Genomic DNA, 41,851 nt, shown 5'->3' on the forward strand with positions numbered 1-41,851 from the left:
GCAGAATAATAAAAGTCAGCATTTAGTATTTCATCTAAATTACCTTCAAAGTCATTATCATATGTCATATTGATTCTAGGATTCTTTAGAAATCCTGTGCTACTATCATTAAACTTAAAATAGTCAACAACTTTATCTTGATTTCCTTTTAAGTAAAAAGAAAAATCTCGATTTACATGTTCGGATGGATAAATTGTGTAAAAATTCATAATTTTAGTCCTATTTCTTTTTCAAAGGTAATGCGCAAGTATAAATACCATTTTTCGTCCCTGCTCTCAATTCTCTTTGTAAATTTAACACTTCACTTTGATATTTTCTATAATCCCAATTTTGCCCACGGGATCTTGCTTGAATTGCATCCAGTTTTCTTTCAACTTTTCTATTATATTCTGCATGCTCTGAAGTCCAACCTCGATGTAAACCAAGCTTTTCATTTTTATCAATTCCTTCACATACAGGCATGTACATAAGGTTAGACGATCCATTAATATTCATTCCTGATTTAGCAAAAATTTCATGGTCTTTCAAAGAATAAGGGATAATATGTTGGCGCTGATATCCTTGTTTTGTTGGCATGTGCTTATCGCCTGGCATGCGATTTTGTTTTCCTCTCGTACCATAAAGACCGTAAGGATCAACCCATCCATTAGGATCTGATACATAAACAAAAGTATTAAACCCACCTAACAACCCAATCGGATCTTTACTTACATATCTCCCCACATAAGGCGAGTAATAGCGATAACGGTTGTAGTGAAGTCCTGTTTCTAAATCGAAATACTGACCTTGAAAACGAATGTTGTTTGAAATAATTTCTGAATTTTCAAAGAAATTCGATTTAGCCTTTTCAGCCTTACATTCACCCCAAGCCTTATACTCAGCTTTCCAAATGATCGAACCTGTATGGTCAGTCATTTCTTGTGGTGTACCTAAATGGTCACAATGGTAGAACCATACATCATCAAAGCCTTTGCTTTGTTTCGCAGTTTTCCATAATGGGGCACGATGTACGCTATATGGTTTTCTGACCAATCAGTAAACCGAAGTAAAAGTATTATAATTAATTAATGGGTCTTTCCCAAATTGCAAAACCTTGCCATCCTCCTGTAATAATTTTTTTCGTATCAAAACAATATAATAAATAATCCTCATTATCTAAAAAATTTGATTTTTTAATAATTAAATCAAAAAAATTAAAATCAAATAAAATAGTATTTTTCTTATTATAAAATAAAAAAAACAGTTTATTATTATCAGTAAACCACTTTAAATCATCCAATGCTTTTTCAATATCAGTATAGTTTCTATACTTTTCACTTATTTTCAAGTCATTATTAAAATGAATTACTTTATTTTCATTTTTAGAAATATAATTCTCCCAAATTGATTCGCTAGGTATAACGTCAAAAAATTGAATAGAATGTAAAATATCTTTATCAACATTAGATGATTTTAAATCTTGATAGATTATATACAATCGCTCTTTAGATAGATTATATAATTCTTCTTTATTCATTTTATTCACCTTTTCTTAATGGAGGTACTGCACCTTTACTATCAAAGAAAATATGCCCCTTTCCACAATTGTTTGCACTCTTAGCTTTTTTACTAAAATCTTTCCATTTTAAATGATCTAAATTGTTATGCGGTGCGTTATTAGTCGTCGCTTCTGAAGGGTGAACTTCATACCCTTTAGTATATCCAACTTCAGTATATCTAGGCATCTTGTTCATGTTTCCACGGGCATCAGAAAGTAGTTTTTTTGCATCATCAATATCACTCACTAAGAAATTTGTATTACCACCATTTTTCATAGATTGAACCGCTTGCATCCATTGTTTTGTACCTGGCTTTATTAAAGTTAAGCCTTGTGCAGAAGATTTTAAAGTATTCGTCAAACTGCAGACAACACCAGTAGGTTCCGAACTCTGCTGTGGTTTTGGCTTTTTAGGTGCTAATCCAAGTGCATCAACCCAAGTAATTGGATTTATTGAATATGCATAAATATTCATCCCACCAGACAATCCAATCGGATCTTTACTTACAAACCTTCCCACATAAGGCGAATAATACCGATAACGGTTGTAATGCAATCCTGTTTCCTGATCGAAATACTGACCTTGAAAACGAATGTTGTTTGAAATAATTTCTGAATTTTCAAAGAAATTCGATTTAGCCTTTTCAGCCTTACATTCACCCCAAGCCTTATACTCAGCTTTCCAAATGATCGAACCTGTATGGTCAGTCATTTCTTGTGGTGTACCTAAATGGTCACAATGGTAGAACCATACATCATCAAAGCCTTTACTTTGCTTCGTAGTTCTCCACAATGGATCACGATGCACGTTATACGGCTTGTCTGACCAATCAGGCGTTTGGTGTAACTCTATTGGGCTTTGATAGACCGCTTGTAGCATAGGTACAAAACTGTCTTTTTCGTAAATGTAATGTTTGGTGGCGTGTTCCGTTGACTCATAAGCCAGTGTGTCACCATCCCATCCGTAGATGATGTTATGTTCATCCCCCGTATGATGGTGCTTACTACGTTTTTGAATACGGCGACCTAATGCATCATAACGATACTCTGCAGTATATTGGCTGTTTCGGCTTTTGATCATTCGCCCATACACATCCCACTCAAGGTTTAAATCACCTTGCGTAGATTTTTGTCGAATGAGTTGCCCGTATGCATCATATTGGTATTGTTGGTCGAGATATTCTTTCACCACGTTATTGACTAGACGGTTGTAGCCAAAGCCTTTTTCTTCTGCTTGTTGTTGGTGGCTTTGAGCTTTGTCATCATTGTAACGATCTATGATGTTACTAGCAGGGTCAAAGTTAAAGGTCTCTTTACCCAGTTTACTGCTTGCTTCAAGTAAACGTCCTACAGGATCGTATTTGTAGGCAATGTTGCCACGACGGGTATCTTTGATGGCTGTCAGTTCACCCGTTTTGTCGTATTGATACAGCCGTTGTACCAATTGACGGGTCTGTTGCAGTGCATTGTTCTGTCTTTTGTTTTTTTCTCTGTACTGGCTTTGGTAGCCATTGTCATGTTCATTGAGCATGATTTGGCTGTGTAAGCGTCCCGCAAGATCAAATTGTTGTTCTTGGCTGATTCCATTCGCGTAGTGTCGTACAACTTCACGGTGTAGGTCATCTCGTTCAAAGCTGACTAAATCTTGTCCATTGACAATCAGGCTTTGTACGTGACCTGTACCGTAGGTGAGCCAATCAATATTTTGTCCGTCAGGGCGGATGGTTTTGATTCGGTCATTGATTTCATCGTAGCTGTGTTTCCATACCGCTGTTGTGTTGCTCTTATAATCCTGTTGGTGTTCTTTGATCACATTACCCGCAGCATCGTAGAACCATTGTAGGTTACTTTCTGCATTCTTGGCATGCAGAATACGTCCCATGTAATCGTAAGCAAATTCTTCAGTCTGTTTCTCTTCTAGTTCTAAGCCACAGTGCCCATAGCCTGCGGTACGTTGTTCCAAACGTCCCATACTGTCAAAGATGAATTGTTGAATTCGGTCTTTCGGTGCTGCACGGTCTTTTAAATCTTGTCCATAAGCTGACGCAACCTCGATACTTGTGGTGAGCCGACCATTTAACTCATCATAATGATAAATTGTTTCTTTGCCATCGAAATCGATTTCCTTAATTAAACGACCGCCAGCATCGTAAACAAATTCGTAACTTGCGCCATTTTCATTCGTCAATCGTTTTAGACGTCCTAAACGATCCCATTGATATTTTAACGTATGGTTTAATGCATCGATGCGTTTGGTTATTAAACCTGCTGCATCGTATTCATAGCGTGTCTGCTGTTGCTTAGCATCAACGTGAGCAAGTAACCGTCCTTCAGCATCATGGACAAAATGTTCTTCAGTCCCATCAGCATGTTTGATTTTTTCAAGCTGACCAAAGGCATTTAAAGGTAAGCCTTTGATGATTGACTCACGCTTCTCAGCACTAAATTCTGTATAGAAATATTCGACTTTTTGTTTTAGCGCATTTTCTACGGATTTAACACGCCCACGTTCATCGTATTGCCATTTTGTTTCTTTGCCTGAACAATCAGTATAGCTGAGTAAATTACCTTGTGCATCATATTTAAATTTTTCAATCCAACTTTATTATATTGAATTCAATCTACTAAAATCATTTTCATATTTTAATTCAAATTCATTAATTATTTGGTCTAATTGTTCCAATTGTATTTTATCGTCCAAAAATTTTGAGATAAATCCTATTGCCGAATCTAATGATTTTGAATGACGCAAATCAACCATTAATGATAACTCTATAAAATTATCTTCACCATTTTCAGTCTCAAGAGCTGTATTTCCAGCTCCAACCAAAAAATATGGGTAATCAAATTCTTCTTCATAATTCCCCATATGAAAAATAGTTAGAATTTTTTTTTCGTAATAATTGTATAATTTTATGGCAGGGTTTGAGACTTCATGATCTGTATCAAAATTTATATAAGAATCGTAATAAGTCCAATCCTTAAAATGACTAATTTCCTTTAGAACATTTATCCAAAAATAATTCGCTAATACATACTGATTAATATCATTGTTCCAAGACAAAAATGGGTAAAGTGGGTGCTGTTGCAATAATTCAATTCTTGACTTTAATATATTCATTAGAGTGTACCAGGTCCCATAAGTTGACCTTTATGAACTGTTAAATCAATTCTGCGAGAGGCAGCCTTTTTTAAAGCTTTATTTGCACCAAAAGCTTTAGTTCCATTAAAATAACAACTTATTTCATATTTACTATAAATTCCTGTTGTTTTATTTTGTTCTAAAATTTTTAAGATATTTGCATGTGCTTTATCAGCACCTTTTTGAAAATCTTTTCCTCTATCACCTTTAACCAAACCAAGCTCTGGATTTAGGTCAATCCCATTCTCGCCTTGAGCAAACAAAGCTAATCGAACAGCATTAGCTGCTGCAGTTGCAAATACAAACCCAGGTGGGGTTGGTAAATCCCAGCGAGATATTGCTGGTGTTACTACAAGCATTCCTGTTTCTTCCTGTGCTTGAATATTACCACGATGGCTTTCATCCTTACATTTTTTATTACTTGGAGTTCCGCCTACTGTATCAGTACATGTATCTGCTTTCTCCTTTACCTTTGGTTCAGCTTTAGTTTTAGAACCCATAAATATGCCAACTTTATCTTGATCTAATCCAACATCTGGTTGACCCAAAACACCTGGAATTTTATCAGAATCGACGCCTAAACTTTGAGTTGAAAAAATTGCTGTAACAGCAACACCCGCAACACGTAATAATCCTGCCCCACCGACTTTCATTCCATCGCCCATTTTAGAAGCGATTTCTGTAACTTTAGAGCCAATTTCTGCTGTCGTTATTGATGGAGCCGTTGCTACTATACCCATGACTTATACCAATTTTTCTAATTGTTTATAAAATTCTTTTTGTGCTGGCTCTACTGTGATCACAGCTAATATTTTCATTAAAATATCGACACGTTTATAAGGATGCCATAACTTTTCAGTTAGAATTTTTTGCGTAAAAGGGTGTTCATCAAAATTTTCACCTATATGAAACTGTAATCCTAGATAACCTGACAGCCAACGATTAAATTGAGAGTCATTTTCATAACCAGCCATATATATTTTGGCTTTCTTCACTCCCTTAGTCATATAGGAAATACCATCTGCATCAGTTAATGCTATCTTTTCAGCACGTTCAGGGAACATTTCTTTATAATCATTCCAAGCAATGCTAGCTAATATTTCTTCACGATCTGTAATAAAAGAATCTACTTGTTCCTGTGTAAATTTAATCGGCATAGCAATGACTCTCTAAATTCAGAAAAGTATTATCCATTTGTTGAACCCACCAATTAGTAATAGGTTTCAATAAATCACTATATTCCTGTTCATTCAACATCTGATTTAATACTTGAATAATAAAGGGATCATAAAATCGAAATAGTGCTAGTTCACCTGTAGGAAGTTCAGCTTGTAAAAATGGCTGTAAGTGCTGAATTAACTCATGTTTTGATAAAGGAGTTTCTAGAACTGAAAACATTCCTATATTTTCTTCAATTAAAAATTGCTTATTAAGTTCATCTTTAGTTTCAAAATGAATAGGAATCAATAAAGGTGAGACTTCCAATGGTGAAGTTTCATCAATAGTGCCTTCAAATAAATTTCCAATTTGTTTAAGTTTTTTGAACGAAAGCTTCTTTAACCAGCGACGTATAAAAAGATAATTTTTCGCAGTATCCAGCAAAAGGAAAAAATTATTTTCTGAATCACTTTTAGCTATTTGTTCAAATAATTTAGTGCTGTTCATATCAAATTTCCCTATGAACAAAAGGCAATGACTTTCTTGCTGCATCTAATAAACAAGGGATACAGATTTTGCTTGAAATATTTGGGATTTGGAAATTATGACGCGTTCCTCCCGTAAATTTTGTTTGTCCAGATTTGACTTCAATCAATCCAGGGCTATTGATTTCAATTGAACCGTCCGTTTTAATTTTAATATAGCCACCACCACAAGTTAGCATAATCTCTTTTTTAGCTACTATCGTGACTGCATTTTCTGTACTCATAATTTTACAGTCTTTTAATGAGGCTACATCAAGTTCATCATTTTGCGCATGAATTTTAATTTGCCCCTGCGTAGCAATAGCATTAATACCGTTTTCTTGTGTATATATACTTAAACCTTTTACAGCATGGGCTGTTAGCTCCCCTGAAGAACTTAAATCTAACTGTTTACCTGAAATAATTTTTATATTCTCTTTAGCTACATGTGTCTGATTCTGTTGGCTTACAGAAATAATATCTTTGGAGGAACTCATTAAAATATGAGGTTCCTCAAATTTTGCCAAAGTCGTTTCAACTTGTTTTGCTATGTCCTCACTAATTTGATAATTTTCATCTTGAAACGCTTTGCTTGTTCTTGCATTTTTTTCTAAAGTTTTTAGTTGATCTAATGATTCAGATATCTGAGTTAATAACCCTTTAATATTTAATTGAATATCTGAAGCATTCGATTGATTTTCACTACTAATTAATAACCCTTGCCCTGCACGTACCGCACCCCATTGGTCTGTACGCAATTCAAAACCTTCACCACGGTCTTCACTTTCTGCCTTATCTTTAGGATGACTCAGCTTACCTAAATTTAGTTGCGTTGCACCATGACTGCTTTGCAGTTGGGTGCTGATCTGTCCAGTTGTATCATCAAAGCGTAGTTGTCCAAAACCTTCGCCTTTGACTTCTTTAGAACGAATACCTGCCAGTTTTTTGGTATCAGGTAGTTTGCCTTTGTTATCGAATTTGGTTGGGTGACGTTGTGCTTCGTGGATGCGTCCCACCACAAATGGTCTGTCGATATTACCGTCAAAGAAGTCGATGACGACAATCTCATTGACCCTCGGTAGGAATCTTGCTCCATAGCCTTCACCTGCCCATGGCGTCAGTACATCGACCCAAGCGGAATCGGTGTCATTGTCGTTTGAGCCTGCACCACCATCATGAGTATTATCTTCATTTCGGGTGAATAGGAATCGAACTTTGATGCGTCCCCATTCATCGACATGAATTTCTTCTCCACTTAAACCCACCACTTTGGCACGCATGGGATGTACTGTTGGCCTTTGGGTGAGAGGATTATACTCAGGAACGGTGGCAATATTACGTCGTTGCAATACGAGGTTGTTAGCTTGACGTTCATCTTGGTTATTGGTTTGAATATCAAATTGTTGCCAATTACTTTGTTTAAGCAAGGCTGTGACTTGATCGGTTAAGTCTTTGGGAAGATTATTTTGGTTATAGAAGGACTTCGCGGTGATTAAGAATTCTTTATCCGCGCCATCATGTTCATCAATTTCTGGGTGTTCATTGAATTCAAACCAGTAACCTACCTGTGCATCACGCACGGTTGAGGTTGCAGTAAATTGTTTGGCTTGTGAGTCGTAGTAGTTACTCAGGTTTTCATTAAACTTTTCAATCTGACTATTGCCTGATTTGGTTGCACCATCTTCACCTTTGAGGTCTTGTATCCATGCAGGGGAAAAGTGCCATGCCTGTTCTAAGCCAAGGCTTACATTGTCTTGGTTTTCACTATGGCTGTGTTTGCTTTGTACTGAGCCTGCGCCTTCTTCGGTTTCGAGTGCATCAGCTTGCCAGCGTTGGATGTGAACCGCAGTCGGTTGAATACTACGCCGTCCAATAAAATTGGTGATCGAATCAGTTTGTTCTACTGCCGAGCTTCTATGGAAGCGAATATTACGTCGATCCAAAGCTTTGTACTGGGCATTATCATCAATCAAACGGAGTTTTTGGGGTTGTATTTGTTCACTTGAACTAGATACTTTGAGTTGTGCTTCGTCAATGAGCCAATTAATACCTTCAGATGCAAGAAGCCGTTGAACAAAGTCTATATCCCGCTCATTCATCTGCATGATAAATGGACGAATATCGTAGTCTTTAGTGAGTCCACTTTTATCCAATGTCAGACTTGAAGCAAATAATGGACTTTTTTGTTGCCACTCAGAGAAGATGGTTTGCACTACGTCAACCACAGATTTATTCATGAACACGCGTGAGTTTCGACGGTGTTTCCAGAGTGCTGTTGGGTCCTCTACGATTAAGCGATAAATCGTGAGCGATCCATCACTTGCACCAATATCGGCTTTTGTCACAATACCAGAAATACGATTGAGTTCGGATTTGTCGTTGACAATATCAATTGCTGTTTGTGCACCAATGAACTGCTTTAAAGGTATATTCGCTGAGGTCGAAAGGCAGATGAGTTGTAAATAAATACCCTTATTTAATTCATGCGTGCCTTCAATACGCTGAAGGAAGACTTGGTCGTTGAGCGTGCCGTTACTCAACTGTACGTGTATTGCACGTTTTTGTGCGGTAAGTCCAAGTTGCTCTAATTCAGCATAAATATTATTGGGCATTCTATTTATTTTTTGTTGGTTTAATCTGTGAACCGTACCGGGTTTGTCGGAGACCACTTTTCTTGAGAGAATGTCCCGATGAAAAAAGTAAAATACACCCCTGAAATCAGAGATAGAGCGGTTCAATTATTGATTGAATCCGAAAAAGATTATCCATCGAATTGGGCTGCGATCACAGCAATTGCGCCTAAGATTGGTTGTACTCCTGAAACACTTCGTGTTTGGTATCAAAAATATTTAGATAAACAAAATCCAGTTAAAGTACAGCAGCTTTCAGACCAAGAACGTATCAAACAACTCGAACGCGAAAATAAAGAACTGCAACGCGCCAATGAGATTCTACGTAAAGCAGCCGCTTTTTTCGCCCAGGCGGAGCTCGACCGCCCACACAAATAATGGTGGATTTTATCCATAACAATAAAGATCGATATGGTGTTGATGCGATTTGTAGGATTTTACCGATCGCAGCTTCAACCTATTACCGAACTTTAGATCTCGCTGACAATCCAGAACATCGAGCGAAACGAGATCTACATGATGAGCATCATGCTGAACAAATTCAACGAATTTGGAAAGAAAGTTCAGGTCGATATGGTGTGCGTAAGGTCTGGCAACAATTGAAACGTGAAGGTTATGTTATCGCACGTTGTACAGTTGCTCGATTGATGCAGAAGCTAGCTATACAAGGTGTTTGGCGTGGTAAGAATAAACAAACCACCCGTAGCCGAGATGATCAAAAAAGAGCAGATGATTTAGTGAAACGTAATTTTAATGCTGATCATCCTGACCAACTGTGGGTGAGTGACTTTACGTATATTCAAACTCATTCAGGCTGGGTCTATACCGCCTTTATTATTGATGTGTTCTCACGAGCAATTGTTGGATGGAAAGTATCTACACGGATGAATACAGATATGGTGCTCGATGCACTTGAGCAAGCATTGCACGATCGAGGCATGCCAAAGAATGTGATTCATCATTCCGATAGAGGTGTTCAATATCTTTCTATTCGCTATACCAATCGTTTAGAAGCTGCAAATTTACGAGCATCAGTCGGTACGACTGGTGATTCATACGATAATGCTTTGGCTGAAACGGTGAATGGCTTATACAAAACAGAGGTGATTGAATATTTAAAAGCAGATTGGCAAGGTTTAGCAGATGTACAACTTGCGACACTAAACTGGGTAGATTGGTTCAATAAAAAGCGTGTACACAGTGCACTGGGTTATGTATCGCCTTTTGAGTTTGAAGCAATGTACTATGATAAGATTAACCCGTTAGGTCAGGTGGCCTAACTTAAATAAAAAAGTCTCCGACAAACCCGGTACGGTTCACACACTTTAAAAGCACAAATATTAAGACTCAACCTGTTCAGGCTTTCTTAAGTCCAAATAAAACTCAACCATTGACCAAATAACAATCAAAGCAAACATAGCAACAGCGAATAACACAGCAGTTAAATAAATCATGCTTGAGTTCTCCGTTAGAAAACGAGTTAAGACCAACAGGTTAAAAATTTTAACCTACGACAAAAGTCTAATAAGAATTTCTGACGGTGCCTAGCCATATTTAGCAAATTTTTAAGAGTATTTTTATCTATGATGATAGCTTTGCTATATAAAATTTAACCGATTTATTGCTAAAAAGTATAATTCTTCAATCCCCCCTTCTTATTCCGATTTGAAATATATGCATAATTCAGATCAAAGCTCACTTAAATCCTCTTGACTGATGATCCAAACAAGCAGAAATTACACCTTTTTAAAATCACCGTACCACCGACTATGTTGAAAAAGTTTATTGGCGAATCTGCATTTAAATTGGCAGGCTGGAAATACCACGTAGAGCCTGATGTTTTAGAAAATAAACAAGTGATCGTCGGCTTTGAACACACCTCAATGATGGATGCTGTTCTTTCACTGGCCCTTTGCCAAATTTACGACATTAAAATTCACACGCTGATTAAAAAAGAACTCTTTAAAGGTCCATTTAAACCTGTTCTTGAAGCGATTGGCGGTATTCCTGTAGACCGTAAAGCCAATAAAGACATCGTGACTCAAATGGTTGAGCATTTTGAAGCCAATGAAAAATTTAATTTAGTCATTGCTCCAGAAGCGACACGAGCAGAACGTGGTGAAGCACGAAAACCGATTCGCACAGGCTTTTGGTATATCGCTAAAGCTGCAGGTGTGCCAATTGTATTAATGTATGCCAACTCAAAAACCAAACAAGGCGGTATTTTCGGTAAGATTTACCCAACTGACCTCGATCACGATTTAGCTTTAATTAAGCAGCTCTATAAAGATAAAGTAGGTTTAGACATCGTGATCCCAAAACCTAAAAATAAAGACTAAGTGCCATTCACGTTTTTTTAAGATATACGTACTTAAAGATATAAATGTATCTTGCTCCATGCATTGTACATTTATATCTTCCTGTTATAACAAGATCACCTCGCTCCTTTCAGCCCAATTCTCATCATAAGAAAAATTACAGTACGAGCGTTTAGACATTTCGCATTATTTTCTCAAATTTGGATATTTTTTTTTCAACTACTCAATTCCTGAAATCCAGTACTTTCACACAAAAAAGCCATTATGGTAGAATTTGCTCAATTTGATAGGCATAAGGCCAATCTACAAGGAGCATATTTCGCATGGCGGGTCATTCCAAGTGGGCTAATACTAAGCATCGTAAAGCAAAACAAGATGCGAGCCGCGCTAAAGTATTCACAAAATTTATCCGTGAAATCGTGACAGCTGCACGTTTAGGCGGCGGTGATGTAGCGTCTAACCCACGTTTACGTGCTGTTGTTGAAAAAGCATTAGTTGCAAACATGACACGTGACACCATTAACCGTGCAATCCAACGTGGTGTAGGCGGTGAAGAAAATGCTGATCTAAAAGAAGTCACTTACGAAGGTTATGGCGTTGGTGGTGTTGCTGTCATCATTGAAACCATGACTGACAACTTGAACCGTACTGTTCCTGACGTTCGTCACTGCTTCTCTAAAACTGATGGTAATTTAGGTACTGCAGGTTCAGTGGCTTATATGTTTACCAAACGTGGTGAGATTACTTTTGAAGATGTTTCTTTAGAAGATCAAATCATGGACATCGCTTTAGAAGCGGGTGCTGAAGACATCGAAGTGGACGAAGAAGAAATTTTAGTTATCACTACACCGGAAACTTTCGGTGAAGTTCAGGATGCGCTAGCAGCAGCAGGTTTAAAATCTGATAACGCCGAAGTGGTCATGAACCCTTCAACTAAAGCGTTAATTTCAGATATCGAACAAGCGAAAAAAATCATCAAAATGATTGATATGTTTGAAGATCTTGACGACGTTCAAAACGTGTATACCAACGTTGAATTCACCGATGAAGTGATGGCTGAGTTAGAAGCTCTATAGTTCAATCGAGTGAAGTATAAAACGCACCCTTCGGTGCGTTTTTTATTGCCTAGCTTTCAACTGTTTGAGTTTATAGATGAGGGCTGCATTTAAACCTTATTTAATAAGCCATTACAGTTAAAAACATTATATTGTTTAATTACAAAGCTCGAATGTAATGCAACTACGTGTTCGATTTTACCAATGCGCTTGAGTAAAATTTCACTATAGTTTTCCATATCCCGTGCAACGACTTCCACAATAAAATCGGCAGACTGCCCTGTCACCAAAAATGCATTAATGACTTCTGGAATACTTTCTAATGCTTCTAAAAATTTAGCAAAGGTATCTGTATCATGTTTGCTTAAGGACACCTGTAGCAGCACATGCAAACTAAAGCCCAATTTTTGATAATTAATTTCACGTTTTAGACCACTGATAATATTGTGATCAATCAATTGTTTGATCCGACGATGAACTGAACTGACCGATAAATTCACCCGCTCTGACAGTTCATTTAAATTGACATCTTCATGGGTCAAAATTTCTAAAATTTGTTTATCAAAACGGTCTAGTTCCATCAGTCTACTCCAGCCATTTTTGAAAACAGTGCTGATGATCCAGATTCATCAAACACCTGTTGTCATTTTCAATGTTATTTTAAGTTTTAAAATCAGCATTTATGTGCAAGTTTTCTCATGTATAGCATGATTTATTAAAAATAATAAAGCTCATATGCATTATGAACATAATAATTTTCATATATATCGTGTTTAAATGAATGTTTTTTCATCAAAGTTTAGTTTTTATATTCTAAATAACATCTTTAGACAACCTACCAATAAAGCTTCTCGATGCATTCCATTGATCTGAATAAAATCAATTTCAGATAAAAGGAAAAGATATTTTATGTATATTTTTCAATTTTTTATTTTTACTTTATTTTTCAATGTGCGCTCTATTTCACATTTCATTTTTTTCACTTATTTACTAGGTTTGGTAATTACATTAAAAAATAGCGGCGGTTCATAAATATACAAAAAAAAACGGAAGAATAATCATGGCAATTAAATCACTGAGTTCACTCAGCTCAAAATTAAGTTCTGTACTAAGTCCTTCCCTACAGCTCAGTACAATTAGCAGCACGGTCAGTAACCTACTTAGCCCGCTTAAACCTACAACCAATATCACGGATACGCTGACAGGATTATTGGGTAATTTAGGTGGCACAAAATCTTTTGATTTTAGCCCACTGACCAAATCGCTTCCGCAAGTGATTAGCACGATTCAAAGTCTTACATCCAATAACGGTTCAAATTCGGATGCACTCAAGACTTTGATGACAACACTGCAACCGCTCCTACAAAATTTAGGTGGCAACGCTGGCTCAACAGAGATGAATCAGTTGGTTCAATCCTTACCTACCATTGTCAACAGCTTGCAAAGTTTACTGAGTAGCACCAATAATCAAGGTAATCTTCCCGACAATATTAGCAGTGCTGTAAATGCCATCAAACCATTGCTTGCTATGCTTGGAAGTGCAACTGGGTCAACGGATGCAACACAAATTATCAATACACTCAACCAAGTTTTAGAATATGCGCAACCCATTATTCAGATGATTGGGAGTTCATCTTCTGGAAACATTGACTTTGGGCAAATTGCACAAGGTGCAACGACTGCCCTCCTACCTTTATTAGCTTCAATCAATAAAGACAACTCATCTATTGATATGGAACAATTGAGTCATGCTTTACCAACTGTGATTGGAAGTGTGACCAATCTAGTGACCGCCATTTCATCAACCAACCAAGGCAATATCCCTGAGACTATTTCAGGGGTGATCAAAGGACTTAATCCGCTTCTAGATTTACTGGCAAAAAGCGACGTCATCGATACGGATCAGGCTCAAACCGTCAAAGCGATTTATGATGTATTAAATAGCGTGAGCACCATTTTGGATGTGGTCAACAATCCATCCTTACTGACGCTTTCAACTGATTTAAATCAAGTGATTAATTCGTTGAAACCAGTCATTGCTCTGATGGACAGTAATGGTGAAGCGACTCAGTTCCTCGATCAACTGACCATTCCAAATCTTGGCGATTTACTTGGCAATCTTGCTCCTGAAAAAATTGATCTGGGTTCTATTTCGGATCAGTTCAACCAATTGACTGAAAACCTCACAGGCCAATTACCGAATATTAATGACCTATTGGAAAATTTAGGTTCTGCTCAAGGTGATTTTGATATCTCCACCATCATCCCAAGTATTAAAGATGCGATAGGCAATATCTTCTACCCGGTTATGCCGCTGAATACTTTACAAGCCGATAGTATCAGTCCAGTGCTGAATATTTTAGACATTCAACAACAAAGCTATATTTAAGGATTGAATGTCTGATGAAAAAGCGCGCCGTTGGGCGCGCTTTTTTAAAGCAATATGACGCAAAGTTTTCATATAAAGGGTTTATACACCACGCCAATCTACCCGTGCATTCCGTTCTGTTTGGTATATACGTTGCACATATTGACCTAAAGGCAAATCGCTCAAATAGGCTTTATAAGCTTTAAACTCTTCTGACAAGCTTTCACCATGCTCTTTTTCCCACGGTGTCCCGACAATCTCTAATAACGGCGCCAACATTGAACACACTGCAATATCAGCCAAACCTAATCGGTCGCCTACAAAATAACGCCCACCTTGTTCGATCAGACGTTGATTTAAATCAACCACAATTTCATCCAATCGTTCACGAGATGCCGCAACCTTTTCCGTATCTAATTGATAACCTTTTGAAACCAGTGCCTTTATAATGGGCTTGGAATATTTCTCAAACTGACGTAAATAGCCCTTTTCACCAATTAAAATATCAAGCGATTCTTCACTTTCATTTAATGCATGTGCCAAACCCCAACGGCGCACATGCTGCCCTAACTCAATGGAAAGTTCATTAATTTCCAAAGCATCTTCACGCAGTTTGACATCTGGACGGATCAGACTATGTTCGGGGTAGGTCGCATCCAAGTAAAAGGCGATTTGAGTTGAATCTGCAACCCAATGATCTTGATCACGTAAAATCGGTAATTTGTTTTGCCCTGTTTTAAGCTGTGCAAATGCACGATGCACACCTGGCATTAAATTATGAGCCACATAATCCAACTCTTTATGATCGAGTAACCAGCGCGCCTTTTCACAAAAATGTGAGAGTGGAAACTGGTAGAGAGTTCGCATAAATGCTCCAAGTTTTTGTTGTAACTGCAGTTTATAAAACCCAGTAATTTTATAGGGATACTTTAGTCACTGTGTTATTGAAACACAATGTCATTTTTGCACCTATTCTGCATCCGTAGTGCAACTTAAGCTTTATTCAGACGTGAATTCATCTCGATCTCTGCGCGATTCAATAAGATATACATTCTCCTGCCCATATCACCTGACTTTATTATGGCTTTCATGTAAAATCATCCACAATTTTTTTATAATACTTTGTGAGTTATTTCATGGGTTTTAACTGTGGTATTGTCGGCCTGCCGAACGTTGGTAAATCAACGCTTTTCAACGCATTAACCAAAGCTGCGATTGCTGCTGAAAACTTCCCATTCTGTACAATTGAGCCAAATACTGGGATCGTACCTGTACCTGATCCACGTATGGATAAACTTGCTGAAATTGTAAACCCACAACGTGTTGTCCCAACCACGATGGAATTTGTGGATATCGCAGGTCTCGTTGCTGGTGCATCTAAAGGTGAAGGCCTTGGTAACCAATTCTTAGCCAACATTCGTGAAACTGATGCTATTGCACACGTTGTACGTTGTTTTGAAGACGAAAATGTCATTCACGTAAATGGCAAAATTGACCCACTTGACGATATCGCAACAATCAACACTGAACTTGCACTTGCTGACTTAGAAGCTGTTTCTAAAGCAATTACACGTCTAGCAAAATCTGCAAAAGGTGGCGATAAAGAAGCGATTGCGACCAAAGCTGTTTTAGACAAAATCTTACCTTTACTAGATGAAGGTAAACCTGCACGTGCAGCAGACCTTGATGAAGATGAACGTAAATTGGTACGTGGTTATGGTTTCTTAACCCTTAAACCAACCATGTATATTGCCAACGTTGCAGAAGATGGTTTCGAAAATAACCCTCACTTAGAAGCAGTGCAAAAATTAGCTGCTGAAGAAAATGCGATTGTAGTTCCACTATGCAACCAAATCGAAGCAGAAATTTCATTACTTGAAGATGAAGATCGTGCTGAATTCCTTGAAGCTTTAGGCATGGAAGAACCTGGTCTAAACGTAGTTATTCGTGCAGGTTATGGCTTACTTGGTCTTCAAACATACTTCACAGCTGGTGTACAAGAAGTTCGTGCTTGGACAGTAAAAATTGGTGCAACTGCACCTCAAGCTGCTGGTGTCATTCATACTGACTTCGAAAAAGGCTTTATTCGTGCTGAATGCGTTGCTTATAACGACTTCGTTCAATACAACGGTGAAGCTGGCGCTAAAGAAGCGGGTAAATGGCGTTTAGAAGGTAAAACATACATCGTTCAAGATGGCGATGTTTTACACTTCCGTTTTAACGTATAAGATAGCACCTATAAGAAGCCAGCAATTTGCTGGCTTTTTTAATTTTAGGCAAAAGCTCAAGCCAAAAAAATAAGCATATTTAAAAACTTAAAACCTGCTTAAAAACAAAATTATATCGACACGAATACATGATTTGGTTGCTGAGTCACCACAGTGCAACGACTTAAATCTCTACCGTTCTGCTATAAATTTACTCATAGGCACTAATGCCTATTTTCATAGAACAATAGCAATGAAAAAAATCAGCACAATTCTAACAGCAGGTATCTTTACAATGCTTAGTGCAACTGCGTTTGCATGTCCACAAGGCACCACACTTACAGGTGGTACAGGTGCAAACCATAAAGGTGGTACTTGTGTTTCCATTGCTAAAGATACAAAACATCAGGAACGTACTGCTACACATGCAGCACAAGTTGCGCAGCATGATGCAAAAGTCGCTCGACACGATGCAAAACAAGCCAGCCAATTGGCTCAGAGTAAAGTGAAACATAATCAAAAATTAGCAAAACATGATGCAGCTCAAGCACAGCATCTTGCAACACAAGCAAAATCAGAAGCTAAAACTTCAGCCCATGCTGCCAAAGCTGCAAATACTGACGCAAAAGCAAAAATCGCTGCACAAAAGGTCGCAGCGGAACAACATAAAGCTGCTGTGAAATCCTAAACAGTTGAGAATTAACACATAGCACAAAAAAAGCCGGAATTATCCGGCTTTTTTATTCAACTCATTTATGGGTGAGCAATATGTAATGCTTTTGCATCCATCTCTGCACGCTGTCTTCTTCCTTCTGTCAACATGCGTTGTTCAAGCTCTTTACGAAAGCCGAGTAGAAACACAAACTCAGCTAGAACAAATAAAGGCCCTATTGCCAAGCCAATAACATCATCCATAAACGCAGGCTTTTTCTTTTCATAATAATGACCGATAAATTGGATGATCCAACCCACAACAAAGATCCCCACACTCCAGATCAACCATGACATAAGGCTCATTTTTGCGATCATTAAGGCTAAGGGATATGTGACGGCAAACACCAAAAGCATAATCAAACCGAAAATTTTATCTAAACTCAGGTAATAAATGACACTGGCAATAATCAACAACAATGCAAGGGTCAGTTCAAAACCTGAAATCATTAGCCCTGCTCGTGCGGTTAGACACATAATCGAAAATACAATAAGCGGAATACCCACAAAATGCGTCAGCACATTTTTTCGATCTAAATGATATGCTGCATATTGGCTTAACAGTCTTTCAAGTTTGCTCATTAACTTACTCCTTGTTCATTCACTCATTTCACTATATAAAAAATGCATCAATAAAGTTGTCATCTAATAGACAAGTTGGACCATAAAATAAGGATATGCTGTGCTGGACGCTCAATATGTGCATCAACTCAATAAAAATGTGTGGTATTCAGGCTTAAATCTTTCCTTCCAAGACTTTATCTGCCGCCATGCCCTGACTTTAACTTTCGAAAAATACGCACGTGTTTTTTTATCAGGACAGCGTTTTAATGGTATGTATGCAGTCTTAGATGGCGCAGTTCGCTTAGGCTATATTGATATTCATGGCAAAGAAGCTATTGCCGCCATTGCTGAGCCAATTATGTGGTTTGGCGAAATATCCTTGGTTGACCAATTACCACGCTCTCACGATGCCATCTGTATCAAAAAATCCACCTTATTACACTTACCGGCTCAAGCAATTCAGCAATTATTACAACAACATCCTGAGTTTTGGTTTCATATTGCCCAGCTCACCAGTCAAAAACTTCGCTATGCCTTTATGGAACTCATTGCCTTACAAACGCAAAGTTTAAGTCAACGTCTCGCACAGCGTCTGCTGTTTATTTTAAATGGATATGGAAATCATTTGGAAATTGAGCAACACACCATACACATCTCACAGGAACAACTTGCGCAACTGATGAATTGCTCAAGACAATCAGTCAATCAGGAGCTTCAGCAGTTGGAAAAAATGCAGGTGCTTCGTGTTGCGTTTAAACAAATTGAAATTTTAGATCTAGCGCAGTTACATCAGATTGCTCATGCACTTCCTGTGCATGATGTCTGACATTTGTGATTTAAATAAGTGCATTTAATTGCACCAGAATGATTCTTTATAGTTATTTTGCTTTTATTTGTAGCACTTCGCTTTATCGAATTTTGATCAAGACAATAATTGGCAAACATTTACACTGTCAAAACCATTTGTACATGCTGCAACTTCTTGAGTTGATGCTTCTGATTTATCTTCAGTCGCTGCTTGTACATTGACTGCTGTAGTCAAAACAGCCAAAACCGATAACATCATTAATGTTTTTTTCATCTTAATCACCTATTCAACGTCTTTAATTTAATTTACATACTTCATCTTTTACGCATTTATTTTTACATATTTTATCAAATACTGATAATTTTAATTTTTTATCACATTATCTATACTTCGTATTATTAATATTTTAAAGATATTAATTAAAGAGAAGGACAGACGACTGGCGTTCTAAAATGGGGAGTTTTTAACAATAAATTCTTCTCAAAAGATATTTTTACAATTCATTATCAATGCTTTATCTATTTAAATTCAAAAAATAAACATGCAAATTTGAAACTAAGCTCAACGCAAAGACAGCAGTCTGATTTATTTTTTATATGAAATAGCGATACTTTTAGGAGAAATTATCAATCATCTATTATAGATTTATTCTTGTTTTTTGATACTTTCCAAAAAAAGCAGTGAAAATTCACTGCTATGATCGAGTTAAACGCCTACTTTTTTCGGATCGGTATTTCCGAGTTCAGGGTTTTCAATCGCACCTTTGCATTGATTTTTATCACGCTCATAATCTGCTTGCTTTTGTGCAACAGTCGAACTCTGATCAATACTTTCACGTGCCCAAATTTCCAGACTTGTTAAAGCTTTACGACACAGTGCATATTTACCTTCAGTCACAGAATCGGTCATTTTGACATTGATACGCCATTCGGTACTCAATTTACGCGCTGGAATACGAACTTTCTCTTCCATCTGATCGACTTGCTTTGCATAAACAATCGGATCGACTTCATTGATAAACGCCCAAGCTTTGGCAGCATACTCCGTTGCATCATTGGTTAATTTAGGTGCTGCTTTAATTTCGACTTGAGCTTGTTCAGCTCCATCATTACCACAGGCCTGCAACAACACCGTGCTGCTCAATAATGAAACAATCAGTATCCCACGCATCTTTAACCTCTGCATATCCGGCTCATTTCAGCAAACATATTCGGCAATATGCTAGTGAATTCGAGTACAATACTCAATCATCATTTGACCTGTTGTTCAACTCTTTCAAAGGTGTGTCGTGTCTGAGCACAAACTTCCTACAGTTCAGCCTGCGGGTTTTTGGCAAGGTGCTAAAGATAGTCAAGCCATTATCTTTACCTATCTTCCTGTTTCTTTTGCATTTGGGGTTTCTGCGACTCAATTTGGTTTCACTGCGTGGGAAGCCTTATTTTTATCATGCTCCATGTATGCAGGTGCCAGTCAGTTTCTCGTCGTTGCTTTACTTGGAAGTGGAACATCTATTTGGATGACTGCTCTTACTGTAATTGCTCTCGATATACGCCATTTGCTCTACGGTCCTGCTTTACAAAACCTGATTCAAGACCGACTCAATTTAAAGAAAACGGCAGTTTGGGCTTGGGGTTTAACCGACGAAGTTTTTGCATCAGGTATGATTAAACTGTCGCAACGTCGTCAAGAATGGTCAGAATCTTGGATGTTAGGACTCAGCTTATTTAGTTGGCTGTCATGGGCAACAGGCTCATTTTTAGGCGGTTTATTTGCCGATCAAGTCAGCAACCTTCCACAATTTTTACAAGCCGCACTCGACTTCCTGCTGCCTGCATTGTTTTTAAGCTTTTTACTTGCCGCATTTGAGAAAAAACATACATTTGTGGTCACGGTTACAATTATTGTTTCTGCGATTGCCTGCTACTTTATCGACTTGTCTGCTGCGATTTTTATCGGTATTTCTTCTGGTATTTTTGCCGGTTTATTCAAACATTATGTCTTAAAAAAACCTGATCCTGAACATATGGGTGAAGCATCATGAATCTAGAAATTATCCTGGTCGGGATCTTGGTCGGGATTGCGAATTTTGCATCACGGTTTGGGCCATTCTTTGTAATTCAGAAATTTCAGCAAGGTTCACAGCAGCGTGGTTCTTTATGGCTCAAAATCGCTTTGGGCTCGATTGGTATTGCCGCAATTAGTTCAATGTTGGTGGTTGCAACCTTACCGCCGCTGCTTGAAACTCCAAATAAAAGCTTTGCCATGTTAGTTGGATTTGCTGTGCTTGCAGGCTTGTATTTCAAGTTTAAAAAAATTGTCCCTGCTACACTGACTGCGGCACTGACTTACGGCTTAGTCTATACCTATATACCTTTTCATCTCTAAAGCTGAGTCAGCGACAATCCAAATAAAAACCTCAAGCACAAGCTTCTTCAGCCTGTGCCTTTTAATTAGCAATATTTATGAGATAGTCAACGCATAACATAAAAATCTAGCGAAACCCCATAGATGGCAAAGTACCATTGTATTCAAGGCAAAATTTATATTCATTCTAGACAACCATCTGAATTGAGTTGGGGACTGCAAAAGCCCATCGAAAGCGTATATTTGAATGCTTCATTCAAAGCCAGCTATTCAGTGCTAATTTCTGCGCTGTACATTGCCAATCTACAGATCAGATCCGCGCCATCTATATAGAGAAAAATCAACAAAAAATGATTGTGGGTTTATATAACTGCACACAGCAGATTCTGCACTTACATCCACGTCGCCTGATGTTTTCACACATATCGATGCCTCGTCTGTTCAGCAATTTTCTGCAGCTGATCGGCTTCTTATTGGTTTTTCTATTGTGCATTTTCAGCCTCAGTTCATGGCTCAATTCATCATTTCACCTTCTATCGGTAGCTGCAGACGCACTCTATTTCACTGCCATTTTAATTGGCTTAATATTGATTTTATGCATATGCGTCGCACCACTGCTCGGATTGCTGTACTGGCCCAATTTCCGCCAAACATCTATACAGCTTTGTGCGCTTCAATGTGCAAATTTGGATATTAAGCCATTCTCTGCATCTGTAAAAAATGCAGGTATATTTAAAGTGAATTTAAATAAAAACAACTAAATACCACTTTTTAAAGATTTTCACAGGTAAATAATTACACGAACGCATACCCATAAAGATATAAAAAAAATTGTTGGACAATATCATTTATTTATGTGAACACTCGCTTATCTCTCGAACAAGTTCTGCTATGCTTAAATTCCCATAAAATCAAGCATGGATGATTACATGAGCGTCACTATTGGTACTCCACTTCAGTCTTCAGCGTATAAAGTCTTACTGTTAGGTTCTGGTGAACTCGGTAAAGAAGTTGTGATTTCATTGCAACGTTTGGGTGTAGAAGTTCATGCTGCCGATCGTTATGACCATGCTCCTGCCATGCAAGTTGCACATTTTTCTCATACTTTAAATATGGCAGATCCCGAGGCACTTAAAGCCTTAATTTCTCAAGTTAAGCCTCATTTGATTGTCCCTGAAATTGAAGCCATTGCGACTCAAGTTTTGGTCGAGATTGAAGAACAAAAGATTGCCACTGTCATTCCTTCTGCAAAAGCTGTCAACCTGACGATGAACCGTGAAGGGATTCGCCGTCTAGCTGCCGAAGAGCTTGGACTCCCGACTTCAGCCTACCGATTTGCCAATACCCTTGAAGCGTTCCGTGCTGCATGCGATGACATTGGCTATCCAAACTTTGTTAAGCCTGTCATGTCGTCTTCGGGTAAAGGACAGTCACGTGTAAAAAGCTTTGATGAAGTCGATGCTGCTTGGGAATATGCACAAACAGGTGGACGTGTAAATCAAGGTACAGTGATTGTGGAATCACAAATTGACTTTGACTTTGAAATCACCCTGCTGACTGTTCGTGCAAAAAATGCAGAAACAGGTGAAATTGAAACATCATTTTGCGACCCGATTGGCCACCGCCAAGACGCTGGTGACTATGTAGAAAGTTGGCAGCCACAACTCATGACTGCTCTTGCTTTAGAGGAAGCCAAGCGTATTGCCAATAAAGTAACCATTGCATTAGGTGGATGTGGCATTTTTGGGGTGGAACTGTTTGTCAAAGGCGATAAAGTATGGTTTAGTGAGGTATCACCTCGTCCACACGATACAGGCCTTGTCACTCTTGCATCGCAATTCCAAAGCGAATTCGAACTGCATGCACGTGCCATTCTTGGTCTGCCTGTGAATACTGCTCGACACAGTACTGCTGCGAGCGCAGTCATCTATGCAGGCGTGGATGATACCAATTTATCATTTACTGGCTTAAATCTTGCTTTGGCTAATCCAGACACCGATTTACGCCTCTTTGGTAAACCAGAAGGCTTTAAACGTCGCCGTATGGGCGTAGCAACAGCACGTGCTGAAACCACAGATCACGCGCGTGAACTTGCTCAACATGCTGCACAACAAGTCAGTGTTCAACAAAACTAAGTTTGTAACACCTTAACGGACCACTGTTCATGATCAATACGCTTCCTCTGCTGAATTACATTAAAAGTAACCACGACATTCAGGCGATTAACCAATGGCGCTCAGATGTTGAAAATCAGCTACAGGAATGTTTTGAAAATGGACAGTCGATTCGTGATGTGATTTTGGCTCGATCAAACCTGATCGATGAAGCTTTAAAGTTCTTATGGACACATGCTGAACTCGACCAAACCGATCTCGGTTTGTTTGCCGTCGGCGGCTATGGTCGCCGTGAAATGCTGCCTTACTCCGACGTCGATATCATGATTTTGTCTGAAGATGAAATCAGCCCAGAACAAGAAAAACTCATCTCGAGCTTTATTTCAACACTTTGGGATGTTGGTAATTTCAAGCCGGGCATCAGTGTGCGTACCATTAATGATTGTGTTGCTCAAGCTACCAATGATTTAACCGTGGCAACAGCGCTGATCGAAGCACGTTTGATTGTGGGCAATGAACACCTAGCCAAATGGCCACGCCGTATCGTGTCACAGACATGGACGGATAAAACCTTCTATGATGCAAAAATGCAAGAGCAAGCCAAACGCTATGCTCAACATAACAATACTGAAAGCAACTTAGAACCCGATATTAAAAATGCTCCCGGTGGTATCCGTGATATCAACCAAATCGGTTGGATTGCTAAGCGTCATTTCCGTGTCAATCGCATCTATGACCTAGTACATTTAGGTTTTATTTCAGAGTTTGAACTGGGTGTTCTTGAAGAAACAGAAAGCTTTCTTTGGGAAATTCGCCATCATTTACATCGCTTAACCAAGCGCGACGAAAACCGCTTACTGTTTGATTATCAACGTGACATTGCCGCTAAATTTGGCTATCAGCGTGAAGAAGGCAAATCACCGAATTATCCAATCGAACAGTTCATGAAACGTTACTACCGTAGCGCTCAGCAAGTGACGACGTTAAATGAAATGCTCTTGGCTTATTTCAATGAATCGGTCATCACACCGCGCTTGCCTGACTATGAACGTAAAATTGAAGAGATCAATGCCAACTTCAAATTAGTCGATGGCAAATTGGCGGTGCAGCATCATAAAATTTTTTCTGAAAATCCAAGTGCTATTTTAGAAATTTTCTACCTCTTGGCGAATCGTCCAGAAATTGAAGGGATTCGTGCCCGAACTTTACGTCTATTGTCTCTTGCGGCAAAACGTATTGATCAAAACTTCCGTGACAATCCTGCACATCAAGCCTTATTTATGGCGATCATTCGCTCACCCTACCGTTTATATGACACCATGGTGGCGATGAAACGGTATGGTGTGCTCGGCAACTATATTCCTGCCTTTGGGCAAATCATGGGACTCATGCAATACGACTTGTTCCATATTTATACTGTCGATGCCCATACCCTATTATTACTACGTAATTTAAACCGTTTTAAAGAGCCTGAATTTGCTAAGGACTTCCCTGTCGTTAGCTCCGTATTCCAACGACTGGCGCGCCGTGACATTGTTTATTTAGCGGCAATTTTCCATGATATCGCCAAGGGTCGCGGCGGTGACCACAGTGAACTTGGTGCAGCAGATGCAATTAAATTCTGCCGTACCCATGGGTTTACTGAACGTGAATGCAACCTTGTCGCATGGTTGATTCAAAACCATCTATTGATGTCCGTTACTTCTCAGAAAAAAGACATTTCCGATCCAGATGTGGTGAAAGAATTTGCTGAGAAAATGGGCGATATGGAGCATCTCGACTATCTCTACACCTTGACAGTTGCTGATATCAACGCAACCAATCCGACACTTTGGAATACATGGCGTGCATCCCTCATGCGCCAACTGTATACACAAGCGCGTGATGTGATTCGTTCTGGTTTGGGTCGTCCTGTAGATTATCCAATGCTGATCGAAGACACTAAATTTGCGGCCAGTGAACTATTAGTCAACGATTTTTCGCTCTACGATGTAGAAACTGTTTGGCAAGAACTCGGTGATGAATATTTCCTGAAAGAATCTGCCGATGAAATCGCATGGCATACGCGCGCCATTTTAAAACATGGCAATAATGCAGAACCATTGGTGATGATGCGAGCACATCGCAAATTTGCACAAGATGCGGTACAGATCTTTATTTACACTCAAGATCAACCTAACTTGTTTGCGACCACAGTGGCTATTTTGGACAGAATGAATCTAGATGTTCAGGATGCTCGAATTATCACTGCATCCACTGCATTTAGTTTGGACACTTATGTTGTACTTGACCGTTTTGGCACTTTATTAACAGATCCTGAACGTGAGCAAACTGTTATTGAAGCACTCAAACAAGCCTTGAGCCAATCTGACAAGTATCCAGGCCTGATGCAACGTCGTATCCCACGTCAACTGCGTCATTTTGATATTGAAAATACCGTGAGTATTTCTTTCAATGAAGCACTTCAACAAAATATGGTTGAAATTGCGACACTTGACCATCCGGGCTTACTTGCTAAAGTTGGTGGTTTATTTATGATGCAAGGTCTAGATATTCACTCTGCGAAAATTGCAACGCTCGGTGAACGTGCTGAAGATATTTTCTATGTCACTAAAAAAGATGGCTCACCTATGAGTGATTCAGAAGCGGAAACGTTTGCTGCACAGTTAAAGTCAGCACTCGATGAAGCATCGAATCAGGTTTGTAGTCATCATTAACTTAAATTATCGGTATCCATTCCATGAACTCCAGTTTGTCATTATTGCACCCTTATCCATTTGAAAAGCTGAATAAGCTATTTCAAGATGTGAAACCAGCAGATTTACCTTTGATTCCACTATCGATTGGTGAACCAAAGCATCCTGCACCGGAGTTTGTGAAACAGGCCATTATTGATAATTTTCAGCACTTATCAACTTACCCAAACAGCAAGGGTTTACCTGAGCTTCGTACGAGCATTGCAAACTGGTTAACCCGTCGCTTTAAACTCAATAGCATCAGTGCAGATACCAACGTACTACCTGTGTCAGGTACGCGTGAAGCGATCTTCTCGTTTGTACAAGCTTTGATTAAACGTGAAGATGCCCCATATGTGGTGATGCCAAATCCGTTCTACCAAATCTATGAAGGCGCAACTTTACTTGCGGGTGCAAAACCTTACTTCATTAACTGTACAGAAGAAAATAACTACCTTGGCGACTTTGACGCTGTGCCAGCTGAAGTTTGGGAAAAAACCACTTTACTGTTTGTCTGCACACCGGGTAATCCTACAGGTGCGGTACTTTCTAAAGAACAGTTTAAAAAACTGATTGCACTGTCTGACCAATATAATTTTGTGATTGCATCTGATGAATGCTACTCAGAGCTTTGGTTTGATGAAGCACCTGTTGGTCTGCTTGAAGTCTGTGCTGAAATAGGCCGTGATGATTATAAGAACTGCGTGGTATTCCACTCACTGTCTAAGCGTTCTAACTTACCGGGTATGCGTTCTGGCTTTGTTGCAGGTGATGCTGCGCTTTTAAAACCTTATTTACAATATCGTACTTATCATGGCGCTGCGATGCCTGTTCAACACCAGTTAGCTTCAATTGCAGCTTGGGATGACGAAGCACACGTCGAAGAAAACCGCGTCCAGTACCGTGCAAAATTTGAATTATTCCAACGCGAACTGGGTCACCTACTACCATTACAAAAACCTGATGCAGGGTTCTACTACTGGTTAAAAGTCGATAATGATGAAACTTTTGCCAAAATGCTCATGGAAAAAGCACACGTTAAAGTGCTTCCAGGCCGTTATTTATCGCGTGATACAGCACAAGGTAATCCGGGCGAAAATCATGTGCGTTTAGCCCTTGTTGCCGATATTGCCCAATGTGAAGAAGTGATTCGTCGCTTAAAAGCAGTACTTTAATTGATTTAAAGCGTTTTGCTTAGAACAAAAAATGCCCCAGATTTGGGGCATTTTTATTTGAGTTATTTCTTAAACATCATTCAAAGAAAATCATCTAGCAATAATTACTTAGAAACAAGCATTGAGAAATCACTGAAAACCATTAGAAATCAAATGTAGCACTCAATTTAAATGTTCGAGGTTCTCTCACTGTTAAACGCTGTATGAAAAATAAGTATGGTCATAACGAATTGTTGTAAAGCGTATAGACAAACAGACACTGAAAGGTTTTAGTTAGTTGCAAAGTAATATCTTTCATTATCAATTAGATCCACCAGTAATAACAGATCATTTATGGAACTCAAAATTTGCCTTCTGCTATAAGCTTATTGAGGTGGATGAAGAGCAAATTCATGTTCAACGGTATAACTAAGTTTTTTATCAACCATCGGAATAGGTTCAAGTCGCGCAACTAATAAGGATTTTTGTACTTTTTGATCAAAGTTTTTAGAGCCTGAACTTGCAATGAGTTTTGAGCCACCAATATAGCCTGTTGCAGCAATCACTGTAAGCTGTAGTTTGACAGGTTGTTTATATGTTTTCATCTCAGACGCAGACAGCACATATTGCGGTGCATTTACCCAAGAAACGTCATACATTTTCGGTTTTACATGTGGATCAATTACATCTGCAACACGCGTAGGTTGGTATTCTTCTATAGGTGTTTTTAACAATTGCAATAATGCATTGACCTGAGCATCTGTCGTGCGGTCTAGATTGATAGCATCAACAGAAGTTTCTGCAGATTCAGAAGCATTCAAATTGCTATCTGCCCAAGCTGTACCCACACATACGGGTAAAAAAACCGTTAAAACACAAATTCGACGTTTAACCATCTGCTTAAACAATGTGATGACCTTCAAATAAAGAGCCGTCAGTATAAAACATCCAAAAAAAAATAAAGACGCTTTCGCGCCTTTATATCAACCTTAGTTTAGCCAATGATTCACATCATTTTGACTGAGCCAAAGCTTTTTCAATATCTTCATTCAAGGTTTCAGGCTTGGTCGTGGGTGCATAGCGGTTCAAGACCTGACCATTTTTCCCAATTAAAAACTTCGTAAAATTCCACTTAATGCCATTTCCCAATACACCTTTCGAGTTATTGGTTAAGTAACGGAAAATCACATGCGCTTCAGGGCCTTTTACATTCACTTTGGCAAACATCGGGAAAGATACGCCATAGTTTTTTTGACAAAACGCGCCAATTTGATCATTCGAACCCGGATCTTGTCCGCCAAATTGGTTGCATGGAAAACCTAAAACCTCAAAACCTTGATCTTTATACTGTTCGTAAATTTTCTCCAAACCTGCAAATTGAGGAGTGAACCCACATTTGCTGGCGGTATTTACAATTAATAAAACCTTACCTTCATAATCTGCAAAGGATTTATTACTTCCGTCCAGTAATTCTGCTTCAAACTGGTGAATAGTTGTCATGGATAAGTTTCCTCATCATTTTTTTCTTTTGTTTCTAATTCTAAGGATGCCGAATTAATACAATAACGTAATCCAGTCGGCTGTGGGCCATCAGCAAAAACATGCCCTAAATGTGCGTCACAATGATGACAAACAATTTCTGTCCTGACCATACCGTGTGTCGTATCTACATTTTCTTCCACCGCAGCAGGTTCAATCGGCTTATAAAAGCTCGGCCAACCACAACCGCTATCGTATTTTGTTTCAGAAGAAAAAAGCGGTTCCCCGCAACAACGGCATACATAAGTACCAGCTTGTTTAGTATTCCAATATTTTCCAGTGAAAGCTTGCTCCGTGCCTTTCTGACGCGTTATGCGAAACTCTTCTGGTGACAATTCTCTTTGCCATTCTCTTTCTGTTTTATTGAGTTTTCCCATGATGACGTCCCTTTATATCGTGGTATTTAAAATAGGATAATCCTATATTTACGTCATTCATTCTTAAATTTCTAGTCTTTATTCAACAATTTACAAAATCTATATAATGACCAAAAAAGCAAAAGGTAAGCAAATCTAAATCAATGGTAAGCAAAACACCAAATTAAATGCTTTTTTGTGAGCAACTTTAGTGATAATCTTAGCGCTACTCTTGCTCAGGATTAAAAAATGTCGCAGAAAAAGAGCGTAATTTTTAAAAATCTGCTGCCCGTGATCAAACAATATCAACAGGCAGGGTTTACGCATGAAAAAATAGTTGCTTTACTCAGAGATGAACATCATCTCGATTTAGTAACGACCGAGACATTTAAAAGCTATTTATACCGTTATGCAAAAGTGACCTCCACTCTTTCCGAGAATATAAAAATGCCGAATACGTTTAACACACCACGCGAAATTAAGAAATCGTCTAAGCTCGAGCATGTTTGCTACGACATTCGCGGACCAGTGTTGCGAGCGGCCAATGAGATGGAAGAGGCTGGCCATAAAATTATTAAATTAAATATTGGTAACCCTGCTCCTTTTGGTTTTGAAGCGCCTCAAGAAATTATTAACGACGTGGCACTCAACCTGCCAAATGCAATTGGTTATACCGACTCAAAAGGCATCTTCCCTGCGCGTAAAGCGATTTGTCAGTATTATCAACAAAAAGGTATCTTAAACATGCACGTGAATGACGTGTATGTTGGTAATGGCGTATCTGAACTGATCGTGATGGCAATGCAAGGCTTGCTCGACGATGGCGACGAAATGCTAGTGCCTATGCCAGATTATCCGCTTTGGACAGCAGCAGTTAACCTTTCTGGCGGTACAGCTATTCACTATAAATGTGATGAAGAAAACTTCTGGTATCCAGATATTGCCGACATGGAAAGTAAAATCACCCCGAATACCCGCGGTATCGTGGTGATTAACCCGAACAACCCAACAGGTGCGGTTTACCCACGTCATGTGCTTGAGCAAATTGTAGCTCTTGCGAAGAAATACGACTTAATTTTATTTGCTGATGAAATTTACGACAAGATCGTTTATGACGGTATTGAGCATGTTTCTGTTGCTTCATTGGCAGGTGATCAGCTGTGTATTTCTTTCAATGGCTTATCTAAAGCATATCGAATTGCAGGTTACCGTTCAGGCTGGATGGCAATTACAGGCGATAAATCACGCGCGCTAGACTACATTGAAGGTTTAGACATGCTCGCGTCGATGCGTCTGTGTGCCAACCACCAAGCGCAATATGCGATTCAAACAGCACTAGGTGGTTATCAATCAATTAATGATCTCATCCGTCCTGGCGGTCGTTTATATGAACAACGCAACATTGCTTGGGAAATGTTGAATGATATTCCGGGTGTGTCTTGTGTTAAACCAGAGGGTGCTATGTACTGCTTCCCTAAACTGGACCCTGAAATTTACCCAATTCAAGACGATGAGAAATTCATGTTGGATTTCCTCCGTGCTGAAAAAGTACTTTTGGTTCAAGGTACGGGCTTTAACTGGCCAACACCTGATCACTTCCGTGTGGTGTTCTTGCCTGCTGAAAATGAACTACGTGAAGCACTGACTCGTTTAGGTCGTTTCTTGGCGAAAATGCGTTAATTCATAAGTGCTTTAAAAATAAAAAAACCGTACGTGCTGTACGGTTTTTTTATTACTGTATCCTTAAATTTGATTTCTATACTGTACTCACACCACAGCTATCTTTTTGAATAGTTAAATTTTTAAGAATTAATTTTTAGCTTAGACCTTAGTCAAAACTTTAAGATCTGTTGATTTTTCTATAGCCTATTCATGTTATTTTTTAACCAATCATAAAAATACATGAGTACAGGATGTTCTCTAACAAAATTAAACTGAGCCTATTTCTCTGTCTAAGCATGTGCCTAGGCATCGGGATATTACGTTTTTCCTATACCGCACTCCTCCCTTCAACCCGTGAAGCATTTGGTTGGAGCCCAAGTTTTGCCAGCATCTTAGGCAGTGCCAATTTGCTCGGCTACTTGATCGGTGCATTTTGGGCCATGAAAGTACCCCAAAATAAAAGCATGGTGAATTATATCCAACTCGCAGCTATTGCAGGGACACTCAGTTTACTCAGTTGTGCATTTTCAGGTTTTTCAGAACTTTGGTATAGCACTTGGCGCGTTATTTCAGGGATCAGCGGCGGCTTACTAATGATCCTCTCCCCAAGTGTTGTGGCCCAATGTTCACAGCTTCAAGACCGCTTTAAAATCAACTTTATTGGTTTCAGTGGTATTGGCTTGGGGGTCTTAATGGCAACGCTATTTTTGCCTTACATCCAACAAATGCCGACAAAGTGGGCTTGGTTGATTTTATTTTCTTTTTCAAGCCTGATTTGTATGTTACTCAGCGTGCTTTTAAAAGGTTTTAAATCACAGCTCACAACATTCACCACGATTTCAGCTGCAGAACATAAAGTTGATGGGATATTCTATTGTCTCTTAATCGTGTATAGCACCAGTGCATTTGCTTACGTGCCCCATTCATTATTTTGGATTGACTATTTAACTCATACCCTACACCTCAGCTCGATCGGGATCAATTTCAATTGGATTTTATATGGTCTAGGAAGTGCTTTAGGAGCCTTTGCTGCTTACTGCCTAGCACAAAAACTGGGAAATATTAGCGCTCTTAAAATATTGTATAGCTGTTATGTCTTGGCGATTTTTATAGCGATTATTAATATCCATCCACTTTTTACTTTTTTATCTTCTTTTGCTACAGGTTTGCTCAATCCGGCAGTGGTTTTTCTCACCTCTTATACCATTTTGCAAATCTATGGTAGCGCCTATAAAAAGCTCTGGAGTATTGCAACCCTGTGCTTTGCATCTATTCAATTGATCGGTGGTTTAAGCTTTAGCTTTTTACAGCGAATTGGTATTGATTATTCACAGCAATTTATTTTAGCCGCATGCGTACTCTGCATTGGAACACTACAACTCTTTTGGTTTACTCGCACAGCAAAATTGAGCAAAAATACCGTCTAGGTCGATCACAAGACATTCAACTGCATCATCATTCACACATACAAAAGTCATGCATACAAAGAAAAGACCTATATAAATAGGTCTTTTCATTTTGATAAAGAGTGAATGGGCTAAGCTTTTTTCAGCTTTTTCTTTAATTTTTTCAGAGCAGAATTATGCTTTGAAATTTTGTTCAACCTCGCTTTAATTTCCTTTTTAAGTGATTTGGTTTTCTTAGACAAATTCATCTCCTTCTCGTCTACGTATAAAACTTAAATTTCGATCAATTAGAAAATCGTTTGACCAAATGAACTTTGACCCACAAAGTCTTTAGCCTATTAATGATGTTGTTGACGCTGATTTCGTTGATGTGGCTGTTGTTTCTGTTTCTTCTGGTCTTGTTGCTGTTGCTGTTGCTGTTGCTGTTGCTGATCATTTTGCTGCTGTTGTTGATCAGATTGTTGGTTTTGTTGATGCTGTTTACGAGACATTTCATTTCTCCTTTTTCATCACAAATATCGCAATGTACTGCTGCTAGGTGTACTTCTACTAAAGGACAACAACCAATGTACCGCTAATTTTCAAGGAACCAAGCCGATAAATGTTTCGAATTACGTCATTGTAAAATTTCTGGAGAATAATTAATTTGAAATCAATCCCCCTCTATTTTCTGCATTACCTAAGTTCACTCGAATAGTGTGGTTTTAAACTTTTGGTAACATGACAAGCATGCCAAACCATCTGATTGATTGCGTGAAGTCATCTTTTTATCTCGTATTTTTAAATGGCCTTGAGTAACCCTTTTTCTGTGTGTTTAATTAATTCCCATAAAAAAGGACTGAATCATTCAGTCCTTTTTTCACCTAGCATTTTTTACACTTAGATTGGCAAATAAACTCAGTCCATATGCTCAATGATGGCTTGTCCAAACTCCGAACAACGTAATAGTTTTGCACCTTGCATGAGTCGTTCAAAATCATAGGTCACCGTTTTGGCTTCAATGGCACCTGCGATCCCTTTAATAATTAGATCTGCCGCTTCAGTCCAGCCCATATTTCGCAGCATCATTTCTGCAGACAGAATAATAGACCCAGGGTTTACTTTGTCTTGACCCGCATATTTAGGTGCAGTGCCATGTGTCGCTTCATAAACTTGTACCGCGCCACCAATATTGGCACCCGGTGCAATACCAATGCCGCCAACTTCAGCCGCCAAAGCATCTGAAATATAGTCACCGTTTAAATTTAGGGTAGCAATGACTGAATAATCGGTCGGACGCATGAGAATCTGCTGTAAAAAAGCGTCCGCGATCGCATCTTTAATCACGATTTCTTTGCCCGTTTTTGGATTTTTTATTTTGACCCAAGGACCACCATCTAGCAATTCACCACCAAAGCGCTCAAGTGCGACTTCATAACCCCACTCTTTAAACGCCCCTTCGGTATATTTCATGATATTACCTTTGTGCACCAAAGTGACATTCGGCTTATCATTATCAATGGCGAATTGAATAGCTTTACGTACCAAACGCTGAGAACCTTCTTTAGATACAGGCTTAATCCCGATACCGCAATTTTCCTCAAAGCGAATCTTAGTGACACCCATTTCCTCTTTAAGAAATTTGATCATTTTCTTGGCTTCAGGCGAATCTGCTTTCCATTCGATCCCTGCGTAAATATCTTCTGAGTTCTCTCGGAAGATCACCATGTCTGTACGTTCAGGATGCTGAACAGGTGAAGGAACGCCCTTAAACCAACGTACTGGGCGCACACAGACGTAGAGATCTAATTCTTGACGTAGTGCAACATTTAGCGAACGAATGCCACCACCGACAGGCGTCGTTAACGGCCCTTTAATTGAAACCACAAATTCGCGTAAAGCCTCAAAGGTTTCTTCGGGCATATAGGTGCCATAAATTTTATTGGCTTTTTCACCACAATAGACTTCCATCCATTCTATGGCACGTTTTCCACCATAAGCTTTTTGTACTGCGGCATTCACCACGGTTTTCATCACGGGCGTGATATCAACACCTATACCATCGCCTTCAATAAACGGAATAATTGGATTATTGGGAACATTGAATGATAAGTCTGAATTTACTGTAATTTTTGTCCCATCCACTGGAACGACGATCTTCTGATAACCCATTTTTATGATCCTCCCTGAGAAGCGAGTGAAAAAATAATTGCTGTTTGATAAGACTTTTAATTGCGCTTCACGCATAATACTCTAAAGCAAATCTACCTTTTTTGAGATTTAGATGGGAAATAGCTGCATTTCCCTATTGAATAAATCTTAACCAATTTGAATTATTGTAATTAATAGAAGTTATTTCCTATGAAAATCGTCATCTTAAACAAGCCATATGACGTGCTCTCCCAATTCCGTAAAGACGAAGCGCATATGACCATATCTGACTTCGTGGACGATCCTAGTCTACGTATTGCAGGTCGTTTAGATATGGACTCTGAAGGTTTGGTATTTTTAACTGATCATGGTGGTTTAAATCAGTACATTACCAACCCTGAAAATAAAAAGTTCAAAACCTACTTAGTACAAGTCGATGGTGAGATCACAGAAGAAGCACTTGAGCAATTACGTAAAGGCGTTGAGCTGAAAGATGGTATGACTTTGCCAGCCAAAGCCCTCAAAGTACAACAACCAGAATGGTTATGGGAACGTGATCCTCCTGTACGTTTCCGTGCAAACATTCCAACCTCTTGGGTTGAAATCCAAATTTGTGAAGGCCGTAACCGCCAAGTTCGTCGTATGACTTCAGCAGTGGGTTTCCCAACTTTACGTTTAATTCGTACACGTATTGGTGCAATTGATTTAGTTCAATTGGCTTTAGAGCCAGGTGAAACCAAAGAAATTGAACCTTTACTTTACCCTGACTTTCAAAATGTACCTGCTGAAGAACCTTACCGTTCACGCTCTTATGTGAAAAAACCAGGCGGTACAGGTGGTAAGCCAATGGTTCGTAAGAATAAAGATGGCTCAGTGAAAAAGTCTGGTACAAAACGTATCTGGCAAATGGATGAGAGCGAAAAACCTAAACGCCGTACCAATGGTACAACTCGTCCGAATACCAAAGCTCCACGTGGCCGCGGTCGTAATGGGCGTTGATATTATTTCTTAAAAATCAGTTTGAAAAAAAGCTTACGCCAGTGAGCTTTTTTTTCAATAAATATGTATCTTTGAAGCATAATTTATACAACTTTACTTGCTACTAACGAATCTCTCAGTGATGGCTTTAATACTTGAACCTCACCTGTTTCATGTCTTAATATTCTATATGAATAAATATTTTCAGTTTCTAATCCGTAAATATTCTGAAATCTCATCTTAAATTTAAAATCCAAATCATTGATTTTTGCTGATAAAAAATCATTAGTATAAGTGTCATTCAAACAATCTAGCCTTAATTTAAATTCAATAGACTCATCAACTAATATTTTCATTTCACGCTGATAAATTGTGTCATCCAAAGTCATTAATAAAACAATTCTTGATTCATTAATTCTCGAATAAACACTAAAAATTAATGAGCATAACTTTTCAGGCTTATTAGTTAATAGATCTCTAATATCAACAATTTCTAATTTTGGAGTGCATAATTCTAAGTAAGGTTGGCATGAATTATGATTCATTCTCAATTGTTCTGACTGTAGCTGAGCAAGATACCCTTGCTGTTTAACGCTCTCCTTCATCTCATCAATTTGCAATTGAAGCGCTCTTTCTTGCTGTTCCAAAGCTTTGGTATTTTGATCCAACTGTTTACCTTGTTGTATATACCCATAATCAGCCAAAAGAATGCAATTGGCGCAAAAATGCCTGCAAGAGCATCTCCTAATTCATTTAAAGATGATGGAGATTCTAAACCTCCAAAAAACCAAACAATAATAATTACAGTCAACCAAATGCCTGTAATAGCAATACCCCAATTTAAACTTTTTTGATTCATCTTTTACTAATAAAAAACCCATACCTAAGTATGGGTTTTACATGAAAATTAAATACTTATCAAATTAAGCTTTTAACCACTTCTCAGCTTTAGCCTGATCTTCAACTTTAAGTTCAACTTCCGTCAATTCTGAACCTGCCGCTTCTACTTCAAAGCTCATCAACTCATCACGGCGGAATGCCAGTACGGTATAAGTTCCATCTTGCTTGGCATATTTTTCTGCCAATTTAACTGTCGCTTTTAGACCATCAATTGCAATAATCACATCATTTGCAGACAAGCCAGTTTTTGCCGCCGCACCGTCACGGCGAGCAGACTGAACCAACACACCTTCAGGCTTATCAGCCAGTTTTAAACCAAATGGCAATGATTTGTCATTTTTGAGTGTATAGCTTAAGCCAAACTCAGGGAACAACTGATCTAACGGCAATTCATCTGTAGTATTAATCAAGTGATTGATTTGTTCTAACCAATCATCACCTGTTAATTCATTACATAAATTGAAAATAGTCCGTTCATTGACTTGAATGCCATTTTGCGCATTTTCATATAGCTTACGCATTAAGGCATCAAGGCTAGAACCGCGCAGGCGTAAGCCTAGATCTAAACACAATGCAACGAGGCAACCTTTGTTGTAGTAACTTGTACCTGCGTTATTTGAGTTTTCATCCTGACGGTAGAATTTCACCCATGCATCAAAGCTTGATTCAGCCACAGTTTGAATCTCACGACCCGGATTTTGCAAATAGCGATCTATTTGTGCTTTTAAAAGCTTGATATAAGAATCCTGATTGATCACACCGCTACGCAGCAAGATCAAATCATCATAATACGATGTAAAACCTTCAAAAATCCAAAGCAAAGAGGTATAGCCTTCTTTGTTGAGGTCATAATTCACAAAGTTTTCTGGACGGATAAATTTTACCAACCATGAGTGGAAATATTCATGGCTGCATAACCCTAAGAAACGTTGATAATCTGCCGATGGTTCTACAGGTTCATTGGCTTTTGGCAAATCATCACGTGGGCTAATTAAACTCGTACTGTTTGGATGCTCTAAACCACCATAGCTATTGGCCGTTGCCATGGTCATAAAGGTATAGTCTTTAAATGGCGCCGAACCAAACATTGAAATTTCAGTCGAACAAATTTTTTCGATGTCTTGCTGCATACGCTGCGCGTTCATAGCATGTTTGCCCGACACCACAAACTCATGCGGAATGCCGTTGGCTTCAAAACTAAAACGGGTTTGTTCCGCCAGTTCAAACGGTGCATCAATTAACTGAGCATAGTTATCTGCATATAAGGTATAACGACCTTTCACTAAACTTTTTGACTTTAATCCAGTCGCAAGTTGGAAATGCTTTAACTCGGGTGGCAAGAAAACTTCAACCTCAATGGCTGTATCTTCTTGGTCAACTAAACCTAAACATGCGCAAGCTGGATTGACATATAAACGGCTTTGATCGACATAAGCACCACGGACCGATAAATCGAAGGCATATACATCATATTCAACCGTGATCAACTCATGATCTGTATTGAATAAACGCCATTTATTTTTTTCAAATTTCTCAATTTGTAACAAACGCCCATCTTCATCATATGCTCGAACGGCTTCGATATGCTTCGAAAATTCACGGATTAAGTAACTTCCGGGAATCCAAGTAGGCAACGAAAGCACCTGTGTAGGATTTGCCAAGAAACGTGCAGTGACATGGACTAGATGCTGACGATAATCGTCAAATTCGATTTGATAATGCAACATAATGGGCGATATAAAATAAATAAAAGATAACTTATCAATTAGATTAACATTTTTTACAACTGAATGCGGAACTGTCGCAATTGTCTACAATAATGACTAGTCAGCAGAAAAAAAAAGGCATAGCATGCCTAAAAATTTTTTCGTTTTACCACCAACGGAATGGTTGGTTAAGGAACCTCATTGAAACACATGATTTACCTCATCGCGCTGCTTAGTTTTCTATGCTCCACGATAGCAAATGCTGCCCTTTTAAATATTGTCCCTGAAACCGTTGAAGCTGAAGCTTGGACCATTTTAGACCCTCAGTCGGGTCAGGTGATTGCAGAACATAATAGCCATGTTCAGCGTGCCCCTGCTTCACTTACCAAAATGATGGTGGCTTATATTGCTTTAAAGGAAATTAAAGCAGGTCATTTAAAGAAAAATGAAATCTTAACCGCAACCCCAGTCGTACAAGTGGTTCAATGGGATGAATCACAAATGTATCTCAAAGCAGGTGAACAAATTTCAGTTGATCAGCTTTTAGCAGGTCTTGTGGTCATGTCAGCCAATGATGCCGCAGTGACTTTAGCTGAACGCATTTCTGGTGATATTCCAAAATTTATTGAACGCATGAACAAAGAAGCTAAAGCTTTGGGCATGAATGACACCAATTTTCAAAATCCAGCCGGTATTACCATGCCAGAACATTATTCATCGGCGGCTGACCTTGCACGTTTAGGGCAAGCACTGGTGACTGACACACCTGACTATTTGTATTATTCAAAACAACAAAGTTTTAGTTATAACCAACGCTTCCACCGTGCAACCAATATCTTATTAAAACAAGATCCCACCGTTGATGGCTTAAAAACAGGTTTTACTAAAGCTGCAGGTTATAACTTAGCTTTAACAGCCAACCGTTTGATCGCGAATCCTGACGCGCCAGAACGTCGTTTGATTGTTGTAGTATTAGGGGCAAAAAGTGGATTAAAACGTGCAGAAGTAGCACACAACCTCATGAACTTGGCTTATACCTATACACGTAATGAAGTTGCAATCAAAGATAAGCAATTAATTGCAGAATTACCTGTGGTTAAATCAACCTTGAAAATGTTTAAGGTAGAAACTCAACAACCTAAGCTGATTACTACTTCACTTTATGATCAAGCTTATGCCATCGATTTAAAAGCTTTTGACCCTACACAGCAACGTATTCTTTTAAATACAGGCAATGGCCAAATTCAAGCCATTGAACCACTTCATGAAACACAGACTAAACTGAGTGTTGAAGTAAATGAAAAAGAACTCACTGCGCCTTTGGCTGAAGTGATGAAATTAGCCACCGTTACGGTTTATCAAAATAACCAATTGATTAATACCTTTGATATTGAAGATGACGTGCAAATTGAAGAAGCCAATATTTTTGAGCGTTTCATGATGTGGATCAAAGGTCTTTTTAGCATCTTTAATACGGATTCAGCAGAAGTTAAAACCTACCCTTTAGGTCAATGATGTGATTATGTAACTTGTAAGACAATTCGTTATTCGTGCAAAAAAGAAGATGGCATACTCGTGCCATCTTCTTTTTTTCAACAATAATAAAATAGGTAATTCAATGAATAACGCTGATGACTCCAAGTTACACCATATTGTCATTGTCGGTGGTGGTGCCGGTGGTTTAGAACTGGTCACCCAACTCGGTGATTTACTCGGTAAAAAAAAGAAAGCGCGCATTACCCTCGTAGATATGAAACTCATGCATGTCTGGAAACCCCTTTTACATGAAATTGCCGCAGGGACGATGTCGGTTAGTGAAGAAGAAATTAACTACTATGCACATGCTGCGAAGCATCATTATGAATTTGTCTTGGCTAAGTTTGAAAATGTTCAGCCTGCTGAAAAAACCATTCAGCTCAGCAAAGTCCAACAAGGTAAATATGAATCCACTCAAGAACAACTGCAACTGAGTTATGACACCCTTGTTCTTGCTTTAGGCTCAGTTTCCAACGATTTCAACACGCCGGGCGTGTATGAACATTGCCACTATTTGGACAGCCTGCAACAAGCTGAAATCTTCCAACAAGATCTCTTACAGTTATATTTGGATGCCCAAAATAGCAATACAGCACGTGAGTTGAAAATTGCCATAATTGGCGCAGGTGCTACGGGGGTTGAACTTTCAGCAGAATTAGTTGAAGCCAAACATAATTTTTATAAATATGGTTTAAATAAAATTCATCCTCAAAGCGTACAGATCAATTTGATTGAAGGTGCTGATCGGATTCTGCCTGCACTCCCTGAAAAAATGGCCGAGCATGCACAGCAGCAATTACAACGCATGAAAATTGAGGTCTTAACCTCTAAACGTGTGGAAAAAGTCGATGCTGAACATGTTTATTTTAATGATGGAAGCAAAATTAAAGCCGAACTAAAAGTTTGGGCGGCAGGCATTAAAACACCAGAAGTAATTTCTAAACTTGAAGGCTTTGAAAAAGACCGCATGGGGCGTTTAAGTGTATATGCAACACTACAAACTAAGGCACACCCAGATATTTTCGCCTTTGGTGATTGTGCACATTGCCAACCGCGTGCAGATGAGCCTGTCCTCGGCCCACGCGCTCAAGTGGCCAGCCAACAAGCGTCATTTCTCGTGGATTGTTTAAAGGCGCGTATCCGTGGTCAACAACTCCCAATGTTCGTATTTTCAGACAAAGGCTCCCTAGTCTCATTAAGCAAGCATAAAGCGGTTGGTGAACTTTTAGGTCAGGTCAATGTTCAAGGCTTTGTTGCCAAATCAATGTACGTTTCACTTTATCGAATGCATCAAGCCACAATTTACGGCTACGCACATGCAGGACTATTAACGGCTAAAGATTTTGTTACACGAAAAATTGCGCCTAAAATTAAATTGCATTGAAATTTACAGATTTGCCCCGATTAATGAAAAAATCATCATAAACATTTAAAAATTGCATTTTTTGATAAATTTAGTCTACAAAAGTGCAATTTCACTTTATGATGTAACCCTTAAAAAATTGAATGGATCAATAACATGACTGCTATTGCAAATAACTCTGTGGTTTCTTTCCACTACACATTGACTAATGCAGAGGGTGAAACTCTCGACCAATCTCAAGGTGAGCCACTAGCATATTTGCACGGCGCTGGTAACATCATTCCAGGTCTTGAAAAAGCTCTTTTAGGCAAAACAGTTGGTGAAAAATTCACTGTAACTGTACCTGCTGCCGAAGGTTATGGCGAATACAACCCTGATCTCGTTCAAGAAGTTCCTGCTCAAATGTTCCAAGGCGTGGATAACATCCAACCAGGTATGCAATTCCAAGCTCAAACTGATGACGGCGTACAAATCGTGACAGTTAAAGCGGTTGAAGGCGACAACGTTGTTGTTGATGCGAACTTTCCACTTGCTGGTCAAGATTTAACTTTCGAAGTTGAAATCGTTGAAATCCGTGAGGCTTCTGCTGAAGAACTTGAACACGGTCACGTACACGGTGCAGGCGGTCACCACCACTAAGATCTTCTGATCTCAAGTGCAAAAGGCAAAGTTTTTACTTTGCCTTTTTTATTGCGCCTGATATAGGTATGCCATATAAGAACTTTTCAAACTATTAAATACAAAAAAGCAGGCCACGGCCCACTGCTGTCCCACAATTTTTCACAAGAGGAAGCTCATTTGAGCTTCCTCTTGTTTTATGGGTATTTTATCGGGTGAAAATAAAGCTTTTAAAGTTCTTCTTTCAAACAAATTCACTTGAATTATT

The 41,851-nt window shown here is 38.8% G+C and carries 36 protein-coding genes, 3 pseudogenes and 1 other annotated feature; of the genes and pseudogenes, 18 read left to right on the forward strand and 21 right to left on the reverse strand.

The features are described 5' to 3' along the window. From FTU83_RS17320 to FTU83_RS11740, 9 genes and pseudogenes are all read right to left on the reverse strand, one after another. A pseudogene (locus FTU83_RS17320) lies at positions 1-209 on the reverse strand (hypothetical protein); the annotation flags it as partial. A 10-nt stretch (positions 210-219) separates the two neighbouring features. Further along, a pseudogene (locus tag FTU83_RS17470) lies at positions 220-1,023 on the reverse strand (RHS repeat-associated core domain-containing protein); the annotation flags it as partial. Positions 1,024-1,060: 37 nt separating this feature from the next. Then, the gene (locus FTU83_RS11710) at positions 1,061-1,516 is read right to left on the reverse strand and encodes a hypothetical protein (protein WP_180092387.1); all 456 of its coding nucleotides are present in this window, start codon (positions 1,514-1,516) and stop codon (positions 1,061-1,063) included. A gap of 1 nt (position 1,517) precedes the next feature. After that, a pseudogene (locus FTU83_RS11715) lies at positions 1,518-4,130 on the reverse strand (RHS repeat-associated core domain-containing protein); the annotation flags it as partial. Positions 4,131-4,142: 12 nt separating this feature from the next. Continuing rightward, positions 4,143-4,658, reverse strand: coding sequence for a hypothetical protein (locus FTU83_RS11720; protein WP_180092384.1), 516 nt, complete (start codon positions 4,656-4,658; stop codon positions 4,143-4,145). After that, a complete protein-coding gene (locus FTU83_RS11725) occupies positions 4,658-5,419 on the reverse strand; it encodes a hypothetical protein (RefSeq protein ID WP_180092382.1) in 762 nt (253 codons plus the stop codon). The genes FTU83_RS11720 and FTU83_RS11725 overlap by 1 nt, the downstream gene beginning before the upstream one ends. Before the next feature lie 3 nt (positions 5,420-5,422). Beyond that, positions 5,423-5,836: a hypothetical protein gene (locus tag FTU83_RS11730; RefSeq protein ID WP_180092379.1), complete on the reverse strand. Its 414-nt coding sequence runs from the start codon at positions 5,834-5,836 to the stop codon at positions 5,423-5,425. Continuing rightward, entirely contained in the window at positions 5,826-6,344 is a 519-nt protein-coding gene (locus tag FTU83_RS11735; protein ID WP_180092375.1) for a DUF4123 domain-containing protein, read from the reverse strand. Before FTU83_RS11735 ends, FTU83_RS11730 begins: the two co-directional genes overlap by 11 nt. Before the next feature lies 1 nt (position 6,345). Continuing rightward, on the reverse strand, positions 6,346-8,973 hold the full coding sequence (locus FTU83_RS11740; RefSeq protein ID WP_180092372.1) for a type VI secretion system Vgr family protein: 2,628 nt from the start codon (positions 8,971-8,973) through the stop codon (positions 6,346-6,348). Positions 8,974-9,051: 78 nt separating this feature from the next. On the opposite strand from FTU83_RS11740, the gene FTU83_RS11745 reads away from it, so the two are divergent. From FTU83_RS11745 to FTU83_RS11755, 3 genes are all read left to right on the forward strand, one after another. Beyond that, positions 9,052-10,271, forward strand: a protein-coding gene (locus tag FTU83_RS11745; protein WP_180106673.1) for an IS3 family transposase whose coding sequence is annotated in 2 segments (ribosomal slippage) — positions 9,052-9,328 and positions 9,328-10,271 — 1,221 coding nt in all. Because the reading frame shifts where the segments join, the coding sequence is not laid out codon by codon here. Next, positions 9,327-9,443, forward strand: a sequence feature (AL1L pseudoknot). (Overlaps the previous gene by 117 nt.) 489 nt (positions 10,272-10,760) lie before the next feature. Further along, the gene (locus tag FTU83_RS11750) at positions 10,761-11,330 is read left to right on the forward strand and encodes a 1-acyl-sn-glycerol-3-phosphate acyltransferase (protein WP_180106671.1); all 570 of its coding nucleotides are present in this window, start codon (positions 10,761-10,763) and stop codon (positions 11,328-11,330) included. Positions 11,331-11,632: 302 nt separating this feature from the next. After that, positions 11,633-12,385, forward strand: coding sequence for a YebC/PmpR family DNA-binding transcriptional regulator (locus FTU83_RS11755; RefSeq protein WP_078189042.1), 753 nt, complete (start codon positions 11,633-11,635; stop codon positions 12,383-12,385). Between the two features lie 89 nt (positions 12,386-12,474). Here the strand turns inward: FTU83_RS11755 and FTU83_RS11760 are convergent, their stop codons facing one another. Next, positions 12,475-12,945, reverse strand: a complete 471-nt coding sequence (locus tag FTU83_RS11760; RefSeq protein WP_111885999.1) for an Lrp/AsnC family transcriptional regulator — start codon at positions 12,943-12,945, stop codon at positions 12,475-12,477. 479 nt (positions 12,946-13,424) lie between these two features. On the opposite strand from FTU83_RS11760, the gene FTU83_RS11765 reads away from it, so the two are divergent. After that, a complete protein-coding gene (locus FTU83_RS11765) occupies positions 13,425-14,753 on the forward strand; it encodes a hypothetical protein (protein WP_180106669.1) in 1,329 nt (442 codons plus the stop codon). 81 nt (positions 14,754-14,834) lie between these two features. Here the strand turns inward: FTU83_RS11765 and FTU83_RS11770 are convergent, their stop codons facing one another. Then, a complete protein-coding gene (locus FTU83_RS11770) occupies positions 14,835-15,599 on the reverse strand; it encodes a glutathione S-transferase family protein (RefSeq protein WP_180106667.1) in 765 nt (254 codons plus the stop codon). Positions 15,600-15,868: 269 nt separating this feature from the next. Here FTU83_RS11770 and ychF point away from each other — a divergent pair, with 269 nt between their 5' ends. Then, a complete protein-coding gene (gene ychF / locus FTU83_RS11775) occupies positions 15,869-16,960 on the forward strand; it encodes a redox-regulated ATPase YchF (RefSeq protein WP_078189045.1) in 1,092 nt (363 codons plus the stop codon). A 274-nt stretch (positions 16,961-17,234) separates the two neighbouring features. Next, a complete protein-coding gene (locus tag FTU83_RS11780; protein WP_373685369.1) occupies positions 17,235-17,627 on the forward strand; it encodes a hypothetical protein in 393 nt (130 codons plus the stop codon). Positions 17,628-17,692: 65 nt separating this feature from the next. Here the strand turns inward: FTU83_RS11780 and FTU83_RS11785 are convergent, their stop codons facing one another. After that, on the reverse strand, positions 17,693-18,232 hold the full coding sequence (locus tag FTU83_RS11785) for a DUF962 domain-containing protein (protein ID WP_180106665.1): 540 nt from the start codon (positions 18,230-18,232) through the stop codon (positions 17,693-17,695). Between the two features lie 100 nt (positions 18,233-18,332). Here FTU83_RS11785 and FTU83_RS11790 point away from each other — a divergent pair, with 100 nt between their 5' ends. Continuing rightward, positions 18,333-19,040, forward strand: coding sequence for a Crp/Fnr family transcriptional regulator (locus tag FTU83_RS11790; RefSeq protein ID WP_180022558.1), 708 nt, complete (start codon positions 18,333-18,335; stop codon positions 19,038-19,040). Positions 19,041-19,136: 96 nt separating this feature from the next. Here the strand turns inward: FTU83_RS11790 and FTU83_RS11795 are convergent, their stop codons facing one another. Next, complete coding sequence (locus FTU83_RS11795; protein WP_180133541.1) at positions 19,137-19,295, reverse strand: hypothetical protein; 159 nt, start codon at positions 19,293-19,295, stop codon at positions 19,137-19,139. 432 nt (positions 19,296-19,727) lie between these two features. Next, the gene (locus FTU83_RS11800; protein WP_180004110.1) at positions 19,728-20,207 is read right to left on the reverse strand and encodes a hypothetical protein; all 480 of its coding nucleotides are present in this window, start codon (positions 20,205-20,207) and stop codon (positions 19,728-19,730) included. 103 nt (positions 20,208-20,310) lie between these two features. On the opposite strand from FTU83_RS11800, the gene FTU83_RS11805 reads away from it, so the two are divergent. The 5 genes from FTU83_RS11805 (at position 20,311) to dapC (ending at position 27,410) form a co-directional block, all read left to right on the forward strand. After that, positions 20,311-21,063 (forward strand): AzlC family ABC transporter permease, encoded by a 753-nt coding sequence (locus FTU83_RS11805; protein ID WP_078194362.1) that lies wholly within the window; start codon positions 20,311-20,313, stop codon positions 21,061-21,063. Further along, positions 21,060-21,407 carry an L-valine transporter subunit YgaH gene (gene ygaH, locus FTU83_RS11810; protein ID WP_078189050.1) on the forward strand — a complete coding sequence of 116 codons (348 nt, stop codon included), beginning with the start codon at positions 21,060-21,062 and terminating at the stop codon, positions 21,405-21,407. Before FTU83_RS11805 ends, ygaH begins: the two co-directional genes overlap by 4 nt. A gap of 908 nt (positions 21,408-22,315) precedes the next feature. Continuing rightward, positions 22,316-23,521, forward strand: coding sequence for a formate-dependent phosphoribosylglycinamide formyltransferase (gene purT / locus FTU83_RS11815; protein ID WP_180106663.1), 1,206 nt, complete (start codon positions 22,316-22,318; stop codon positions 23,519-23,521). Between the two features lie 29 nt (positions 23,522-23,550). Continuing rightward, positions 23,551-26,217, forward strand: a complete 2,667-nt coding sequence (gene glnD / locus FTU83_RS11820; RefSeq protein WP_180009460.1) for a [protein-PII] uridylyltransferase — start codon at positions 23,551-23,553, stop codon at positions 26,215-26,217. 23 nt (positions 26,218-26,240) lie between these two features. Beyond that, the gene (gene dapC / locus FTU83_RS11825; protein ID WP_180106661.1) at positions 26,241-27,410 is read left to right on the forward strand and encodes a succinyldiaminopimelate transaminase; all 1,170 of its coding nucleotides are present in this window, start codon (positions 26,241-26,243) and stop codon (positions 27,408-27,410) included. Positions 27,411-27,775: 365 nt separating this feature from the next. Here the strand turns inward: dapC and FTU83_RS11830 are convergent, their stop codons facing one another. The 3 genes from FTU83_RS11830 to msrB form a co-directional block, all read right to left on the reverse strand. Continuing rightward, complete coding sequence (locus FTU83_RS11830; RefSeq protein ID WP_180124331.1) at positions 27,776-28,297, reverse strand: energy transducer TonB; 522 nt, start codon at positions 28,295-28,297, stop codon at positions 27,776-27,778. Between the two features lie 103 nt (positions 28,298-28,400). Next, on the reverse strand, positions 28,401-28,889 hold the full coding sequence (locus FTU83_RS11835) for a glutathione peroxidase (RefSeq protein WP_078194370.1): 489 nt from the start codon (positions 28,887-28,889) through the stop codon (positions 28,401-28,403). Then, on the reverse strand, positions 28,886-29,305 hold the full coding sequence (gene msrB / locus FTU83_RS11840) for a peptide-methionine (R)-S-oxide reductase MsrB (protein WP_078189058.1): 420 nt from the start codon (positions 29,303-29,305) through the stop codon (positions 28,886-28,888). The genes FTU83_RS11835 and msrB overlap by 4 nt, the downstream gene beginning before the upstream one ends. Before the next feature lie 228 nt (positions 29,306-29,533). Here msrB and FTU83_RS11845 point away from each other — a divergent pair, with 228 nt between their 5' ends. Then, entirely contained in the window at positions 29,534-30,964 is a 1,431-nt protein-coding gene (locus tag FTU83_RS11845) for a pyridoxal phosphate-dependent aminotransferase (protein WP_078189059.1), read from the forward strand. A 233-nt stretch (positions 30,965-31,197) separates the two neighbouring features. Then, positions 31,198-32,373, forward strand: coding sequence for a YbfB/YjiJ family MFS transporter (locus tag FTU83_RS11850; RefSeq protein WP_180106657.1), 1,176 nt, complete (start codon positions 31,198-31,200; stop codon positions 32,371-32,373). 317 nt (positions 32,374-32,690) lie between these two features. Here FTU83_RS11850 and FTU83_RS11855 read toward each other — a convergent pair whose 3' ends face one another. Further along, a complete protein-coding gene (locus tag FTU83_RS11855) occupies positions 32,691-32,843 on the reverse strand; it encodes a hypothetical protein (protein WP_180106655.1) in 153 nt (50 codons plus the stop codon). A gap of 406 nt (positions 32,844-33,249) precedes the next feature. Beyond that, the gene (icd, locus tag FTU83_RS11860; protein ID WP_180004095.1) at positions 33,250-34,503 is read right to left on the reverse strand and encodes an NADP-dependent isocitrate dehydrogenase; all 1,254 of its coding nucleotides are present in this window, start codon (positions 34,501-34,503) and stop codon (positions 33,250-33,252) included. A gap of 189 nt (positions 34,504-34,692) precedes the next feature. Between icd and FTU83_RS11865 the strand changes: the two genes are divergently transcribed. Further along, positions 34,693-35,481, forward strand: a complete 789-nt coding sequence (locus FTU83_RS11865; RefSeq protein WP_180106653.1) for an rRNA large subunit pseudouridine synthase E — start codon at positions 34,693-34,695, stop codon at positions 35,479-35,481. 83 nt (positions 35,482-35,564) lie between these two features. On the opposite strand, the gene FTU83_RS17705 is transcribed toward FTU83_RS11865, so the two are convergent. Continuing rightward, positions 35,565-36,128 carry a hypothetical protein gene (locus FTU83_RS17705; RefSeq protein WP_257223497.1) on the reverse strand — a complete coding sequence of 188 codons (564 nt, stop codon included), beginning with the start codon at positions 36,126-36,128 and terminating at the stop codon, positions 35,565-35,567. A gap of 255 nt (positions 36,129-36,383) precedes the next feature. Beyond that, the gene (locus tag FTU83_RS11875; RefSeq protein WP_180106651.1) at positions 36,384-38,087 is read right to left on the reverse strand and encodes a M61 family metallopeptidase; all 1,704 of its coding nucleotides are present in this window, start codon (positions 38,085-38,087) and stop codon (positions 36,384-36,386) included. A gap of 180 nt (positions 38,088-38,267) precedes the next feature. Between FTU83_RS11875 and FTU83_RS11880 the strand changes: the two genes are divergently transcribed. The 3 genes from FTU83_RS11880 (at position 38,268) to FTU83_RS11890 (ending at position 41,604) form a co-directional block, all read left to right on the forward strand. Next, positions 38,268-39,581: a D-alanyl-D-alanine carboxypeptidase PBP6B gene (locus FTU83_RS11880; RefSeq protein ID WP_306669656.1), complete on the forward strand. Its 1,314-nt coding sequence runs from the start codon at positions 38,268-38,270 to the stop codon at positions 39,579-39,581. Positions 39,582-39,684: 103 nt separating this feature from the next. Then, positions 39,685-40,986 (forward strand): NAD(P)/FAD-dependent oxidoreductase, encoded by a 1,302-nt coding sequence (locus FTU83_RS11885; protein ID WP_180106647.1) that lies wholly within the window; start codon positions 39,685-39,687, stop codon positions 40,984-40,986. A 135-nt stretch (positions 40,987-41,121) separates the two neighbouring features. Further along, positions 41,122-41,604 carry a peptidylprolyl isomerase gene (locus tag FTU83_RS11890; protein ID WP_078194383.1) on the forward strand — a complete coding sequence of 161 codons (483 nt, stop codon included), beginning with the start codon at positions 41,122-41,124 and terminating at the stop codon, positions 41,602-41,604. Positions 41,605-41,851: the final 247 nt, after the last annotated feature.

Origin of the sequence: Acinetobacter sp. YH12152, from assembly GCF_013418285.1 — a bacterium.
In the GTDB taxonomy this organism is placed as follows: Bacteria; Pseudomonadota; Gammaproteobacteria; order Pseudomonadales; family Moraxellaceae; genus Acinetobacter; species Acinetobacter amyesii.

Bases quoted from the DNA above. Each gene is read 5' to 3' on its own strand.
- FTU83_RS11780 (WP_373685369.1), top strand. From the start codon at position 17,235: ATGCTTAGTGCAACTGCGTTTGCATGTCCACAAGGCACCACACTTACA.
- FTU83_RS11875 (WP_180106651.1), bottom strand. From the start codon at position 38,087: ATGTTGCATTATCAAATCGAATTTGACGATTATCGTCAGCATCTAGTC.
- FTU83_RS11770 (WP_180106667.1), bottom strand. From the start codon at position 15,599: ATGCGAACTCTCTACCAGTTTCCACTCTCACATTTTTGTGAAAAGGCG.
- msrB (WP_078189058.1), bottom strand. From the start codon at position 29,305: ATGGGAAAACTCAATAAAACAGAAAGAGAATGGCAAAGAGAATTGTCA.
- ychF (WP_078189045.1), top strand. From the start codon at position 15,869: ATGGGTTTTAACTGTGGTATTGTCGGCCTGCCGAACGTTGGTAAATCA.
- FTU83_RS11750 (WP_180106671.1), top strand. From the start codon at position 10,761: ATGTTGAAAAAGTTTATTGGCGAATCTGCATTTAAATTGGCAGGCTGG.
- FTU83_RS11835 (WP_078194370.1), bottom strand. From the start codon at position 28,889: ATGACAACTATTCACCAGTTTGAAGCAGAATTACTGGACGGAAGTAAT.
- icd (WP_180004095.1), bottom strand. From the start codon at position 34,503: ATGGGTTATCAGAAGATCGTCGTTCCAGTGGATGGGACAAAAATTACA.
- dapC (WP_180106661.1), top strand. From the start codon at position 26,241: ATGAACTCCAGTTTGTCATTATTGCACCCTTATCCATTTGAAAAGCTG.
- FTU83_RS11730 (WP_180092379.1), bottom strand. From the start codon at position 5,836: ATGCCGATTAAATTTACACAGGAACAAGTAGATTCTTTTATTACAGAT.
- glnD (WP_180009460.1), top strand. From the start codon at position 23,551: ATGATCAATACGCTTCCTCTGCTGAATTACATTAAAAGTAACCACGAC.
- FTU83_RS11725 (WP_180092382.1), bottom strand. From the start codon at position 5,419: ATGGGTATAGTAGCAACGGCTCCATCAATAACGACAGCAGAAATTGGC.
- FTU83_RS11760 (WP_111885999.1), bottom strand. From the start codon at position 12,945: ATGGAACTAGACCGTTTTGATAAACAAATTTTAGAAATTTTGACCCAT.
- ygaH (WP_078189050.1), top strand. From the start codon at position 21,060: ATGAATCTAGAAATTATCCTGGTCGGGATCTTGGTCGGGATTGCGAAT.
- purT (WP_180106663.1), top strand. From the start codon at position 22,316: ATGAGCGTCACTATTGGTACTCCACTTCAGTCTTCAGCGTATAAAGTC.
- FTU83_RS11710 (WP_180092387.1), bottom strand. From the start codon at position 1,516: ATGAATAAAGAAGAATTATATAATCTATCTAAAGAGCGATTGTATATA.
- FTU83_RS11855 (WP_180106655.1), bottom strand. From the start codon at position 32,843: ATGTCTCGTAAACAGCATCAACAAAACCAACAATCTGATCAACAACAG.
- FTU83_RS11735 (WP_180092375.1), bottom strand. From the start codon at position 6,344: ATGAACAGCACTAAATTATTTGAACAAATAGCTAAAAGTGATTCAGAA.
- FTU83_RS11740 (WP_180092372.1), bottom strand. From the start codon at position 8,973: ATGCCCAATAATATTTATGCTGAATTAGAGCAACTTGGACTTACCGCA.
- FTU83_RS11850 (WP_180106657.1), top strand. From the start codon at position 31,198: ATGTTCTCTAACAAAATTAAACTGAGCCTATTTCTCTGTCTAAGCATG.
- FTU83_RS11800 (WP_180004110.1), bottom strand. From the start codon at position 20,207: ATGCAGAGGTTAAAGATGCGTGGGATACTGATTGTTTCATTATTGAGC.
- FTU83_RS11845 (WP_078189059.1), top strand. From the start codon at position 29,534: ATGTCGCAGAAAAAGAGCGTAATTTTTAAAAATCTGCTGCCCGTGATC.
- FTU83_RS11890 (WP_078194383.1), top strand. From the start codon at position 41,122: ATGACTGCTATTGCAAATAACTCTGTGGTTTCTTTCCACTACACATTG.
- FTU83_RS11795 (WP_180133541.1), bottom strand. From the start codon at position 19,295: ATGAAAAAAACATTAATGATGTTATCGGTTTTGGCTGTTTTGACTACA.
- FTU83_RS11885 (WP_180106647.1), top strand. From the start codon at position 39,685: ATGAATAACGCTGATGACTCCAAGTTACACCATATTGTCATTGTCGGT.
- FTU83_RS11865 (WP_180106653.1), top strand. From the start codon at position 34,693: ATGAAAATCGTCATCTTAAACAAGCCATATGACGTGCTCTCCCAATTC.
- FTU83_RS11765 (WP_180106669.1), top strand. From the start codon at position 13,425: ATGGCAATTAAATCACTGAGTTCACTCAGCTCAAAATTAAGTTCTGTA.
- FTU83_RS11755 (WP_078189042.1), top strand. From the start codon at position 11,633: ATGGCGGGTCATTCCAAGTGGGCTAATACTAAGCATCGTAAAGCAAAA.
- FTU83_RS11720 (WP_180092384.1), bottom strand. From the start codon at position 4,658: ATGAATATATTAAAGTCAAGAATTGAATTATTGCAACAGCACCCACTT.
- FTU83_RS11785 (WP_180106665.1), bottom strand. From the start codon at position 18,232: ATGAGCAAACTTGAAAGACTGTTAAGCCAATATGCAGCATATCATTTA.